Source organism: Streptomyces sp. NPDC085900, from assembly GCF_044540925.1.
Taxonomy (GTDB): domain Bacteria; phylum Actinomycetota; class Actinomycetes; order Streptomycetales; family Streptomycetaceae; genus Streptomyces; species Streptomyces gilvifuscus.
In genome coordinates this window covers 171,756-228,325 of sequence record NZ_JBITSP010000007.1, presented here as the reverse complement: position 1 = coordinate 228,325, position 56,570 = coordinate 171,756, and the positions used below count along the sequence as shown (strand labels likewise).

The 56,570-nt window shown below is 71.6% G+C and carries 50 protein-coding genes and 1 pseudogene (2 of these 51 cut by a window edge); 30 read left to right on the top strand and 21 right to left on the bottom strand.

The window, feature by feature from the left end; all coding sequences use genetic code 11:
• On the bottom strand, positions 1 to 695 hold the 5' end (the start) of the coding sequence (locus tag ACIGDI_RS25010) for a BTAD domain-containing putative transcriptional regulator (protein ID WP_399900517.1). 2,263 nt of this gene lie to the left of the window's left edge; only the first 695 of its 2,958 coding nucleotides appear in the window; its start codon is at positions 693 to 695; the stop codon falls past the left edge of the window.
• A gap of 210 nt (positions 696 to 905) precedes the next feature.
• Between ACIGDI_RS25010 and ACIGDI_RS25005 the strand changes: the two genes are divergently transcribed.
• From ACIGDI_RS25005 to ACIGDI_RS24980, 6 genes are all read left to right on the top strand, one after another.
• The gene (locus ACIGDI_RS25005) at positions 906 to 2,132 is read left to right on the top strand and encodes an amidohydrolase family protein (RefSeq protein ID WP_399900514.1); all 1,227 of its coding nucleotides are present in this window, start codon (positions 906 to 908) and stop codon (positions 2,130 to 2,132) included.
• A complete protein-coding gene (locus ACIGDI_RS25000; protein WP_399900512.1) occupies positions 2,129 to 3,052 on the top strand; it encodes a TIGR03619 family F420-dependent LLM class oxidoreductase in 924 nt (307 codons plus the stop codon). Before ACIGDI_RS25005 ends, ACIGDI_RS25000 begins: the two co-directional genes overlap by 4 nt.
• A gap of 11 nt (positions 3,053 to 3,063) precedes the next feature.
• Positions 3,064 to 3,834 (top strand): SDR family NAD(P)-dependent oxidoreductase, encoded by a 771-nt coding sequence (locus tag ACIGDI_RS24995; RefSeq protein WP_399900509.1) that lies wholly within the window; start codon positions 3,064 to 3,066, stop codon positions 3,832 to 3,834.
• A gap of 108 nt (positions 3,835 to 3,942) precedes the next feature.
• Complete coding sequence (locus ACIGDI_RS24990) at positions 3,943 to 5,061, top strand: LLM class flavin-dependent oxidoreductase (RefSeq protein ID WP_399900506.1); 1,119 nt, start codon at positions 3,943 to 3,945, stop codon at positions 5,059 to 5,061.
• Between the two features lie 93 nt (positions 5,062 to 5,154).
• A complete protein-coding gene (locus ACIGDI_RS24985; protein WP_399900503.1) occupies positions 5,155 to 6,885 on the top strand; it encodes an amidohydrolase family protein in 1,731 nt (576 codons plus the stop codon).
• Entirely contained in the window at positions 6,882 to 8,342 is a 1,461-nt protein-coding gene (locus ACIGDI_RS24980; protein WP_399900500.1) for an aldehyde dehydrogenase family protein, read from the top strand. The genes ACIGDI_RS24985 and ACIGDI_RS24980 overlap by 4 nt, the downstream gene beginning before the upstream one ends.
• 23 nt (positions 8,343 to 8,365) lie before the next feature.
• Here ACIGDI_RS24980 and ACIGDI_RS24975 read toward each other — a convergent pair whose 3' ends face one another.
• Positions 8,366 to 8,752 carry a nitroreductase/quinone reductase family protein gene (locus ACIGDI_RS24975; RefSeq protein WP_399900497.1) on the bottom strand — a complete coding sequence of 129 codons (387 nt, stop codon included), beginning with the start codon at positions 8,750 to 8,752 and terminating at the stop codon, positions 8,366 to 8,368.
• A 195-nt stretch (positions 8,753 to 8,947) separates the two neighbouring features.
• Here ACIGDI_RS24975 and ACIGDI_RS24970 point away from each other — a divergent pair, with 195 nt between their 5' ends.
• On the top strand, positions 8,948 to 9,499 hold the full coding sequence (locus tag ACIGDI_RS24970) for a DUF1062 domain-containing protein (RefSeq protein WP_399900494.1): 552 nt from the start codon (positions 8,948 to 8,950) through the stop codon (positions 9,497 to 9,499).
• A gap of 63 nt (positions 9,500 to 9,562) precedes the next feature.
• Here the strand turns inward: ACIGDI_RS24970 and ACIGDI_RS24965 are convergent, their stop codons facing one another.
• Entirely contained in the window at positions 9,563 to 11,017 is a 1,455-nt protein-coding gene (locus ACIGDI_RS24965) for a CehA/McbA family metallohydrolase (protein WP_399900491.1), read from the bottom strand.
• A 23-nt stretch (positions 11,018 to 11,040) separates the two neighbouring features.
• On the opposite strand from ACIGDI_RS24965, the gene ACIGDI_RS24960 reads away from it, so the two are divergent.
• The 3 genes from ACIGDI_RS24960 (at position 11,041) to ACIGDI_RS24950 (ending at position 15,240) form a co-directional block, all read left to right on the top strand.
• Entirely contained in the window at positions 11,041 to 11,886 is an 846-nt protein-coding gene (locus ACIGDI_RS24960) for an LLM class F420-dependent oxidoreductase (protein ID WP_399900488.1), read from the top strand.
• A gap of 135 nt (positions 11,887 to 12,021) precedes the next feature.
• Positions 12,022 to 14,604, top strand: coding sequence for a bifunctional FO biosynthesis protein CofGH (locus tag ACIGDI_RS24955; protein WP_399900485.1), 2,583 nt, complete (start codon positions 12,022 to 12,024; stop codon positions 14,602 to 14,604).
• Between the two features lie 81 nt (positions 14,605 to 14,685).
• Positions 14,686 to 15,240 (top strand): hypothetical protein, encoded by a 555-nt coding sequence (locus ACIGDI_RS24950; protein ID WP_399900482.1) that lies wholly within the window; start codon positions 14,686 to 14,688, stop codon positions 15,238 to 15,240.
• Here ACIGDI_RS24950 and ACIGDI_RS24945 read toward each other — a convergent pair.
• On the bottom strand, positions 15,233 to 15,772 hold the full coding sequence (locus ACIGDI_RS24945) for a DUF2165 domain-containing protein (RefSeq protein WP_399900479.1): 540 nt from the start codon (positions 15,770 to 15,772) through the stop codon (positions 15,233 to 15,235). The two genes, ACIGDI_RS24950 and ACIGDI_RS24945, sit on opposite strands and share 8 nt — an antisense overlap.
• A gap of 121 nt (positions 15,773 to 15,893) precedes the next feature.
• Here ACIGDI_RS24945 and ACIGDI_RS24940 point away from each other — a divergent pair, with 121 nt between their 5' ends.
• Entirely contained in the window at positions 15,894 to 17,009 is a 1,116-nt protein-coding gene (locus ACIGDI_RS24940) for an ADP-ribosylglycohydrolase family protein (protein ID WP_399900476.1), read from the top strand.
• 320 nt (positions 17,010 to 17,329) lie between these two features.
• Here the strand turns inward: ACIGDI_RS24940 and ACIGDI_RS24935 are convergent, their stop codons facing one another.
• From ACIGDI_RS24935 to ACIGDI_RS24925, 3 genes are all read right to left on the bottom strand, one after another.
• Positions 17,330 to 17,932 carry a DinB family protein gene (locus ACIGDI_RS24935; RefSeq protein WP_399900473.1) on the bottom strand — a complete coding sequence of 201 codons (603 nt, stop codon included), beginning with the start codon at positions 17,930 to 17,932 and terminating at the stop codon, positions 17,330 to 17,332.
• A gap of 68 nt (positions 17,933 to 18,000) precedes the next feature.
• Positions 18,001 to 19,575: a sodium:solute symporter family protein gene (locus tag ACIGDI_RS24930; RefSeq protein ID WP_399900471.1), complete on the bottom strand. Its 1,575-nt coding sequence runs from the start codon at positions 19,573 to 19,575 to the stop codon at positions 18,001 to 18,003.
• Between the two features lie 162 nt (positions 19,576 to 19,737).
• On the bottom strand, positions 19,738 to 20,523 hold the full coding sequence (locus tag ACIGDI_RS24925) for an SDR family oxidoreductase (protein ID WP_399900468.1): 786 nt from the start codon (positions 20,521 to 20,523) through the stop codon (positions 19,738 to 19,740).
• An 80-nt stretch (positions 20,524 to 20,603) separates the two neighbouring features.
• On the opposite strand from ACIGDI_RS24925, the gene ACIGDI_RS24920 reads away from it, so the two are divergent.
• Positions 20,604 to 21,443: a hypothetical protein gene (locus ACIGDI_RS24920; protein WP_399900465.1), complete on the top strand. Its 840-nt coding sequence runs from the start codon at positions 20,604 to 20,606 to the stop codon at positions 21,441 to 21,443.
• 131 nt (positions 21,444 to 21,574) lie between these two features.
• Here the strand turns inward: ACIGDI_RS24920 and ACIGDI_RS24915 are convergent, their stop codons facing one another.
• The 3 genes from ACIGDI_RS24915 to ACIGDI_RS24905 all read right to left on the bottom strand — a co-directional run bounded on the left by ACIGDI_RS24915 (position 21,575) and on the right by ACIGDI_RS24905 (position 24,006).
• The gene (locus tag ACIGDI_RS24915; protein ID WP_399900462.1) at positions 21,575 to 21,766 is read right to left on the bottom strand and encodes a DUF397 domain-containing protein; all 192 of its coding nucleotides are present in this window, start codon (positions 21,764 to 21,766) and stop codon (positions 21,575 to 21,577) included.
• Positions 21,767 to 21,980: 214 nt separating this feature from the next.
• Positions 21,981 to 22,838, bottom strand: a complete 858-nt coding sequence (locus tag ACIGDI_RS24910) for a helix-turn-helix transcriptional regulator (RefSeq protein WP_058924761.1) — start codon at positions 22,836 to 22,838, stop codon at positions 21,981 to 21,983.
• A 412-nt stretch (positions 22,839 to 23,250) separates the two neighbouring features.
• Complete coding sequence (locus tag ACIGDI_RS24905; protein ID WP_142152787.1) at positions 23,251 to 24,006, bottom strand: GPP34 family phosphoprotein; 756 nt, start codon at positions 24,004 to 24,006, stop codon at positions 23,251 to 23,253.
• 235 nt (positions 24,007 to 24,241) lie between these two features.
• Here ACIGDI_RS24905 and ACIGDI_RS24900 point away from each other — a divergent pair, with 235 nt between their 5' ends.
• Positions 24,242 to 26,809, top strand: a complete 2,568-nt coding sequence (locus ACIGDI_RS24900; RefSeq protein ID WP_399900459.1) for a D-alanyl-D-alanine carboxypeptidase — start codon at positions 24,242 to 24,244, stop codon at positions 26,807 to 26,809.
• Positions 26,810 to 27,059: 250 nt separating this feature from the next.
• Positions 27,060 to 28,934: an MFS transporter gene (locus ACIGDI_RS24895; RefSeq protein ID WP_399900456.1), complete on the top strand. Its 1,875-nt coding sequence runs from the start codon at positions 27,060 to 27,062 to the stop codon at positions 28,932 to 28,934.
• 13 nt (positions 28,935 to 28,947) lie between these two features.
• Here the strand turns inward: ACIGDI_RS24895 and ACIGDI_RS24890 are convergent, their stop codons facing one another.
• The 3 genes from ACIGDI_RS24890 to ACIGDI_RS24880 all read right to left on the bottom strand — a co-directional run bounded on the left by ACIGDI_RS24890 (position 28,948) and on the right by ACIGDI_RS24880 (position 31,396).
• The gene (locus ACIGDI_RS24890) at positions 28,948 to 29,814 is read right to left on the bottom strand and encodes a MerR family transcriptional regulator (RefSeq protein WP_272178126.1); all 867 of its coding nucleotides are present in this window, start codon (positions 29,812 to 29,814) and stop codon (positions 28,948 to 28,950) included.
• Positions 29,815 to 29,890: 76 nt separating this feature from the next.
• Positions 29,891 to 30,400: a glutathione peroxidase gene (locus tag ACIGDI_RS24885; RefSeq protein ID WP_399900453.1), complete on the bottom strand. Its 510-nt coding sequence runs from the start codon at positions 30,398 to 30,400 to the stop codon at positions 29,891 to 29,893.
• A gap of 9 nt (positions 30,401 to 30,409) precedes the next feature.
• Positions 30,410 to 31,396, bottom strand: a complete 987-nt coding sequence (locus ACIGDI_RS24880; protein WP_399900450.1) for an ArsR/SmtB family transcription factor — start codon at positions 31,394 to 31,396, stop codon at positions 30,410 to 30,412.
• A gap of 83 nt (positions 31,397 to 31,479) precedes the next feature.
• On the opposite strand from ACIGDI_RS24880, the gene ACIGDI_RS24875 reads away from it, so the two are divergent.
• On the top strand, positions 31,480 to 32,724 hold the full coding sequence (locus ACIGDI_RS24875) for an MFS transporter (protein ID WP_399900447.1): 1,245 nt from the start codon (positions 31,480 to 31,482) through the stop codon (positions 32,722 to 32,724).
• Here ACIGDI_RS24875 and ACIGDI_RS24870 read toward each other — a convergent pair.
• Positions 32,615 to 33,523 (bottom strand): slipin family protein, encoded by a 909-nt coding sequence (locus ACIGDI_RS24870; protein ID WP_399900443.1) that lies wholly within the window; start codon positions 33,521 to 33,523, stop codon positions 32,615 to 32,617. The two genes, ACIGDI_RS24875 and ACIGDI_RS24870, sit on opposite strands and share 110 nt — an antisense overlap.
• 145 nt (positions 33,524 to 33,668) lie before the next feature.
• Here ACIGDI_RS24870 and ACIGDI_RS24865 point away from each other — a divergent pair, with 145 nt between their 5' ends.
• Positions 33,669 to 35,105, top strand: coding sequence for a flavin-containing monooxygenase (locus tag ACIGDI_RS24865; RefSeq protein ID WP_399900440.1), 1,437 nt, complete (start codon positions 33,669 to 33,671; stop codon positions 35,103 to 35,105).
• A 30-nt stretch (positions 35,106 to 35,135) separates the two neighbouring features.
• Here ACIGDI_RS24865 and ACIGDI_RS24860 read toward each other — a convergent pair whose 3' ends face one another.
• The 4 genes from ACIGDI_RS24860 to ACIGDI_RS24845 all read right to left on the bottom strand — a co-directional run bounded on the left by ACIGDI_RS24860 (position 35,136) and on the right by ACIGDI_RS24845 (position 41,072).
• Complete coding sequence (locus ACIGDI_RS24860) at positions 35,136 to 36,161, bottom strand: aminoglycoside phosphotransferase family protein (protein ID WP_399900437.1); 1,026 nt, start codon at positions 36,159 to 36,161, stop codon at positions 35,136 to 35,138.
• A 42-nt stretch (positions 36,162 to 36,203) separates the two neighbouring features.
• Complete coding sequence (locus tag ACIGDI_RS24855) at positions 36,204 to 37,925, bottom strand: TROVE domain-containing protein (protein ID WP_399900434.1); 1,722 nt, start codon at positions 37,923 to 37,925, stop codon at positions 36,204 to 36,206.
• Positions 37,926 to 38,149: 224 nt separating this feature from the next.
• A complete protein-coding gene (locus ACIGDI_RS24850; protein WP_399900431.1) occupies positions 38,150 to 39,730 on the bottom strand; it encodes a hypothetical protein in 1,581 nt (526 codons plus the stop codon).
• Positions 39,731 to 39,782: 52 nt separating this feature from the next.
• Positions 39,783 to 41,072 carry an EsaB/YukD family protein gene (locus tag ACIGDI_RS24845; protein ID WP_399900429.1) on the bottom strand — a complete coding sequence of 430 codons (1,290 nt, stop codon included), beginning with the start codon at positions 41,070 to 41,072 and terminating at the stop codon, positions 39,783 to 39,785.
• Between the two features lie 378 nt (positions 41,073 to 41,450).
• On the opposite strand from ACIGDI_RS24845, the gene ACIGDI_RS24840 reads away from it, so the two are divergent.
• Positions 41,451 to 42,212 carry a hypothetical protein gene (locus tag ACIGDI_RS24840; RefSeq protein WP_399900426.1) on the top strand — a complete coding sequence of 254 codons (762 nt, stop codon included), beginning with the start codon at positions 41,451 to 41,453 and terminating at the stop codon, positions 42,210 to 42,212.
• Between the two features lie 15 nt (positions 42,213 to 42,227).
• Here ACIGDI_RS24840 and ACIGDI_RS24835 read toward each other — a convergent pair whose 3' ends face one another.
• Entirely contained in the window at positions 42,228 to 43,277 is a 1,050-nt protein-coding gene (locus tag ACIGDI_RS24835; protein ID WP_399900423.1) for a fatty acid desaturase family protein, read from the bottom strand.
• 208 nt (positions 43,278 to 43,485) lie between these two features.
• Positions 43,486 to 44,397 carry a hypothetical protein gene (locus ACIGDI_RS24830; protein ID WP_399900420.1) on the bottom strand — a complete coding sequence of 304 codons (912 nt, stop codon included), beginning with the start codon at positions 44,395 to 44,397 and terminating at the stop codon, positions 43,486 to 43,488.
• 200 nt (positions 44,398 to 44,597) lie between these two features.
• On the opposite strand from ACIGDI_RS24830, the gene ACIGDI_RS24825 reads away from it, so the two are divergent.
• The 10 genes from ACIGDI_RS24825 (at position 44,598) to ACIGDI_RS24780 (ending at position 52,038) form a co-directional block, all read left to right on the top strand.
• Positions 44,598 to 45,029, top strand: coding sequence for an Asp23/Gls24 family envelope stress response protein (locus tag ACIGDI_RS24825; protein WP_390629062.1), 432 nt, complete (start codon positions 44,598 to 44,600; stop codon positions 45,027 to 45,029).
• 36 nt (positions 45,030 to 45,065) lie between these two features.
• Entirely contained in the window at positions 45,066 to 45,296 is a 231-nt protein-coding gene (locus ACIGDI_RS24820; RefSeq protein ID WP_390629063.1) for a hypothetical protein, read from the top strand.
• Positions 45,293 to 45,742, top strand: coding sequence for an Asp23/Gls24 family envelope stress response protein (locus ACIGDI_RS24815; protein ID WP_399900417.1), 450 nt, complete (start codon positions 45,293 to 45,295; stop codon positions 45,740 to 45,742). Before ACIGDI_RS24820 ends, ACIGDI_RS24815 begins: the two co-directional genes overlap by 4 nt.
• Positions 45,739 to 46,425: a DUF6286 domain-containing protein gene (locus tag ACIGDI_RS24810; RefSeq protein WP_399900414.1), complete on the top strand. Its 687-nt coding sequence runs from the start codon at positions 45,739 to 45,741 to the stop codon at positions 46,423 to 46,425. The genes ACIGDI_RS24815 and ACIGDI_RS24810 overlap by 4 nt, the downstream gene beginning before the upstream one ends.
• Before the next feature lie 9 nt (positions 46,426 to 46,434).
• Positions 46,435 to 47,028 carry an alkaline shock response membrane anchor protein AmaP gene (gene amaP / locus ACIGDI_RS24805; RefSeq protein WP_399900411.1) on the top strand — a complete coding sequence of 198 codons (594 nt, stop codon included), beginning with the start codon at positions 46,435 to 46,437 and terminating at the stop codon, positions 47,026 to 47,028.
• A gap of 54 nt (positions 47,029 to 47,082) precedes the next feature.
• Positions 47,083 to 47,253 (top strand): hypothetical protein, encoded by a 171-nt coding sequence (locus tag ACIGDI_RS24800; protein ID WP_399900408.1) that lies wholly within the window; start codon positions 47,083 to 47,085, stop codon positions 47,251 to 47,253.
• A gap of 224 nt (positions 47,254 to 47,477) precedes the next feature.
• Positions 47,478 to 48,242: a serine hydrolase domain-containing protein gene (locus tag ACIGDI_RS24795; RefSeq protein ID WP_399900405.1), complete on the top strand. Its 765-nt coding sequence runs from the start codon at positions 47,478 to 47,480 to the stop codon at positions 48,240 to 48,242.
• A 192-nt stretch (positions 48,243 to 48,434) separates the two neighbouring features.
• Entirely contained in the window at positions 48,435 to 49,484 is a 1,050-nt protein-coding gene (locus ACIGDI_RS24790; RefSeq protein WP_399900402.1) for a hypothetical protein, read from the top strand.
• Positions 49,485 to 50,594: 1,110 nt separating this feature from the next.
• Positions 50,595 to 51,461 carry an amidase domain-containing protein gene (locus ACIGDI_RS24785; protein ID WP_399900399.1) on the top strand — a complete coding sequence of 289 codons (867 nt, stop codon included), beginning with the start codon at positions 50,595 to 50,597 and terminating at the stop codon, positions 51,459 to 51,461.
• A gap of 16 nt (positions 51,462 to 51,477) precedes the next feature.
• Positions 51,478 to 52,038 carry a hypothetical protein gene (locus tag ACIGDI_RS24780; RefSeq protein ID WP_399900396.1) on the top strand — a complete coding sequence of 187 codons (561 nt, stop codon included), beginning with the start codon at positions 51,478 to 51,480 and terminating at the stop codon, positions 52,036 to 52,038.
• Between the two features lie 180 nt (positions 52,039 to 52,218).
• Here the strand turns inward: ACIGDI_RS24780 and ACIGDI_RS24775 are convergent.
• A pseudogene (locus ACIGDI_RS24775) lies at positions 52,219 to 52,335 on the bottom strand (ATP-binding protein); the annotation flags it as partial.
• Between the two features lie 971 nt (positions 52,336 to 53,306).
• Between ACIGDI_RS24775 and ACIGDI_RS24770 the strand changes: the two are divergent.
• The 3 genes in view from ACIGDI_RS24770 to ACIGDI_RS24760 are tightly spaced (each overlapping or abutting the next) and all read left to right on the top strand, a layout consistent with a single transcriptional unit that may run on beyond the window.
• Positions 53,307 to 53,951, top strand: a complete 645-nt coding sequence (locus ACIGDI_RS24770; protein WP_399900393.1) for an RNA polymerase sigma factor — start codon at positions 53,307 to 53,309, stop codon at positions 53,949 to 53,951.
• Positions 53,948 to 55,033, top strand: coding sequence for a CU044_5270 family protein (locus ACIGDI_RS24765; RefSeq protein ID WP_399900390.1), 1,086 nt, complete (start codon positions 53,948 to 53,950; stop codon positions 55,031 to 55,033). Before ACIGDI_RS24770 ends, ACIGDI_RS24765 begins: the two co-directional genes overlap by 4 nt.
• Positions 55,034 to 56,570, top strand: partial view of a S8 family peptidase gene (locus tag ACIGDI_RS24760; RefSeq protein ID WP_399900387.1) — the 5' end (the start) only. It continues 1,808 nt past the right edge of the window; only the first 1,537 of its 3,345 coding nucleotides appear in the window; it begins with the start codon at positions 55,034 to 55,036; its stop codon lies beyond the right edge, outside the window.

Genomic DNA, 56,570 nt, shown 5'->3' with positions numbered 1-56,570 from the left:
GCGAGGGCCTCCGCCTGCCGGCCGCTGCGGTACAGCGCCAGCATCAGCAGCTCGCGCAGGCGTTCGCGCAGCGGGTGGGCCGCGGTGAGGGCGGTGAGCTCGGAGACGGCCTCCGCGTGGCAGCCCTGCTCCAGGTCCATGTCCAGGCGGGACTCCAGGAGTTGCAGGCGCCATTCCTCCAGGCGGACCCTCTGGGCCTCCGCGTACGGGCCCGGCACGCCCGCCAGCGTCTCCCCGTCCCACAGGGCCAGCGCGCGGTCCAGTACCCGGCGGGCCTGGCACAGATCTCCGGCGCTCTTCGCCTTCTCCGCCTCCGTCGCCAGGTCCTGCGCCACCGTCAGGTCGAAGGCGTCCTCGGCCAGGCCGCGGATCGCGTAGCCGCCCGACTCGCTCACCAGCACCCCGGCGTCCAGCACCTTACGCAGCCGGGACGCGTACGTCCGTACCGCGGCCAGCGCCTGCGAGGGCGGCTCCTCGCCCCACAGGGCGTCGATCAGCTCGGCCGCGGTCGCCGTACGGCCCTCGCGCAGCAGGAGGGCGGCCAGCAGGGCGCGTTGCTGGGGGGAGCCGGTGTTCAACGACTCGTCCCCGCGCCGGGCGCGCACGGGTCCGAGCACGCCGAAGCGCAGGGCCGCGGGCTCCGCAGAGGGGCTCGAACGCCTCTGCTCGGGCACCCGCGGTACACGGTCGACCATCGCCGTCCCCCTAGACACAGTGAGCAACCCCGTCAGTCTGCCTTGTCCAGGGCGGATGCGTCAGCTGTGGAGGGGGCGGTCACGGCCAGACGCGCGGTATGTCACAAGGCCCTCACGTGGCCTTCGCACACTTCCGCACAGACCCGGACGGGAAAACAGCCCGCCGACCGACAGCTGACGGTTCGTCAGATCGGCGCTACCGTGAGCGCCATGGACACCGACCTGACGTTCCCTCAGATCATCTCCGTCGACGACCACACCGTGGAGCCCGCGGACGTCTGGCAGAGCCGTCTGCCGAAGAAGTACCTGGACGTCGGCCCCCGCATAGTCCGGGCCCCGCTGAAGGAGATCTCCTTCCTCGGCGGCCGCTTCCGCCCCGTGATGGGCGCCCCCGGTGACGACGGCCCGCTGGGCGACTGGTGGCTCTACGAGGAGCTCCAGCGTCCTCTGACCCGCCTCGACACGGCCGTGGGCTACTCCCGGGACGAGATAAAACTCGAGGTCATCACCTACGAGCAGATGCGGCCGGGGTCCTACGACGTCCCGCAGCGGCTGGCCGACATGGACGTCAACCACGTCCAGTCCGCTGTCTGCTTCCCGACCTTCCCGCGTTTCTGCGGCCAGACCTTCACCGAGGCCAAGGACCACGAGCTGGGCCTGCTGTGCGTACAGGCCTACAACGACTGGATGGTGGAGGAGTGGTGCGGCCCGCAGGCACGGGGCCGGCTCATCCCCCTCACCCTCATCCCGCTCTGGGACGCCGAGCTCGCCGCCGCCGAGGTCCGCCGCAACGCCGCCCGCGGGGTACGCGCGGTCGCCTTCTCCGAGATCCCCCCGCACCTGGGCCTGCCCTCCGTCCACTCCGACGACTGGGACCCCTTCCTCGCCGCCTGCGACGAGACCGGCACGGTCATCGCCATGCACATCGGCTCCAGCAGCAGGATGCCGTCCACCTCCAAGGACGCCCCGCCCGCGGTCGGTTCGACGATCACCTTCGCCAACTGCTGCTTCTCGATGGTCGACTGGCTGATGAGCGGCAAGTTCGAACGTTTCCCGAACCTGAGGGTGATGTACGCCGAGGGCCAGATCGGCTGGATCCCGTACATCCTGGAGCGCGCGGACGTCGTCTGGGAGGAGAACCGGGGCTGGGGCGGGGTCGCCGACAAGGTGCACCGGCCGCCGTCCGAGCTGTTCGCCGAGCACGTCTACGGCTGCTTCTTCGACGACGCCTTCGGACTGCGCAACCTGGACGCCATCGGCCTGGACAACGTCCTGTACGAGACCGACTACCCGCACTCCGACTCCACCTGGCCCAAGTCCCGCGAGGTCGGCGAGGCGCAGATGGGCCACCTGGACCCGGCGGCCGTGGAGCGGATCGTCCGCGGCAACGCCATCGACCTGCTGGGACTGACCCCCGAGGGGCTCTGGCGACCGTGACCGCCCTGTCGTACGGCATCCAGCTGCCCGTTCAGTCCCAGAGCACCATGTACGCCGAGCCCTGGGAGGCCGCGGCCGGCCCCGAGGACCTGCTCGCCGTCGCCCGGACCGCGGAACGCGCGGGCTTCGACTACATCGCCTCCTGCGACCACGTGGCCATCCCGCGCCGGCTCGCCCCCGCGATGAGCACGGTCTGGTACGACCCCGTCGCCACCCTCGCCTTCCTGGCCGCGGCCACCGAGCGCGTCCGGCTGCTGAGCCACGTGGCCGTCGTGGGACTGCGGCACCCCCTGCTCACCGCCAAGCAGTACGCCACCCTCGACCATCTCAGCGCGGGGCGCCTGATCCTCGGGGTCGGGGCCGGTCATGTGCGGGAGGAGTTCGAGGTGCTGGGGGTGGACTTCGAACGGCGCGGAGCGGTCCTGGACGAGACGGTCGACGCCCTGCGCGCGGCCCTCGGCGCCGAGGAGTTCCCCGAACACCACGGCAAGCGCTACGACTTCGAGGGCCTGGGCCAGCGGCCCCGCCCCGCCCAGGACCGCGTCCCCCTCTGGGTCGGCGGCTCGTCCCCCGCCGCCGTCCGCAGGGCCGCGCTCAGGGGAGACGGCTGGCTGCCGCAGGGCGACCCGCGCGACCGCCTGCCCGGCCAGATCGCCCGGCTCGGGCGGCTGCGCGCCGAGGCCGGCATCGAGGACCCGCTGACCGTCGGCGCGATCACCGAGCCCCTGTACGTCGGCACGCCCTCCTGGGACGTCGGCCGCCGCACCCTGACCGGCCCACCGGACCGGCTCGCCGAGTCCCTGCGCGCCTACGGCGCGATGGGCGTGCACCAGATCCAGGTGCGGTTCCGCTGCCGCAGTCGCGGCGAACTCACCGACCAGATGGCGGCCTTCGGCGCCGAAGTCGCGCCCGATCTCTGAGGAGTTGTGGCATGGGCAAGCTGGACGGACGCGTCGTGCTCGTCACCGGGGCGGCGCGCGGACAGGGCGAGCAGGAGGTCCGCCTGTTCAGAGCGGAGGGCGCCGAGGTCGTCGTCGCCGACGTCCTCGACGACCAGGGAGAGGCGCTCGCGCGGGAGATCGGCGGCCTCTACGTCCACCTCGACGTGGGCGAGGAGGAACAGTGGCGTGCGGCCGTCAGCACGGTCAAGGACGCCCACGGCCGGATCGACGGCCTCGTCAACAACGCCGGCATTCTGCGCTTCAACTCCCTGGTCGACACACCCCTCGACGAGTTCATGCAGGTCGTGCGGGTCAACCAGGTCGGCTGCTTCCTCGGCATCAGGACGGTGGCGCCGGTGATGGAGGACGGCGGCACGATCGTCAACACCGCCTCCTACACGGCCGTCACGGGCATGGCGGCCGTCGGCACCTACGCCGCCACCAAGCACGCCATCCTCGGCCTCACCCGCGTCGCGGCACTGGAACTCGCCCACCGCGGCATCCGCGTCAACGCCATGTGCCCCGGCGCCATCGACACCGCGATGTCCAACCCGGCCCAGCTGGACCCGACGGCCGACGCGGAGGAGACCGGCCGGGCGCTGGACGAGCTGTACCGCAAGCTCGTGCCGCTCGGGCGGATCGGCAGGCCCGCGGAGGTGGCGCGGCTGGCGCTGTTCCTGACGTGCGAGGACTCGTCGTACATCACCGGGCAGCCCTTCGTGATCGACGGCGGGTGGCTGGCGGGCGTCAGCATCATCTGAGCACATCTGACGGGTCATCAGCTATTGACCCTCCCTGCCGGTAGTGCAACAGTCGACCAAAACTGACGGAGCGTCAGAAAAATCTGGGACCGGGGACGGTGAACCTCCGTGGAATTCGGGCTCTTTGTACAGGGGTATGTGGGCAAGCGCGCCGAGACCGATCCGCTCGCGGAACACAAGGCGCTGATGGAGGAGACCGAGTACGTCATCCAGGCGGACAGGTCGGGCTTCAAGTACGCGTGGGCGTCCGAGCACCACTTCCTGGAGGAGTACTCCCACCTCTCCGCCAACGACGTGTTCCTCGGCTACCTGGCGCACGCGACGGAACGCATCCACCTCGGATCGGGCATCTTCAACCCGCTGGCGCAGGTGAACCACCCGGTGAAGGTCGCCGAGAAGGTCGCGATGCTCGACCACCTCACCGGCAACCGCTTCGAGTTCGGCAGCGGGCGCGGCGCCGGGTCGCACGAGATCCTCGGGTTCATACCGGGCGTTACCGACATGAACTACACCAAGGAGATCTGGGAAGAGACCATCGCCGAGTTCCCCAAGATGTGGCTGCAGGACGAGTACGTCGGCTTCCAGGGCAAGTTCTGGCAGCTGCCGCCGCGCAAGGTCCTGCCCAAGCCGTACGGCAAGTCGCACCCGGCGATGTGGTACGCGGCCGGATCGCCGCCGTCGTACGCCATGGCCGCGAAGAAGGGGCTCGGCGTGCTGGGCTTCAGCATCCAGAAGGTCTCCGACATGGAGTGGGTGCTGGAGCAGTACAAGACGGCCATCGTGAACGCCGAACCGGTGGGCGACTTCGTCAACGACAACGTGATGGTGACGACGACGGCCATCTGCGCGCCGACGCACGCGGAGGCGATCGACATCGCCGTGCACGGGGGACTGCACTACCTGCCCTCGCTGGTCTTCCGGTACCACGACACGTTCCCCCGTCCCGAGGGCTTCCCCGAATGGCCGGAGACGCTGCCGGAGTACACGCCGGAGTTCGTGGAGCTGCTGATCGAGGAGGAGTTGCTGATCTGCGGGGACCCGGACGAGGTGCTCACCCAGTGCAAGCGGTGGGAGCAGGCGGGGGCGGACCAGCTGAGCTTCGGGCTGCCGGTGGGGGTGCCGAAGGAGGAGACGCTCCAGACGATCCGGCTGATCGGGGAGCACGTGATTCCGAAGATCGACACGGATCCGGTGCATCGGACGACGCGGTTCCGGGGGGCTGTCTGAGGTCGTACGGCGGCTGCGGGTGTGTGGGGGCTGGTCGCGCAGTTCCCCGCGCCCCTGAGTAGGTCATCGCCACCCAGCTGGAGGAGGCACCCGATGCTCGATCACCTCATCACGGCCGCGACCGTTGTCGATGGGACCGGCGCTCCCGCCCGTATCGCCGACGTGGGTATCCGAGACGGGCGTATCGCCGTCATCGGCCGAGTCGACGAGGAATCGCATACCCGTGAGGACGCCACCGGCCTCGTCCTCGCGCCCGGGTTCGTCGATCCGCACACGCACTACGACGCCCAGCTGTTCTGGGACCCCTACGCGACGCCGTCCCTGAACCACGGGGTGACGACCGTCGCGGCCGGGAACTGCGGGTTCACCCTCGCCCCGCTCAACCCCGCCCGCCCCGAGGACGCCGACTACACGCGCCGGATGATGTCCAAGGTCGAGGGCATGTCGCTGACCGCGCTGGAGGAGGGGGCGCCCTGGAGCTGGAGCTCGTTCGGGGAGTACCTGGACGCGCTCGAAGGGCGGATCGCCGTCAACGCCGGATTCATGGTGGGGCACTGCGCGCTGCGCCGGTACGTCATGGGGCCGGACGCCATCGGCGGACAGCCCGACGAGGAGCAACTGAACCGGATCGTGGGGCTGTTGCACGAGGCCATGGACGCCGGCGCCTGGGGCTTCTCCACCACCCAGTCCCGTACGCACTCCGACGGCGACGGACAGCCCGTCGCCTCCCGGCACGCGCTGCCCGCCGAACTGCTGGCCCTGTCCAGGGCCGTCGGCGAGCACGAGGGCACCCAGATCGAGGCGATCGTCGCGGGCTGCCTCGACCAGTTCAGCGACGCCGAGATCGAGCTGTTCGCGGAGATGAGCGCGGCGGCCGGACGGCCCCTGAACTGGAACGTGCTGACCATCGACGCGGCCGTGCCCGAGCGGGTGCCACGCCAGCTGCAGGCCAGCGAGCAGGCACGCAAGGCGGGCGGCCGGGTCGTCGCCCTCACCATGCCGATCCTGACCCCGATGAACATGTCCCTGGGCACCTTCTGCGCCCTCAACCTCATCCCCGGCTGGGGCCCCGTCCTCGGCCTGCCCGTCCCCGAGCGCATCGCCCGGCTGCGGGACCCGGAGGTACGGGCCGAGATGCTCCGGGGCGCCGCCTCCAAGGAGGCCGGCGTCCTGCGGCGGCTGACGAACTTCGGCCGGTACGTCATCGGCGACACCTACAGCGAGGCGAACCGCGGACTGAGCGGGCGGGTGGTCGGCGACATCGCCCGGGAGCGGGGCCAGGACCCCTTCCACTGCATGGTGGAGATCTGCGCGGCCGACGAGCTGCGGACGGTCCTGTGGCCCATGCCCACCGACAACGACCCCGCCTCCTGGGCCCTGCGCGCCGAGACCTGGCAGCACGAGGACGTGCTGCTGGGCGGGTCCGACGCGGGCGCGCATCTGGACCGCATGTGCGGGGCGCCGTACACCACCCGCTTCCTCGGCGACTGCCTGCGCCGACGGAAGCTGGTCGGCCTGGAGCAGGCGGTGAAGATGCTGACCGACGACCCGGCGCAGCTGTTCGGCCTGCGCGAGCGGGGCCGCATCCAGGAGGGTTTCCATGCCGACCTGGTGCTCTTCGACCCGGAGCGGATCGACGCGGGCCAGGCCACCCTGGTGCACGACCTGCCGGGTGACAGCCCGCGGCTGGACGCCAAGGCGATCGGCGTGCGGGCCGTCTGGGTCAACGGGGTCGAGGTGATCCGGGACGACGCGGTCAGCGGCGCCGTACCGGGCAGGGTCCTGCGCTCCGGGCGGGACACGAGGACGGTGAGCACCAGGTGAGGGAGGCGGCCGACGGGCAGCGGCTGTTCGTCGGGGGCGAGTGGACCGAGCCGGACGGCGGACACTACGCCGTCGTCGACCCGGCGACCGAGGAGACCGTCGGGTGGGCCCCGGAGGCCTCGCGGGATCAGGTGCGCGCGGCCTGCGCCGCGGCCCGCGAGGCCTTCGGGCCGTGGTCGAGGACGGCGCCGGAGGAGCGGGCGGCGGTGCTGGGACGGGCGGCCGGCGTCATCGCGGCCCACTTCGCGCCGTACGCCGAACTGGCCCAGGCCGAGACGGGGGCGACCACGGGGACCGCCCGGGCGATGCAGGTCGGGGTGGGCATGGCCCGCTTCCGGCGGTACGCGCGCGTGGAGCCCGCCGAGTGGGCGATCCCGCCGCAGATCAACGAGGCCGGCCCGATGGGGAGAGCCGGGGTGATGGGCGCGCTCGCGGTGCGGCAGCCGGTGGGTGTCGTGGCGTGCATCACCTCGTACAACAACCCGTGGGCGAACCCGGCGGGCAAGATCGCCCCCGCGCTCGCCATGGGCAACACCGTGGTCGTGAAGCCCGCCCCGCAGGACCCGCTGTCGGTCTACCGGATGGCGGAGGCGCTGGAGGCGGCCGGAGTCCCGCGCGGGGTCGTGAACGTGGTCTCCGGCCGGTCGGTGGAGGTCGGCGAGGCGGTGGTGGAGTCGGCCGACGTCGACATGGTCAGCTTCACCGGGTCGACGGCGGTGGGACGGCGGATCGGCGAGGTGTGCGGCCGCTCCATGAAACGGCAGCTCATGGAGCTGGGCGGAAAGGGCGCGGCGCTCGTCTTCGACGACGCGGACCTGGGCTCGGCGGTGGCCGGGATCGGCACCACCTTCTCCTTCTACAGCGGACAGATCTGCACGGCGCCGACGCGGGTGCTGGCGCAGAGGGGGGTGTACGACCGTCTCGTGGAGCAACTGGCGGCCTATGCGAGCCGGTTGAAGGTGGGCGATCCGAGGGAGCCGGACACGGTGGTCGGGCCGGTGATCTCCGCCGCCCACCGGGACCGGGTGGAGTCGTACGTCGAACTGGGCCGCAAGGAGGGCGCGGTGGTCGTCGCGGGCGGCGAACGGCCGCCGTACGAACGCGGTTTCCATGTCGCGCCCACGCTCCTCGCCGACTGCACCAACGACATGCGCGTGGCCCGGGAGGAGATCTTCGGGCCGGTGGTCGTGGTGATCCCGTTCGACGACGAGGACGAGGGCGTCGCCCTCGCCGACGACAGCGACTACGGGCTCATCGACTACGTGTGGTCGGGCGACGTCGCCCGCGCCTTCCGGGTGGCCCGGCGGCTGCGGGCCGGCGGGGTCGGCGTCAACACCGTCGGCCGCAACATGGAGGCGCCCTTCGGCGGCTTCAAGGACAGCGGGGTCGGCCGCGACTGCGGGTCGTACGCGCTGCACGCCTACGGCGAGGTGCAGTCGATCGTCTGGCCCGGCTGATATCAAGACCCTCCCGGGGGGACCTAGTCGTCCAGATCCACCCGCACCGTCAGCAGCCCGGCGCCGACCGTCCGCACCGCGGCACTGTTCATCCGGGGCAGGCCGCGCAGCCGGGCCACGGGGTCGTCGTCGCGCAGGAGATGGGCCGTGCCGGTGTGCCAGCGGCCGCGCAACCGGACCCGGACCCGGGGATCGGCCTTGATGTTGCGCACGTACTGCGAACGCTCCCCGAACTCCGACACCAGCCAGAAGGAGCCCCCCGTCCTCCGCCCGCCGACCGGCGTACGGCGGGGGAGGCCGGAGGTGCGGCCGGTGGTCTCCAGGAGGGTGTGGGTGGGCAGACGGCGCGTCACGCGGTTCAGGACCCGCTGGAAGGCCGTGACGACGCGGTACTTGGTCTCACTGTCCATGCGTCGACTTCACCACGAAAACCGATGGAACGCCGCCGTGGTGCGCCGCTACCTTGCTGCCGGACCGAGTCGTCTGGTGAAGGGCGTGCCGTTGTACACCGTGTGAGACCTCCCGAGCGCTGATTCGTCGCGCGTCGCGCCTGCGCGCCGCGCCCCTTTCTGCTGCGGATTTCTCACTGAAACCGGTGTACTTCTGTGCTCAACAACTGGGTGGTCGTTCCCACCTGCCTGCCACTTGTCCTGCGCCGTTGCCACACGTGCGCGTCCGGGACGTTCCGGCCGAACGGCAAGTTCCGTGTCAACGCCAACCACAAACTCATCGACGCCTGGCTCCTCGCGCTCTGCACCTCCTGCGGGGACACCGCGAAGTTCACGGTCCTGGAGCGGGCGAACGTGCGCTCCGTACGGCCCGAGCTGCTGGACCGCATGCACGACAACGACTCCGGTCTGGCGGCCGAGTTGCTCCGGGACCCGCTCGTGCGGCGCCGCAACCGCATCGCGCTCGACTGGGCCGGTGCCTGGCGTCTCGACACGGGCGGCCCGGATCACCACCCGGACGGTGAGGTGATCGACGTCTCGGTCCGCTTCGCGGCGCCGATCCCGGTCCGGCCGGTGCGGCTGATCGCCGAAGGCCTCGGTCTGTCACGGGCCGAGGTCGAGCGGCTGATCGCCGCGGGGAAGGTCGTCTCGGCGGTCCGCCTGGGCGGCAGACTCTCCGGCGACTTCACGTTCATGCTCAAGCGCTGAGTCCCGCCGCGCGGCCGGGGGCCCGTCCGGCGAGATCCGCCGGGCAGGCCCTCCGGCCGCGCGTCAACGGCCCAGGAACACCGGGTTGGTGAAGGCGGCCATCGCCCCCGGCAGCGGCCCCACCGCCGTCTCGTGGCGCAGTTCCGCACGGACGTACGCCGCGTGCGCCGCGGTCGTCCGCCATTCCGCGACGCCGGAGCCCGTCACCGGCAGGGGATCACCGGTGAGGACCAGGCCCTCGTCGGTGACCAGGCGGACCGCGCAGCGCGGGGCGCCCCCGGCCTCGACGCGGACCGTGACCGGGGTGTCCGCGCCGACCGCCAACCGCCCTCCGATTCCCACGTGTTCACCGCCCGCGGCCGTCGCCGTCAGGGAGAGGGACACGCTCTTCGACTCCGCCACGTACGAACGCCCCGCCCGGATCCCCTCCAGAATCGCCGCCCGCGTCAGCGCCTCGGCCAGCACGACCGTCTGCGGCAGCCCCACCGCATCCGGATCCCGGTGCGCGTCGCTGCCGCCCATCGCCGGGAGCCAACCGCGCCCCTGCCGTGCCGACGCCACCAGCCCCGCGTCCCACTCCGCCAGCGTCACCTCGTCGTCCGGCGTCCACGGGCCGTTCCACACCTCCACCGCGTCCGCCTCCGCGTACCCGAACTTCCAGGCGCACCCGACGCAGGGGGCGTGCGGATGGGCCGGCACGACCAGGCCGCCGGCCCGCCGGACCAGGCCGGCGACGTGCTCGAACCGGCCGTCCCGGGCCCGGAGACGCCAGTCCACGAAGGTCCCCGGATCGGTGCCGAGCGCCACCACGTGACCGTTCCTCGTCGTCACTTCCTCGCCGAGCAGGATCAGCAGGTCCTCGCCCGCCTCCGCGGCCCAATGGGCGTGTGCGGCATGGGTGTTGTGGTCGGAGGAGTTGATGAAGTCCAGGCCCGCCGCCCGCGCGAGCGCCGCGATCTCCGCCGGGGTGCGGCGGCCGTCGGAGTGCCGGGAGTGCAGGTGGCAGTCGCCGCGGTACCAGGCCCGCCCGCGGCCCGCGGCCCGCTCCGGCGGGTACACCGGCCGGGCGGCGGGGCCGGCGGCGCCGTACTCGAACGCCACCGTGATCTCGTACGACAGCCCCTGCGGCGCCACCGTGTAGGGGCCGAGCGCCACATGCCAGGTGCCCTCTCGCACCGGTCCCGGCACATACCCCGGTGTCGCGTCGTCCGCGCGGACGAAGAACTCCGTACGGGCCCCGCCCGACCAGCCCCGGAAGCCCTCCCCGCCCGGTCGCGTGCCGCGCTCGTCGAAGAGGCCGATGTCGAGGGCGTTGCCGGGGGGTACGGCGGGTCTGTCGTAGGTGTAGGAGACCCTCAGCTCGCGGACACCGGGCGGGACGACGAAGGGCACGTACACGTAGTCCGGTGCGCCCGGGGCCAGGGTGCCGCGCAACGTCGTCACACCGTCAACGTAGACCGGCCCCGCGACCTGTGGAACCCGGCGCCGAATCCCGACTGGTCGGTGTGTACATCGCATGCCGTACCCGGTATGGATGACCCATGCGCATCGCCGTCACGATCTTCCTCACCGACGAGACCATCACTCCCGTCCGGCTCGCGCGTGAGCTGGAGCGGCGCGGGTTCGCGGGCCTGTACCTGCCCGAGCACACCCACATCCCGGTCGAGCGGACGACCCCGTACCCGGCGGGCGGCGACCTGCCCCCCGAGTACGGCCGCACCCTCGACCCCTTCGTCGCCCTCGGCCAGGCCGCCGCCGTGACCGAGCGGCTCGGCCTCGGCACCGGCATCACCCTGGTCGCCCAGCACGATCCGATCGCCCTCGCCAAGCAGATCGCCACCCTCGACCACCTCTCCGGCGGCCGGTTCACCCTCGGCCTGGGTTTCGGCTGGAACGTCGAGGAGGCCGCCGACCACGGCGTGGAGTGGCGCACCCGGCGGGAGCTGGTGCGGGACCGGATGGCGCTGATGCGGGCGCTGTGGGCGGAGGAACCGACCGCCTACGAGGGGGAGTCCGGGAGCGTACGGGCCTCCTCCGCGTATCCCAAGCCGGTCCGGAAGCCGCGCGGACCGGTCGTCGGCCCGCGCACCCTCGTCGGCGGCGCCGCGGGCCCCAAGCTCTTCTCCCACATCTGCGAGTACGCCGACGGCTGGATGCCGATCGGCGGGCGCGGCCTGACCGAGTCGCTGCCGGTGCTGCGCGCCGCCTGGGCCGACGCGGGCCGCGACCCGGCCGCCCTCCGGATCGTCCCGTACGCCGTCTTCCCCAGCCCCGGCAAGCTCGCGCACTACGCCGACCTGGGCATCGAGGAGGTCGTGGTGCAACTGCCGCCGGCGGGGGAGGCGGAGGTGCTGCGTGCCCTGGACGAGTACGCCGAGTACGTGTGAACAGGGCCGGCGCAGCCGACCCCCAGGCGGGCGGGGAACTGCGCGACCAGCCCCGACGGACTCGCACCCGGCCCTGCACGGCATCCCTCCCGGGCGGCTTCCGTGCCTGATCAAACCCGAACGTATGCTCAAAGAATGACGACTTCCGCGACCGGAACCGGCCCCACCGAGAACTCCATGCGTCGCGCCCTCAAACGCGCCCGGGACGGCGTGGCCCTCGACGTCACCGAGGCGGCCGTCCTGCTCCAGGCCCGCGGCGAGGCCCTCACCGACCTCGCCGCGTCCGCCGCGCGGGTCCGGGACGCGGGCCTGGAACAGGCCGGGCGCCCCGGCGTCATCACGTACTCCAAGAGCGTCTTCGTCCCCCTGACCCGGCTGTGCCGGGACAAGTGCCACTACTGCACCTTCGTCACCGTCCCCGGCAAGCTCCGCCGCGCCGGGCACGGGATGTTCATGTCGCCGGACGAGGTCCTGGACGTCGCCCGCAAGGGCGCCGCCCTCGGCTGCAAGGAAGCCCTCATCACCCTCGGCGACAAGCCCGAGGAGCGCTGGCCGGAGGCCCGGGAGTGGCTGGACGCGCACGGCTACGACGACACCATCGCCTACGTCCGCGCCATCTCCGTCCGCATCCTGGAGGAGACCGGGCTGCTGCCCCACCTCAACCCCGGCGTCATGTCCTGGACCGACTTCCAGCGGCTCAAGCCCGTCGCCCCGTCCATGGGGATGATGCTGGAGACCACCGCCACCCGCCTGTGGTCCGAACCCGGCGGGCCGCACCACGGCTCCCCGGACAAGGAACCCGCCGTACGCCTGCGCGTCCTGGAGGACGCCGGGCGGTCCTCCGTCCCCTTCACCTCCGGGCTGCTGATCGGCATCGGCGAGACGTACGAGGAGCGGGCCGAGTCCCTGTTCGCGCTCCGCAAGGTCTCCCGCGCCTACCACGGCATCCAGGAACTGATCATCCAGAACTTCCGCGCCAAGCCGGACACCGCGATGCGCGGCATGCCCGACGCCGAGCTGGACGAACTGGTCGCGACGGTCGCCGTCGCCCGGCACATCATGGGCCCGAGCGCCTGTCTGCAGGCCCCGCCCAACCTCGTCGAGGGCGAGTACGAGCGGCTGATCGGGGCGGGCATCGACGACTGGGGCGGGGTCTCCCCGCTGACCATCGACCACGTCAACCCCGAGCGGCCCTGGCCGCAGATCGAGGAACTCACCGAGCGCTCCCGCGCCGCCGGCTTCGAGCTGCGCGAACGGCTCTGCGTGTACCCGGAGTTCGTCACCCGCGGCGAGCCCTGGCTGGACCCGCGGCTGCGCCCGCACGTGCGCGCCCTGGCCGACCCGGAGACCGGGCTGGCCCTCCCCGACGCGGTGGTCGAGGGTCGCCCCTGGCAGGAGCCCGAGGAGGCCTTCACCGCCTCCGGCCGCACCGACCTGCACACCTCCATCGACACCGAGGGCCGTACCGCCGACCGGCGCGAGGACTTCGACGAGGTCTACGGCGACTGGGCGGAGCTGCGCGAGGCGGCCGCGCCCGGCATGGCGCCCGAGCGCATCGACACCGACGTGCGCTCCGCGCTGGCGACCGCCGCCGACGACCCGACGAAACTCACCGACGACGAGGCGCTGGCGCTGCTGCACGCGGACGGCCCCGCGCTGGACGCCCTGACCCGGATCGCCGACGACGTGCGCAGGTCGGCGGTCGGCGACGAGGTGACGTACATCGTCACCCGCAACATCAACTTCACCAACGTCTGCTACACGGGCTGCCGGTTCTGCGCGTTCGCGCAGCGCAGGACGGACGCCGACGCCTACACCCTCTCCCTGGAGCAGGTGGCCGACCGCGCCCAGCAGGCGTGGGACGTGGGCGCGGTCGAGGTGTGCATGCAGGGCGGGATCCACCCGGACCTGCCGGGGACGGCGTACTTCGACATCGCGCGCGCGGTGAAGGAGCGGGTGCAGGGCATGCACGTGCACGCCTTCTCCCCCATGGAGGTCGTCAACGGCGCCACCCGCACCGGCATGTCGATACGGGAGTGGCTGACCGCGGCGAAGGAGGCCGGCCTGGACACCATCCCCGGCACGGCCGCCGAGATCCTCGACGACGAGGTCCGCTGGATCCTCACCAAGGGCAAGCTGCCCACCGCCACCTGGATCGAGGTGATCGAGACCGCCCACGAACTCGGCATCCGGTCGTCGTCGACCATGATGTACGGCCACGTCGACCAGCCCCGCCACTGGCTCGGCCACCTGCGCACGCTGGCCGGCATCCAGCAGCGCACCGGCGGCTTCACGGAGTTCGTGACGCTCCCCTTCATCCACACCAACGCCCCGGTGTACCTGGCGGGGATCGCCCGGCCCGGCCCGTCGGTCCGCGACAACCGGGCGGTGACCGCCATGGCCCGGCTGCTGCTGCACCCGTACATCCCGAACATCCAGACCAGCTGGGTCAAGCTGGGCACGGAGGGCGCGGCGGAGATGCTGCGCTCGGGCGCCAACGACCTGGGCGGCACGCTGATGGAGGAGACGATCTCCCGGATGGCCGGGTCCTCCTACGGCTCGTACAAGTCGGTCAAGGACCTGATCGCGGTGGCGGAGGCGGCCGGGCGGCCGGCGAAGCCGCGGACGACGCTGTACGGCGAGGTGCCGCAGGAGCGGCAGCGGGCGGCGGCGGTGTCGGACGGGCACCTTCCGGAGCTGCTGCCGGTGCTGGACTGACCCGGGGGAGCACCACAGTACGATGATCGGACCCCTGTTCCGACGGGTGTCAGGGGTCCTGTAACCGAGGAGTTGCGTGCCGTGCCAGCCCCCAAGGTCTGGGTGACCGGTCTGACGGTAGGAGCCATAGCCGCCGTCGCCGTCCTGGCCGTGCAGGCCGACAAGGGACCGAAGCCCGATGCGGTCGCCTCCAAGCCGAGCGCCTCGGCGTCGGCGGGCGCGCACCCCCACGCCACGAGGACGAAGTCGCCGGCCGCGGTGCCGGGCGGCTCCGGCACCGGCCGCCGGATCGTCTACTCGGTCGGCCGCAAGACGGTGTGGCTGGTCGACGCGAGCGACGCGGCCCGCCGCACCTTCGCCGTGTGGCCGGGGACGGTCGCGCCCGCCCCCGGCGCCTACACGGTCGGCACGCGCACCGAGGGCCCGATCACCGGCTCGGACGGTGTGAAGATCGAGCACATCGTGTACTTCTCCGTCAGCTCCGGAGTCAACATCGCCTTCTCCAACGCGGTCGACGGGACGTCCCCGCCGCCCGCGTCCGGCACCCGCACCGGCGGTATCCGGATGAGGGCGGCGGACGGGGCGGCGCTGTGGACCTTCGCGACGGCCGGTACGAAGGTCACGGTCGTCAAGTAGTCGCGTCCGTACGCCGGTTGTCGCTGAACAGCACGACGAGCAGCGTGATCCCGGCGAAGACGAACACCCGCAGCGCGGCGTCCAGGCCGTTCCAGGTCTTCGACTGCCACATGGAGAACCACTCCCCGCCGATGGCGATGAAACCGGCGCCGAACAGCAGGAGCAGCATCAGCAGCCCGTAGGTGGAGACGCTGCGGGCGCGCACGTGGTCCCGGCGGGCCCACAGCCAGGTCCCGTAGATCAGGACGACCGCGGCGAGCGTCTCCCAGACGATGATCGCGACGTAGGCGGCGTTCTGCAGGCCCTTGCTGGTGACGGCCCGCCACATCAGGTCGTCGTCCTTGAACGTGGTGTCCATGGCCAGGACGTGCTGCACGAACGCCTGGTTGGTCCCGAAGTCGGTGATGTTGCCGAAGGCGACGAGCGCGATGTAGAGGGCGACGCTCGCCGTGAGGAGCGCGGCCGTGAGGGTGAGGGCGCGGGTGTGGGGGGTGGTGACCGTGGTCGGGCCGGTCGTTGTGTTGGTGGACATGACAGCCATCTTTCCCCGGCGTGATCGGTCCGCGCACCGGATTGCCCCCTGAACCGACCGTCCCCGTTCGATTACAGTGCTGAACTGTCGTATGTCGGGCGGGGCCCTCGGGGAGGTCTTGGTGGGTGGGACAGCCGGGGCCGTCTGGGGCCGTGCGGAACAGCAGGACTTCCGCAGCCGGGTGCGGGGCACACTGCTCGGATCCGCCGTCGGGGACGCGCTGGGAGCGCCGGTCGACGGGCTGGATCTGGACGGGATCCGGGAGGGCTACGGCGCCGAGGGGCTCGGCGATCTCGGCGTCGCGTACGGCAGACGCGGAGCCGTCACCCACCTCACCCAGCTCACCCTGTTCAGCGTGGACGGGCTGATACGCGCCCAGGTCCGGCGGGACACCGGCGCCTGGCATCCGCCGACCGACCTGCACCGCGCCTATCTGCGGTGGGCGGCCACCCAGCGCGACTGGGGACCGGACGAGCGGCGCAAGGACGACGGCTGGCTGGCCCGCGAGGAGTGGCTGTACGCCCGGCGGGACCCGGCCCGCTCGCTGCTGATCGGCTTCGGCGACGAGAACATGGGCACCCTGGACGCGCCCAAGAACCCCGGCGAGGTCGGACCGGAGGCGGTGGCCCGCTCCGCGCCCTTCGGGCTCCTGGTCGGCTGGGAGCCGCAGCTCGTCGCGCAGCTCGCGGTGGAGTGCGCGGCGCAGACCCACGGGCATCCGATGGCCTACCTGTCGGCGGGGGCGTACGCCGTCGTCGTGCACGGGCTGGCCCGCGGCGAGACCCTCGACGCGGCCGTCCAGCAGGCGCTCGCCCTGCTCGCCGCCCGGCCCGGCCACGAGTCGGTGTCCGGCGCGCTGCAGCACGCCCTGGGAGCGGTACGGCAGGGCATGCCGACGCCCGCCCGGGTCGCCGAGCTCGCCGGGGACCGTACGGCGGAGGGGACGCTGGCCGCGGCCGTGTACTGCGCCCTGGTCGGCGAGGACGTCCGGCACGGCCTGTGTCTGGCCGTGAACCAGGACGGCCCGTCGGGCGCGACGGCCTCGCTGACCGGCGGCCTGCTGGGCGCCCTGCACGGCGAAACGGCCCTGCCGCCCGCCTGGCTGGCCGAGCTGGAGGGCCGGCCCACCATTCTGGAACTGGCCGACGACTTCGCCATGGAGATGACCCAGGGCCCCGCCCTGCACGGCCCGGCGGGCGCCTCCCCGGGCTGGCTGGCGCGGTATCCGCGGGCCTGAGGCTGGGGGCCGCCGGCCGGTCGGGCACGCCTGTTGTGGCGAGCGCCGGGCGTGGGTGCTCGTCGGGCCGGCCGGCTCGGTGTCCGGGGTGCTGTGCCTGGAGGCCGCCGGTGGGTTGGTCTCCCTGTCGTGGCGAGCGCCGGGCGTGGTGCTCGTCGGGCCGGCCGGCCGGCCCGGTGTCGGGGGACCTGAGCCTGGAGGCCGTCGGCGGGTTGGTCGCGCCAGTCCGGCGAGCGCCCCGCCGCCGCTTTCGCCTTGGGCGCCTTCAGCGCTCCCGTGGCATCGCGGGCCCACCCAGCAGCGCGGCGCGGTCGGCCGCGCTAGGCCTTCTCGGACGCCTCTCGGGCCGTGCGCTCCAGGCGGTTCCGGTACTCCTGCCACCAGGCCGGGTCGTTCGACGGCAGGTTGGTGCTGTCCTGGAGCCAGCCCGCGGAGCCGTCCAGCTGTTCGCGGAGGATGTCGGCCTGACCCGCGTGCCGCTGGGTGTCGGCGAGGACCCGGACCAGGGCGTGGTGCAGGGTGATCTCGTCCTTGCCGTCCGCCCACCACGGCACCCTGCCGACCGTGTCCGGGGGCAGTGCCGCGACGGTGGCGTCGGCGTGCGGCCACGCCTGCCGGTAGCGGTCGACGATGTCCGCCCGGGACTCCTCGGCGGTCGCCCACATGTCGCCGTTGTCGTCGCCGACGGGCCCGTACCAGGGGCGGCCCGGGGCGGCGGGCCGCCCGAACGTGTCGCCCAGGTAGCCGAGTTCGACGTACGTCACGTGCTTGACCAGGCCCAGCAGATTGGTGCCGGTCGGGGTCAGGGGGCGCCGGACGTCGTACTCGGACAGGCCCTCCAGCTTCCACAGCAGGGCGTCCCGGGCGTCCTGGAGGTAGCGGAGGAGGTCGGCCCGCGGGCCCGGGGGGAGTGTGGTGGTCATGCCGGTCAGTCTGCCGAGCGTGCGGTCCGCCGGCACCGGCTTTTCACCCTCCCCCCGGGCCCGGGGTGTCAGTCCTTCACGGGGGTGCGGCCCAGCGCGTCCTCCACGCCGTCCGCCGGAGCCGGTACGGCCACCGCCGTGCTGTCGTCGTCCGTGTTGATCCGCTCGATGACCGCCAGCCGCTCCGGGGTGTCCTCCGGCTTCAGGTAGCCGATGAGGATGTAGAGGACCAGGGAGACGGCCAGCGGGATGGAGACCTGGTACTGGAGCGGGACGCCGCCCTCGACGTTCCAGTTGATGGGGTAGTTGACCAGCCAGAAGGCCAGCAGCCCCAGCCCCCAGCTGGTCAGCGCCGCCGTCGGGCCGGAGCGGCGGAACGGGCGCAGCAGGCCCAGCATCATCGGGATGGCGATCGGACCCATCAGACCGGCGACCCACTTGATGACGACCGTGATGATGTCCTTGAAGGTGGGCGAGTTGACCTGGGTCGCCACCGCCATCGACAGGGCGAGGAAGACCACGGTGGTCACCCGGGCCGCGATCAGCCCGGACCGCTGGCCCCACTCACGGGCCCGCCGGGACAGCACGGGCGCCGCGTCCCGGGTGAAGACGGCCGCGATCGCGTTGGCGTCGGAGGAGCACATGGCCATCGTGTGGGAGAAGAACCCGACGATCACCAGGCCCAACAGGCCGTGCGGGAGCAGTTGTTCGGTCATCAGGCCGTAGGAGTCGGAGCCGTCCGGCTTCTGGGCGTGCACCAGCAGCGGGGACATCCACATGGGGAAGAACAGCACGACCGGCCAGACCAGCCACAGCGCGGCGGACAGCCGGGCCGAGCGCGTGGCCTCGCGCGGGCTGCTCGTCGCCATGTAGCGCTGGGCCTGGTTGAGCATGCCGCCGTTGTACTCGAAGAGCTTGATGAAGAGGAAGGCCAGGAGGAAGACGGTGCCGTAGGGGCCGATGAGGGGCTTGCCGTGGCCGTGCAGGGCCGGCTGGTCCCAGGCCTCGAAGAAGCCGATGCCCTTGTCGTTCAGCTTCAGTACGACCGCCACGAACATCGAGACGCCGGCCAGCAACTGGATGACGAACTGGCCCAGTTCGGTCAGCGCGTCCGCCCACAGGCCGCCGATCGTGCAGTAGACCGCGGTGATCGCGCCGGTGATGAGGATGCCCTGGTTCAGGGTGATGCCGGTGAAGACGGACAGCAGGGTGGCGATCGCCGCCCACTTCGCGCCCACGTCGACGATCTTCAGCAGCATGCCCGACCATGCGAGCGCCTGCTGGGTCTTGAGGTCGTAGCGGTTCTTCAGGTACTCCAGCGGGGAGGCCACCTGGAGCCGGGAGCGCAGGCGGTTGATCCGTGGCGCGAACAGCTTCGAGCCGATGGCGATGCCCAGCGCGATCGGGAAGGACCAGGTCACGAAGGACGTCACGCCGTAGGTGTAGGCGATGCCCGCGTACCCCGTGAACAGGACCGCGCTGTAGCCGGACATGTGGTGCGAGATGCCGGACAGCCACCAGGGCATCTTGCCGCCGGCGGTGAAGAAGTCGCTGACGTTGCCCACTTGCTTGTGCGACCAGACGCCGATCGCCACCATCACGCCGAAGTAGCCGATGAGCACGGCCCAGTCGAGACTGTTCATGAGCCCCCTTCCAGGGTCCGCTGCCGGGGACGGGCATGACGAACTCTGAGTGGGGTGGCATGATCACAGCAAGCAAGCGTCGGTTCAAGAGCGGGTAAAATTGTTCCGCTTGATGGTCGCTGTTTATGTACGTGAACAACCGGGGTGGCTGGATTTCGACCGTCAGCGCATCAGTTCCCCCGCGTTGACCAGCAGCGACTGCCCGGTGATGGCCCGCGCCCGGTCCGAGGCGAGGAACACCGCCGCGTCGGCGACGTCCGCGTCCGTGGCGAGGTCGGGAAGCGCCATCCGGTCGGTCAGCCGCTTCAGCACCTCCGCCTCCGGCACCCGCTCCGTCTGCGCCGTGAACTGCACGTACGCCTGCACCGGCGGCCCCCACATCCAGCCGGGCAACACGGTGTTGACCCGGACGCGGTGCGGCCCCAGCTCGCGCGCCAGCGAGTACATCGCGCTCGTCAGCGCCCCCTTCGAGGCCGCGTACGCCGCCTGCCGGACCTGCGTGGGGGCGGCGACGGAGGACTGCGTACCGATGAAGACCACCGAACCGCCCACCGCTTTCAGGCCCGGCAGACACGCCCGTGTCATCCGCAGCGAGCCCAGCAGGTTCACGTCGATCACCGACTGCCAGGTCGCGAAGTCCGCGTCCTCCAGGCCGCCGAAGTAGCCGTCCCACGCGGCCACATGGACGACCGCGTCGATCCGTCCGAAGCGCTCGTGCGCGAGGGCGGCCAGCGCCTCGCACTGTGTCTCGTCGGTGATGTCGGTCGGCCGGTACGCGGTGTGCGCCCCGTCCGGATCGATCTCGGCCGCGCTCTTGGCGAGGTTCGCCTCCGTGCGCGCCCCGAGCACCGCGTTGCCGCCGTCGCGCACGACCGCCGCCGCGACCTGGTGACCGAGCCCGACGCCGACTCCCGAGACGACGACGGTCTTGCCCGTGAGCAGTGACATCCGAGCCTCCGGGGGTATGGCCAATTATCTGACGGGGCGTCAGAGTATGGGCGACCGGCGGAGGACGGAAGGGGAGCGACGTGAGTGAGGAAACCCGGAGCGACGTGTACGCCGAACTGGCCGCCGTGGGACCCTACGGAGTCCGTCCCGGCCACGCCCTCATCACCATGGTGGAGCCGCACCCCGGCCACGAGTACGCGTACAACCGCTGGTACGAGGACGACCACTACTACGCCGGCGCTATGGCCATGCCCTGGATGTTCGCCGGGCGCCGCTGGGTGGCCACCCGCGATCTCCAACTGCTGCGCTACCCCGAGAAGTCGGCGGTCGCCCAGCCGGTCACCGCCGGCTGCTACATCTCGACGTACTGGGTCACCGACGGCCGCTACGACGACCACATGAGGTGGACCGTGGCGATCAACAAACGGCTGAACCGGGACGCCCGCGTGTACCAGGACCGCACCCACGTCTTCACGGCGTTCCAGGACCACGAGGTGACGGTCTACCGGGACGGCGCCGCCGGACCCCGCGACTTCCACGCCCTCGACCACCCGTACGCGGGGCTGGTGGTGGAGGTGATCGACGCCGAATCGGCCGGGCAGCGGGCCGAGTTGCTCGAATGGCTGCGGACGCGGCACCTGCCCAAGCGGCTGGCGGGGTCGCCGGCGGCCATGGTGACCGTGTTCCGGCCGACCCCGCTGCCGGGCGACCGTATGACGTACGTGAAGCAGGTGGAGGGCGTGGACACCCGGCTGACGCTGCTGTGGTTCCTGGAGGCCGATCCGCGGGAGTGCTGGGAGGCGTACTTCACGGGGCTGGACGGGCCGGTGGGCGAGACGGGGCTGGGGAGGGTGGAGCTGGTGGCGCCGTTCGTCCCGACGATTCCGGGGACGGACAAGTACGTCGACAAACTGCGCTAGAGCCAGGGGCCCCAGACACAGGCCGAGCCCCCTCGGCAAGGACGGCGAAGCTGGTCGAGAGGGCTCTTGCTGTGCTGCTTGTGAAGTTGTGCTCGAGGGAAGGACGGTCCGAAGATCGTGAGTCCCTTCCGCTACGCCTTGATCGACGCGACGAACGTGTTCCACGCCTTGGCCGGGAAGGCCAGTACCGGGCCCTCGGTGACCTTGGAGTCCCGGACGGCCATTGCCGCGAAAACCGGTGACTTGATCTCGACGCACGCGCCGTTGCCCGTGGAGTACGAGGACTTGGTCCACGTGTCCGTGGCGCCCTGACGAATTGCCATTTTTGCTCCGGAATGCCAGTCGTTGAGTTGCTGTCACCGCACGACGAGTCCGACTCCGAACCCACAGCGCGGTTTGCGCCAACCTGTGGTGTGTGGTGGCGTGATCGACGCTACTCGCCCACCTCGGTGTACGAAGCGACTATTCACTCGACTGGATGGCATATTCCAGGTGGGTCTTCCACTGGAGACCCATGAAGGTGTACGGTACGGCGCTTCAGCGGGCGTACTCCTTCGCGATGTCCGCGATGAACTGCCGTGACTGGTCCGGGTTGAGGGCCTGCGCCCGCAGGTGCTCGTACATCACGCTGTACTTCTGCACGTCGTTCGCCTTCTCCAGGTACAGGTCGCTGGTGACGCCCTCGATGTAGACCACGCTGGAGTCGGCCGCGTCCGGGAACTCGAGGATCGCGTACTGGCCGTTGAGGCCGGGATGCGCCCCCATGTCGAAGGGGATCACCTGCACGGTGACGTGCGGCAGCTGGGACTGCTCGACGAGGTGCTCCAACTGGTCCCGCATCAGCGAGCGGTTGCCCACCACCCGGCGCAGGGCCGCCTCGTCCATCACCGTCCACAGCCGCAGCGGGTTCTCCGGGGCGGTGATTCGTTCCTGCCGGCGCAGCCGCACCTGCACGCGCTTGTCGATGTCGGCGGCCGCGGTCTCGGGCAGGGCGCCCGCGATCAGCGTCTCGGCGTACTGCCGCGTCTGCAGCAGGCCCGGCACGACCTGCGGATCGTAGACGCGCAGGCTCGCCGCGTCCGTCTCCAGCCCGATGTACACGCTGTAGGGGATGTCGCCGAAGGAGTGCCACCACCCCTGCTGGCGGCTGTCCTTGGCCATCTGCATCAGCGAGTCGACGATCCGGTGGTCCTCGACCTCGTACACCCCGCACAGGTCGCGGACGTCGCGCTGGCTGATGCTGCGCCGTCCGTTCTCCAGCCGGCTGATCTTCGACTGCGACACCAGCAGCCGCTCCGCCACTTCCTCGGCCGTCATGCCCTTGAGCTCACGGAGCCGGCGCAGCTCCTGGCCCAGCCGGCGTCGCCTGACGGTGGGATTGACACTTGACGCCACGGGACGTGCACCTCCGGCTGCGGACCTCTGTTTGCCACTTTGCGTATCTGCTGTTGAGCAGATTGCCACCAAGGTGCTTTCTACCGCTGGGAAACGGCGGATATGCGCTGGATACACGCCAGTTCGCGGCACCCGCGCGCGTGGCGGCGCGACACGGCACGGAACCGGGCCGACGCGGGCCCGGGGTCGCCGCCCGGGCGGGCCGCCGGACATGAAGCGGCCGCGCGGGACGGCGGAACCGTTACGCCATCCGTATCCGAGGACACGGACGACGTACGGTCCCACCGCCCCGCGCGGACCAGCGGCTCCCGAACCGGGTCTGGGGACTCAGGTGCGGCGTGCGGTGCTCGTGCGGTGCTCAGCGGTGCGGTGCTTCGCGGTGCGGTGCCGGTGTGTGTCGTGGGACCGCGGCTCAGTGGGCCACGACACGCGCCATGGGTCCGCGGCGCGGCTGCATCGGAACGCCACGAGCGGGTTCCGGTGCGGGCCCGACGGGTCCGGCGGCCTGACGGCCGGCCGGGGCCGGGCTGCGGCGGGGCTGGGCGCCCACGCCGTTCTGGACGTCCATCACGGCGTGCGCGACGAGACCGCCCATGGGGTCGTGCCTGATCAGGTCCCGCAGCCGGGAGCGGGACGAGCGTCCCTCGTTCCCCGGATACAGGTGCTTGCCGAGGCCGACCGCGTGCGCCAGTGCGGCGAGCGCCGCGGTCCGTGGGTCCGGCGGTACGCCGGTACGGATCGCGGAATCCAGCCGGGCCCTGATCTCCCGGCTGATGGCGTTGTCCGTCGCCTGGTAGCGAGTCGTCGGCAGCACTCCGCACATCTGGCCCGCCACGGCATGCACCATGCCGCACCGCTCCAGATGCGAGAGGTAGGTCTGGCGCAGCCCAAGGCGCGGCCCGCCGATCCAGTTCACTGCCCGCACGGGAGCGCCACGCCTTCGCAGCAACTCCAACGCGCAGTCCAACGTTGGATCTCCAGTCGGCCGTGGTACTACCACGGCGATACGATCCCCGTCTGGGGCTATCCGTCCGGCCAGCGCCAGCTCCACTAGCTGTGCTCCGGCCAGACCGAGGTCGAGCGACTGCGGCTGCGCAGTGGTACCCGTGGCCGGGTCCAATGCCAGCAGCAGAAGCTCCTCCGGAAGTGTTCTGCGGCTCCTGCCCATCCATGCCTCCCCGCGTGGATGAATGACAGGGTGACCCCTCTCACATTGGTCTGTCGAGGGTGCGTGACCTCTTTGTGAGGGAACCGGTAGGTATGTCGTTCTCGTCTACCGCAGGGGTTAAGCCCGCACACAGGACACTGGTACATGGTTCGGACAGCGCGATTGCGGTGTCCCGGGCGGCGATTCACGGTTCGGTTGACGGTTCGGCAGCCGCGTGCGGGGCATGCGGCGGCACATGGAGGAGGCATCGGTGGCGGGCGAGTCCCCCGACAGGTCGAAGCAGCGCGAGTCGTCGGCAGAACCGACGTCGGGGAGCGCGGGTCCGGTTCCCGAGGCCAGGACGGCCGCCGATGAGGAACCGGGAACGCGCGGAGGCGTGGACACGGCCACGCGAGTGCTTTCGGTACGTGATCTCCTGACCGAAGCCGAGAAGACGGCGGAGACGGCGGACGAGGAGGCCGAGGCCGCCGATGCGGCCAGGCAGGCGCCCGGGGCCGGGGACTCGGGGGCCGAGGACGCGGAGGCCGGGGACTCCAAGGCTTCCGGGGCCGAGGGCTCCGGCGCTGATGCCGCCGAGACCGCCGAGGAAGCCGCTGAGGGCCTCAGCGGGGACGGAACCGGTACGGAGCCTTCCGGCACCGCCGAGACCGCCGAGAAGGCCCCCGAGGGCGCCGAGAGCGGCGACGAGAGCGCCCCTGGGGACGCCGACGCGGATTCCGACGCGGAGGCCGCCTCGGGGCGCCAGGGAGGCGAGGAAGGCGCGGAAGGCGCGGAGGCCGAGACGGACGCGGGTTCCGAGGACGCTGAGGGCGCCGAGGAGAGCGGCGCCGACGCCGACGGCGGTAAGGGCGCTGCCGTCGGCGATGAGCGGCTGCGCGCCGCCGTGGCCGCCTGGGTCCGGTCCGGCGACTCCGAGGGCGACGGGCAGGCCAAGGGTTCCGCGGAGGAGCCGACGGACGCCGAGCCGGAGGACGCGGTGGCCGACGCCGACACCGAGGCGGCCGACGCGGATGCCGAGCCCGAGGACGCGGTGACCGACGCCGAGCCCGAGGATGCGGTCGCCGACGCCGAGCCGGAAGACGCCGTCGCCGTCGCCAAGCCCGATGCCAAGCCGGACTCCGCCAAGCCCGAGCCGGACAAGGGCGACGACTCCAAGGCCGATGCCAAGCCTGACGCCAAGGTCGACGGCAAGCCCGACACCAAGGTCGACGCCAAGCCCGACACCAAGCCCGACACCAAGGCCGACGCCAAGCCCGACGCCAAGGCCCCCGAGGATGCCGCAGCAGCCTCCGGCCCCGTCGATCAGCCCACCGCCATCTTCAAGCGGCCCACTCCCCGGGTGGACCAGCCGACGACCATGCTCAAGCTCACCGACCCCAAGTCGGACCCCGAGCGGACCAGCAAGTTCGTGGCTCTCAAGCCCCTGGACGACCCGGCGGCGAAGAAGCCGCAGCCCGCGCCCGCGGAGGCCACGGCGTCCGTCGCGCAGGTCGGCCCCGAGCGCACCACCCAGCAGCCGCTCCCGCCCAAGCCCCCGCTGGACCTGCTGGCGGAGCTGACCAACACCCCGCCGCCGCCGGAGACCCCGGTCCGCACGATCGTCCGCCGGGTCAAGATCTGGACGCCGCTGGTCCTGCTGCTGGCCGTCGTCTTCGCGATCGTGCAGGCGGTCCGCCCGCTCCCGGCCCCCACCCTCGACCTCACCGCCGACGAGAGCTACACCTTCGACGGCGGCAAGGCCGACATCCCGTGGCCGGCGTCCGGCGAAGGCGCCCTGGACGTCCAGGGCATCGGTTCCTTCGGCTCCTCCGGCGCGCAGAAGCCCGTACCGATCGCCAGTGTCGCCAAGGTCATGACCACGTACCTGATCCTGCGCGACCACCCCCTCAAGGGCGACGGCGAGAAGATCAAGGTCGACCAGACGGCGCAGGACCAGGCGACCGCGGACGGCGAGTCGACGGTTCAGGTGAAGGCCGGTGACACGATCACCCAGAAGGAGGCCCTGGAGGGCGTCCTGATCGCGTCCGCGAACAACGTGGCCCGTCTCCTGGCCCGCTGGGACGCCGGTTCCGAGAAGGCGTTCGTGAGCAAGATGAACGCCGCCGCCCAGGACCTCGGGATGAAGAACACGACGTACACCGACCCCTCGGGCCTGAAGAAGACCACCGTCTCCACGGCCGCGGACCAGGTGAGGCTCGCGAAGGCCGCGATGAAGAACCCCAGCTTCCGGGAGATCGCCCGGATGATGGAGTACACCGACTACAAGGGCAGCAAGCACAGCAACTGGAACCGCCTGGTCGGCTACAACGGCGTCATCGGCATCAAGACCGGCACGACCACGGCGGCCGGCGGCAACCTCGTCTTCGCGGCCGTCAAGCAGGTCGGCGGGGAGACCCGGACGATCGTGGGCGCCGTCCTCGGCCAGGGCCCCGGCGGCAGCGACAACACCATCCTCGCCGGCGCGCTCGACGCCGGCGACAAGCTGATCCGGGCCGCGCAGGGCGCTCTGAGGTCGGCGACGATCCTGAAGAAGGGCGACGTCGTCGGATACGTCGACGACGGCCTCGGCGGCCGTACCCCCGTCGTGATCACCAAGGACGTCTCGGCCGTCGGCTGGGCCGGGCTGAAGGTGAAGCTGTCCTTCGTCACGGGCGAGCTGCCGCACACGGCGAAGGCCGGCACCAAGGTCGGCACCCTCACCGTCGGCGACGGCGGCACGAGCGGTGCGGTGCAGGTCCCGGTGCAGTTGCAGAAGGACCTGGCCGAGCCCGGCTTCACCGACAAGCTGACCCGCCTCGGCTGACCGGCCGGGCAGGCCGCGGCGCACCGGCCGCCGTCCCCGCGGGGACGGCGGCCGGTGTTTCCTCCGGGGCAGGCCGCGGGGTGGCGGTGTCGGCGCTGCGTGCTAGCGTCACGAAACGGGGCAGGCCGTCGCGCAGGGGACGCGATCGGGAAAGCCCCGGGGACGTGGCCGCGAACCCGCGGGCAACGGGACGCGTCCTGTTGACAGAGGACCAGAACAGAAGACGGGACACCACGGGGAGTGCCTTCAGGTGGCCACTGCGGAGCCGACACGCGCCGACGACGCCGATCCGGGACGGGGAACCGGCCCGCGAATACGCGTGCCCGTACCGCGCGTCGACGCCCCTGACGACGACGACCGGGTGCGGGACGACCGTACGCCGGACGCCCCGTCCCGTGCGTCGACCCTCCTGCTCGCCCTGCGCGAGCGGCTGCTGCGGCACCCGGTGCTCTCGATCACCGCGCTCGCCGGCGCCCTCCACATCGCCTGGTTCTTCACGTTCGCGAACAGTGGCGGCGACCTCGCGGCGCAGGACGCGTGGGCCGAGTTCGTCGGCCGGCACCCGGACTCGGCGTACAACCTCGCCTGGTACGGCGGCATGCACCCGGTGTCGTACTCCGTGGTGTCGCCGTATCTGATGTCCGTGCTCGGCGTGCGGACGACGATGATGATCGCGGGGACCGTCTCGGCCGGTCTACTCACCATGATCCTCATCCGCAGCCGGTCGGTGAAGAACCCCCTGTGGGCCTCGCTGGCGGGCGTCTTCGCGTTCCTGTGCAACGCGGCCTCGGGGCGGGTGACCTTCGGCCTGGGCACCGTGTTCGCGCTGGGCGCGGTCGCCGTCGTGTTCTGCTGGCCGCACAAGTGGCGCTACCGCAGAGGCGCGAAGGCCGCCTGCGCGGCGCCGCTGGCCGCGCTCGCCACGCTGGCCTCACCGGTGGCCGGGCTGTTCGTGGGGCTGGTGGCCGTGGCCCTGTTCCTGCAGAAGCGCCGGCCAGGCGCCTGGGCGCTGGGTCTCGCGCCGGCCGCCGTGGTGGCCCTGTCGGCCTGGCTGTTCCCCTTCTCCGGCACCCAGCCGATGACGATCGGCTCCGCCAGCCTGCCGTTCATCTACGCGGTCCTGGTCTTCGCGCTCGTCCCCAGGAAGTGGACGACGGTCCGGCTCACCTCCGCGGTGTACGGCCTGTCCGTCCTCGGCGTGTGGATCGTCAGCTCCCAGATCGGCTCCAACATCACCCGGCTGGCGATGCTGTTCGCCGGCGTCACGCTGGTCGCCGTACTGCCGTTCAAGACCCGGCGCACCCGCGAGTGGTACCTGACGGTGCTGGCCATCGCCGGCTTCACCTTCTGGATCGGGTTCAAGGCGGTCGACGACGTCGTGCGCACCACCCCGACCGCCTCCTGGGCCCGCGAGCTGGCCCCGCTCGTCAACGAGCTCCAGGGGGTCGGCGCCGAGAAGGGCCGCGTCGAGGTGGTTCCCGCCCGCTCCCACCGCGAGGCCTCCGCCCTCGCCCCGTACGTCAATCTGGCCCGCGGCTGGAACCGCCAGGCCGACATGGAGCGCAACCCCCTCTTCTACGACGACACCCTCAACTCGGCGAACTACCACGAATGGCTGCGCCGCTGGGCCGTGCACTTCGTCGTGCTGCCCAAGGGCGAGCCGGACGGCGACGGCGGTGAGCGCGAGCGGGAGCTCGTCCAGCGGGGCATGCCGTATCTGCGGCAGATCTGGGGCGACGCCAACTGGCAGCTGTTCCGGGTCACCGACCCGACCCCGCTCGCCGACCCGCCCGCCATCGTCGACCGCGCCGACCAGGGCGAGCTGACCATCGAGGTGAAGAAGCCCGGCCGGGTGCTGATCCGGGTCCCCTACTCCCCGTGGCTCGGCCTGGTCGACGCCAAGGGCAAGGGCGTGAAGCCCCCGCAGGAGACGGACGCCTCCAAGCATCGCGCCGACGGCCTGCCGAAGTCGTACGACAACGTCAACGGCTGTCTGATGCAGACGGAGGAGGACGCCAAGGGCGACAAGTGGACGATCCTGCTGGCGCCCAAGGCGGGGACGTACCGGCTGGGGGCGCCGTATCAGCTGCCGCGCGGGACTCCGTGTCCCGACGAGCTGAAGTAGCGCCCCCGGGGCGTCACTTCACCGGGAACGCCACGTCGCACACCTCGTCCTCGGGCCCCGCCGCGTCCCAGTCCGCGAAGTAGACCTCCCGGCAGGGCCCCGCCTGCCGGAGCCCCTGCGCGGCGATCCACTGCTCCACCGCCTCGAAGGCCGCCATGATCTGCGGGTGGGCCACCTGGGCCTTGGTGATCCGGGTGTACGCCAGCCGCTGGGCCGGTTCCACCCGCACCCCGGTCTCCCAGGTCCGGCCGTGCTCCTGCGCCCAGGCCCGCGCCGCCGTCTCGTCGGCGACCGGCACGCACGACTCCGCCGGACCGTCGCTCTCCATCGACACCTCGGCGTGGTAGACGACGTACGGCGCCGCCGTCACGCCACCGCACTCCCGGGCCGCCGCCTCCAGCCGGCCCAGCGACGCGCCGATCCACGCCGGCAGCTCGTCCGCCAGCGTGTGCCGTGACTGGGTGATCACCACCCGCGCCGGTACGTCCACCGTCTCGACCACGAACTTCCCGTACATCTCGGAGCTCCTCCCCGACAGTCGTCCACGGAGGTACTCGGCGAGCGTCCGCTGCCCGGCCAGCCGGGTCTCCACGTCCGCCCAGTACGCGGCGAGCAGGCCGGCGCCCTCGGCGCCGTCCGCCTCGACCACCTCGGCGATCCGGGCCAGCGGCATGTCGAGCTGCCGCAGCAGCGCCACCAGCCGGGCCCGCTCCACCTGGCCCGCCCGGTAGTAGCGGTAGCCGCTGAGCTCGTCCACGTGGGCCGGGGCCAGCAGCCCGAGCCGGTCGTAGAGCCGCAGTGCCTTGGCCGAGAGCCGCGCCCGGGCCGCGAACGCGCCGATGGTGAGCAGTTCGTCGTCCACCCGAGCATCCTCCGTCATCGCGCGGAACCGTTCCGCCCGACGACGAGGGATGCTCGTCCTTGCCCCAGGGACAAGGTCAACGGCGACCTTCGTCCTAGGCGAGGGCGCTCTCGATCGCCGTCACGACCTCCGCCGCCTCCGGCTCGGTCCGCGGGGAGAAGCGGGCGACGACCTTGCCGTCCCGGCCGATCAGGAACTTCTCGAAGTTCCAGCGGATGTCGCCGTCGTGGCCCTCGGCGTCGGCGAAGGAGACGAGGCGGTCGTAGAGGGGGTGCCGCCCGTCTCCGTTGACCTCGATCTTCTCCGTCATCGGGAAGGTCACGCCGTACGTCGCCGAGCAGAACTCGGCGATCTCCCCGGCGCTGCCCGGCTCCTGGCCCAGGAACTGGTTGCAGGGCACGCCGAGGACGGTGAAGCCCTGGTCGGAGAAGCGCTCCTGGAGCCGCTCCAGACCGGCGTACTGCGGGGTCAGCCCGCACTTGGATGCCACGTTCACGATGAGTACGGCCCGCCCCGCGTACTGGGAGAGGCCGGCCGATCCACCCTGGAGGGCGCCGATCTCCACGTCGAGGGGTCCGGCGCCGTTGCTGTCTGCGGTCGTCATGAGCGGATGCTAACTCCGCCGCGCGCCGGACCGGTCCTGGGCCTCCACCAGGACGTCACCGGCCGGCGTGCGGGAGTACAGCACCGAACGGCCCGCCCGGCGCCGCTCCACCAGGCCCGCGTCCAGCAGCACCTTCAGATGCCGGCCGACCGAGCCCAGCCCCTGGCCGGTCACGGCGGTCAGCTGGCTGGTGCTCATGGGGGAGCCGAGCAGCACCAGGGCCGCGGCCCGGGCGGGACCGAGGAGGGCGGCCAGGCTCGCGGGCGCGGGCCGCCCGGTGGGGTCGGCGAGGGCTCCCGCGCAGGTGTAGACGAGGGCGTACCGCTCGGGCTCCTCCCAGGACACCCAGCCCGCCTTGGGCGTGACCGGCACGAAGATCAGCTCGGCGCCGGAGATGTCGCGCGGCGGATACTCGTGCAGGTTGACCTGGAGCCGGTTCTCGCCGAGCCACCGGCTGCGCCCCGGCCGCAGCGAGTCGAGGACGCTCGCCCAGCCGCCCTGACTGACCTGCGCGGTGCGGGCGACCACATCGGCCCCCAGGATGTGCCGGCGGCGGTTCCAGTACGGCCGTACGGCCTCCGTCCACAAGTGGGCGAGGAGGCCGGCCGCGCGCTCCGGGAGGTCGTCGCGGTGGAGCGCGGCGGGGAGCGGTGCCCCCTGGAGGGCGACGACGACGTCGGCGCGGGCCCGCGCGGGGTCGGTCGCCCGGATCCGGGCCAGGCCCTCCTCGATGGACTCGCCGTCCCTGGGGGTGGGCGCGAGGAAGTCGGCGATCCAGCCCCGGCCGAGTCCGGCCCGCACCAGCCGCGCGGTCACGGGGTCGGCCGCCAGCAGTGCCCGGTAGGCCGGGAGGTGGGCGCGCAGCCAGGCCTGTTCACCCGGGTGCGCGGGGCCGCCGAAGTGCATCAGCTGCAGACAGGCGAAGGTCTCGGCGAGCGGGGAGAGCACGAACCGGCTGCGGGCCAGGGTGTCGGCGTCGATCTGCCACCAGCCCATGCCCGCCCGCCCTCCGGCCCATGACGTTTCGCGTCCACGCGAAACAATAACCACCGCTCGACGGCTCTTCGCAGACTCCGGGCATGCGCAGCTACCGAGACCTCTTCCGCACCCCGGAGTTCACCCCGTTCTTCCTCTCCTCGGCGGGCCTCACCGTGGCCCAGACGATCGGCGGTCTGGCGCTCGGCACGCTGGTCTACCGGGCCACCGACTCGCCGCTGCTGTCGGCGGTGAGCATGTTCGGGCCGCAACTGGCGCAGGTACTGGGCGCGACCTTCCTGCTGTCCGGCGCCGACCGGCTGCCGCCGAGGTCGACGCTGACCGGCATCGGCCTGTCCTTCGCGGCCGGTTCGGCGCTGCTGGCGCTGCCCGGGCTGCCGGTGTGGGGCGTCTTCGCCGTCGTCCTGCTGCAGGGGCTCGTCGCCTCGCTCGGCGGGGGAGTCCGCTGGGGGCTGCTGAACGAGATCCTCTCCAAGGACGGCTATCTGCTGGGGCGTTCGGTGTTCAACATGCTCTCCGGGCTCATGCAGATCACCGGATACGCGACCGGCGGCGCCCTGCTGGCGGTCCTGTCCCCACGCGCGTGCCTGCTGCTGTCGGCGGCGCTCTACGCCGGCTCCGCCCTCGCCGTCCGCCTGGGCCTGACCGCCCGGCCGCCGCGCGCCTCGGGCCGCCCGTCCGTGGCGGCGACCTGGCGCACGAACCGCCTGCTGTGGTCGTCCCCGCCCCGCCGCCTCACCTACCTGGGCCTGTGGCTCCCCAACGGCCTGGTCGTCGGCTGCGAATCCCTCTACGTCTCCTACGATCCCCGGGCCGCCGGCGCCCTGTTCGCGGCCGCGGCACTGGGCATGTTCGCCGGCGACGTGACCGTCGGCCGTCTCGTCCCGGCCGCCCTGCGCGCCCGCCTGGCCACCCCGCTGCTCCTGCTGCTGGCCGCGCCCTACCTGCTGTTCGCGCTGCACCCCGCCCTGCCGTGGTCGGCCCTCCTCGCCGCCCTCGCCTCCGTCGGCTTCGGCGCGAGCCTCGTCCAGCAGGAGCGGCTGATGTCCCTCACCCCGGACGAACTCTCCGGCCACGCACTCGGGTTGCACTCCTCGGGCATGCTGACCATGCAGGGCGTCGCCGCCGCGCTGGCGGGCTCGGTGGCCCAACTCACCTCGCCCGCCGTGGCGATGACGGTCATGGCGGCCGCCTCGGCCGCCGTGACGCTGGTGCTGGCTACTGCCCGGGGGTCGCGGTCCGCGGGTCGGGCAGCGGAGCCGGCGCCTGTGCCGCAGCCGGCGCCGGAGTCGGTTCCGGTGAGGCGGTCGGAACCGGAGCCGTCGTAGGCACCGGAGTCGCGGGAGCCGGCGCCTGCTCGCCCGTCATCTTCTGCGCCGCCCTGTCGAAGTAGCGCAGCAGCTCCACGGGGAACGGCATCACGAGCGTCGAGTTCTTCTCGGCCGCCACCTCCACGACCGTCTGCAGCAGACGCAGCTGCATGGCCTCCGGGGTGTCGGACATGATGCGGGAGGCGTTGGCGAGCTGCTGGGCTGCCTGGAACTCGCCGTCCGCGGTGATGACCCGGGCCCGGCGCTCCCGTTCGGCCTCCGCCTGACGGGACATGGAGCGCTTGAGGGACTCCGGGAGCTGGACGTCCTTGATCTCGACGCGGTCGATGTGGACGCCCCACTCGGCGGCCGGGCTGTCGATCATCAGGGCCAGGCCCTCGTGCAGCCGCTCCCGGTCGGTGAGCAGGTCGTCGAGGTCGCTCTTGCCGATGATGGAACGCAGCGAGGACTGGGCGACCTGGCCGACGGCGAAGACGTAGTCCTGGACCTCGATGGCGGCCCGCACGGGGTCGGTGACGCGGAAGTAGACGACGGCGTCCACCTTGACCGAGACGTTGTCCTTGGTGATGCCCTCCTGCGTGGGCACCGGCATGGTGACCACCTGGACGTTCACCTTGCGCATGCGGTCGGCGAAGGGGATCAGGAAGGTGATGCCGGGCTGCCGGTACGACGGCAGCGCCTTGCCCCAGCGGAACACCACGCCGCGCTCGACCTGGTTGACCACCCGCATACCGCTGCGCAGCACGAGCAGAGCCGCCAGGGCCACCAGTCCGACCACGACCACAGTGCCTTCCATGGCACTCCATTCCTCGAAAGGATTGCGACAAAGGGTTGAGACAGAGGTGAAGACACCGGACGGAGTCGGCTGGATGCGCTCGCACGCGTCAGGAGAACGTCAAGAAAACCGACCGGAACAGGGCCGACCGCCGAGGGTCGTCGTCGTGGGCGCCGGCTTCGGCGGCATCGCCGTCGCCGCCGAACTCCTGCGGCACGGACTGGACGACGTGACCCTGCTGGAGGCGGCGGCGGAACCGGGCGGCACCTGGTTCCACAACCGCTATCCGGGCGCCGCCTGCGACGTGCCGAGCCACCTGTACTCGTACTCCTTCGCCCAACGTGCCTCCTGGACACACCTGTTCTCCCGCCGGGACGAGATCCTGCGGTACCTGCGGGAGACCGCGGACGCCCTCGGAATCACCCCGCGGATCGTCACCGGCACGACAGTGACCTCGTGCGCCTGGGACGAAGGGACCCGGACGTGGACGGTGCGCGCGGGCGAGGGGCGGGAGTGGGTCGCGGACGCCGTCGTGATGGCCACCGGGCAGCTCGACAAACCGGCCTACCCGGCGGTGGAGGGACTGTCCGAATTCGCGGGCCGCAGCTTCCACTCCGCCCGCTGGGACGAGGACTACGACCTGCGGGGCAAACGGGTGGCGGTCATCGGCACGGGGGCGAGCGCGGTCCAGCTCGTGCCGCGGATAGCGCCGCTCACCGCGCACCTGACGGTGTTCCAGCGCACCGGGAACTGGTTCCTGCCGGGCACGAGCCGGCCGATGCCGACCGCCCTGAACCGGCTGCTGCGAGCACCCTGGGCCCGCCGGCTGTGGCGCCGGCTCCTCTTCCACGGCATCGAGCTGCTCACCCTCTGCATACGCCACCCCCGCACCGTCGGCCGCGTCGGCGCCCTGCTCTCCGCCGCGCACATGCGCCGCCAACTCCCCGACCCCCGACTGCGCCGCAAGGTCTGGCCGGACTACGCCTTCGGCTGCAAACGGGTCCTGCTCAGCTCGGACTTCCTGCCGGCCCTCGGCCGCCCCGACGTGGAGCTGGTGACGGACCGGATCGTCCGGATGACCCCCGAGGGGCCGCTCACCGAGGACGGACGGCTGCACGAGGTCGACTGCGTGATCCACGCGACCGGCTTCCGCACCAACACCTTCATGCTGCCCATGACGGTTCAGGGCACGAACGGCCGTACCATCGCGCAGAGTTGGGCCCGCGGGGCCCGCGCCCACCTCGGGATCATGGTGCCCGGCTTCCCCTCCCTGTTCCTCATGTACGGCCCCAACACCAACACCTCCGGCGGGTCCATCCTGTTCTTCCTGGAAGCGCAGGCCGCCTTCGTGCGCCGCGCCCTGCAACTGGCCCGCCGCAACGGAGCCGTGGCCCTGGACGTGCGGCCCGAGGCGGAGGAGGCGGGGCTCGCCGCCCTGCGGGCGCGGTTCGAGGGCACGGCATGGCAGTCGTGCTCCTCCTGGTACCGCACCCCCGACGGCCGCAACGTCGCCAACTGGCCCGGATACATGCGGGAGTACGCCGACCGCACCCGCCGGCCGGCCCCCGCCGACTTCCGGTTCGTCGTACCGCCGGACCGGTGACCGCGTCGGGCGCCCGTTCGGACCCGCCCGCTACAACGGTGGCTCGTCGCCCAGCCGCAGCAGCCACTGGGCCGCCGCGCCGCCGCCAGCCAGGTCCGTGCCGTCCGCCGCGCCCGGAAAGAGCCGCCCCCAGGAGCAGGCCCGCCCGATCGCACCCAGCCTCCAGGCCGGGCCGAGGGCGCGGCGCAGCTCCGCCGCGCTGTGACCGTCGGCCGTCCAGGGTTCGAGATAGGCGTCCCGGAGACGGGGCAGTACGCCGGGGCCGTGGCGGTCCACGGCGCAGCGGGCGGGGACCAGGAAACTGCAGAAGGGGTGCGTCACCAGGCCGTCGCCCCAGTCGAAGAAGGTGAAACGGCCCCGCTCCGGCGCGTGGAAGACCTGCCCCTCGTGCAGGTCCGAGTGATCCAGACAGTCCCCGACACCGGCCTCCGCCAGCTCGGCGCACCACCGCTGCACGCGCGGCCGCAGCCCGTCCAGCACCACCCGTTCCTCCCCGGTCAGCGCCCCGTTCGCCTCGACGAGCCGGTCGAACAGCCCGGTCAGCTCGGCGGTACGGGCCCGGGGCACGCCGAGCGCCTCGATCGCCCCGGCGTGCGGTACGAGAGCGCGCTGCATCTCGGCGTACTGGCCCAGCATCTCCTCCCACGCCCGCGGGCCGGCGTCCCCGGCGTCGAGGGTGTCGGCGAACCGCCGCCCTCCGTCGGGCAGCAGCGACCAGCCGCGCTCCGCGTCCACCGCGATCGGCGTCAGCACCCGCTGCGGCACCCACCCCGCCAGAGCCTCTCCCAGCGCCGCCTCGAAGCGGCTGCCGGGCGGATTGGCCTTGAACCACACGGCCCCGCCGGCCCCGTCGACGGCCAGCCGCACCAGCACCGACCAGGGCCGGACCCGCACCTGCCGGGCCCCGGTCTCCCGCAGCCCGCGCGCGCCGAGCACCTCGCTCACCCAGCCCAGGGCGGCGCCCCGCCACGCCTCGTCGTCCCAGGGCGTCACCGCCGTCGGAAACCGCCCCCGGTCCACGCTCGGCGAGCCGTCCACCGTCACGTCGTCGCTCATCGCGCCATCCCACCACCACCGGGGTGGGCGCATCACCTGGATTTACGGCGTCGCGGTGCCCGAGACCGGGCCGCTCCGGGCGGCCTCCGCAAGCCACGGCCAGTCGGCCTCGCGGCCCGCCTCGACGAGCGGGATCAGCCGGAACGCGGCATCACTCAGACCGCCGAAGGTGTGCCGGTGCGGGCCCGACGCGGCGTGGCCCATCGAATAGCCCGCCAGGTTCCACGTGTAGACGGGAACACGCACCGGGACCGCGCGCAACGGGTCGGCCCAGGGCGTCAGTTCGGTCTGCTCGTCGGTCACCACGACCACCCGGTCGTGCCGGTCGTAGTGCCGGGTGACGGCCGCCGCCGTATTGGTGCCGCCGAGATCGTGGAAGCGGTCCAGCACACGCAGCACCTTCTCGCCCGGCTCGACCTCGACAGGGCGGCTGTCGCTGCCGAACTCGACCAGGTCGGCCCGCTCCGCCCGCATCGCCAGCGCCGTACCGAAGACGGCCGCCGAGTCGGCACGGTTGAGCTGGGTCCGCTCGCTGGGCCGGTCGAACATCGAGCCAGAACGGTCCACCAGCACCAGCGTGCGGCCCGGCAGCTCGGGAACGTCGGCGAGGGAGTGCCCGAGGGCCGTCTCCAGCGCGTCCTCCCAGCGCCGCGAGGGCGCGTTGCGGTGGGCGGCCAGGTAGCGGAAGGGGAACTGGCGGGAGCGCCGCACCTCGGCCGGGTCGGCGATCCGCCGGGCCACCTCGGCGGCCACCCGGTCGCTCACCCCCGCGAGGTCGAAGTTGCGCAGGTTGCGGACGAGGGCCATCGGCCCCATCGAGGGGATCACCGCCTCCCACACCGCCGCGTCCAACGGCCCCTGCAGCCAGCCCGCCACCGACTCCCAGGTCATCCCGGCCGCCGCCAGCCGCGCGGCCCCGCCCTCCCCGGTGACCAGCGCGTACCGCTCCTCGACCGGTGCGGCCAGCAGTGCCCGGTGCGCGGCGAGCAGCTCCTCGCCGGCCGGCGGCACGGCACGTTCGCCGCGGTGCCGCCGGTCGATGGCGTACCGGAACAGCCCGCCCTGCCAGGGGCGTTCGGGATGCGGCGAGGGATGGGTCAGCTCGATGACGTCACCGAACCGGTAACCCCGCGACCCGGTGTCGTACTTGAGCAGCGCCCGTCCGGTGTAGAGGCGCCGCACGGCGTCGGCGACTCCCCGCTTCACGGGCTGCGGCAGCGCCCGCCCGTACCGGCCGGTCCAGTAGGCGAGCAACTCGCCCGGCTCGTCGGCTCGTTGCAGTACGGCGTCCACGGCCTGCCGGGAGAAGCCGGTCAGCCCCGCCTCCTGCCTGGCCCGCACGAACTCGGCCGCGCCCACCAGGGACGCGGTCCGCATGTGCGCCTCGGTGCGCAGCCAGCGCAGCAGGCCGAGCGTCCACTCGGGGTCGCTGACGGCGAGCGTGCGCACCAGCCGCTCGTAGCGCTCGTCACGGGCGGCGGCGTTCTCGTAGAAGCTGTGATGGCCCACCATGTTGGCGACGGCCAGCAGGAAGAGCTCGGCCTTGGGCGTACGCGCGTATCCCGCGCCGCCCTGGTGGGTGCGGCCGTGCGCCGGAAAGATCGCCCTGGGGCGCGCGGCCCCCGACGGACCGGACGCCGGCAGCAGCCACCGTCCGTGGGTGGAGAGCGACGACGTCGCTCCGCCCGCGGTCAAGCCCGGTATCTCCGCCTGGATCTCGCTCCTGGCCTCGGACTTGGCGCGCTGACGGTTGAAATGGGTCATGCAGAAGGTCCCCCTGGAAGCACCTCGGAAAAAGGTGGCGCCTTCCGAGATCGAAATGGGCACCGGTGTGGTCTCTGACAGGAAGTAACCGGGGCACAGCGCATCGGAAGGCGTCGGAACCGGACGCTACCGGGCCCGGTGCGGGAACGCATTCGAATTATTCGGCGGGCGGCGACTGCCACGAGGAACCGCTCACCCTCGGCTGACGCCGCCTCCGGTGCGCGTCAACGTGCCCGCACGGCCCGCTGCAGCGCCTCCGCCGCGAGCCGAGTGGCCGCACGGCGCGTCGCCGAGCCGAGCAGCTCCGTACGGATGGGGCCGCCGGCCGCGAGATGCCGGTCGTAGGGCAGGTGCACCACGCTGACGCCCGTCTCCCGCAGATGCGCCGTCGCCGTCTTCAGATCGAGGTTCGGGTCGGGCGTGGCCGAGATGAGCGCGACGACCGTGGACGCCAGGGCGGAGTGCGGCAGCCGTGCCAGCCAGTCCAGTACGACCCGGGTGCCGCCGACGCCCTCGGCGGTCAGCGGCGCGACCACCACCCGGGCGTGCGCGGTGTCCATGGCCGTACGGGCCACCTCGCCCGGCAGCGTCTCGCAGTCCACGACCGTCACGCCGAAGTACCGGCGCAGCGCGAGCGTCGCCTTGCGGTACGTCCGGATGTCCAGCGGCGCACCGACCCGCCCCTGACTCGCCGGCAGCAGCCAGCCGCCGCCGGAGACCGGCACCAAGTAGCCGATCACGTCGGTGAGTTGCATGGACGGCTTGAGGATCTGGGCCAGGTCCCCGACGGACCAGCGCACCGACTCCGCCCCCAGCCGCACGGGAAGCGTCCCCAGCGCGGCGTCCGCCTCCAGCGCGAGCACCGGATCGTGCCGGTAGTGGTTGAAGGCCCGGGCGAGCAGTGCGGCGGTCGTCGTCTTGCCCACGCCACCCCGGATGGACGTCACGGCGATGACCCGCCCGCTGGTGACCGGCTGCTGCAACTCCCGCCCCACCCGCGTCTCTTCGGCCACGTCCTGCGCGGCGGAGGACGTCAGCCGACGAATCGACTGCGCGGTACGCCGGCTCACGGAATCCCCGTGCGCGGGCTTCCCGAGAGCAAGCGCGAGCCGGGGGTCGAGCGTGGGGACGGACTCGGGGGTGGGGTGGACGAGCGCCGGGGTGGAGGCGCGGGGGCGATGGGCGGGGGCCGGGGGAGCCGGAGTACTCGGGGGAGCCGGGGGCACGGGGGGCGGCGCCGGCTGGGCGGCGGGGGCGGGAACGGGCACAGGCACCGGGGCGTGCTGGGGTACGGGCTCGGGCTCGGGGTGCGGGATCGGCTGCGGCTGGGCTGCCGGGACCGCGGGCGGGGCGGGCTCCGGGTGGGCTGCCGGGATGGACTGCTGGGCAGGCTCCGGTTCAGCGGCGGGGACGGGCTGCGGGGCCGGCTCCGGCTGAGCCGCCGGGACGGGCTGCGGGTCGAAGTCGGTCAGAGGCTGCGAGACGACCACCTTCTCCAACTGCCCTTCCTCCTCAGCGAGTTCCTGCCCCCCGGACCGCTGTTGCGGCCGCTCCGCGGGTACGTCGTCGGAGGCGGCCGCGGCGGCGATGCGCGCGGAGAGGGACCACCCCGGGTTGGGACGCTGCTCGTCGGGGTGACGTACCGGAAGGGGAGCCCGGTCTCCCGGGGCGTCGTCGTCCGAGGCCGGGCGGGTCTCGGCCGCGGTCTCCTGAACGGCGGCCGGCGCCACCGTGTCACCGCCGCCCTGCATCTCCCGCAGCACCTCGTCCCGCCGACCGTCACCGCTGTCCTGAGCCCGGTTCATCGCCGCCGCCCCATGCTTTCGCCCACGTTCACGTTCATGTCCACGCTCACGCTCACGCGAAGGTTCCGAGCAGCCGCCCGTACACCCCGAAGACGCCGATCACGAGGGGGAACAGCGCGATCACCCCGACCGACTCGAGCACATCGCCGAACCGCCGCACCGGTACCCGTACCCGCTCGGACGGCCGGACCACGAGCACGCCCAGCGTGACGAGGGCCGCCACGACGAGCGCGGCGACCGCCCCGCCGGCTCCGCCCGTACCGCCACGCTCCGCCCACACCCAGGTGAGCCGAACGGCCACCACGGCACCGGCCAGGAACAACGCCACGACCTCGGGCACCAGGGGGTAGGCCCGGGCGCGCAGCGCGAGCACCAGGGCGACGGCCAGGGCGAGCGTCACCGTCCACACGTTCACCGGACGCAGCGCGAGCATCCCGCCCACGGCGGCGGACCCGGCGGTCACGAGAGTGGCGAGGGCGAGTTCGCGGTGTGTGGCGGCGAGCGCGGTGGAGACCTGATACCGGCTCACGGAAGAGTCGCCGGACCGTCGGTCGTCGAGTCCGGACAGCCCGGAAGCCGTCAGGGCGGACCGCGGCAGCAGGCCGAGAGCGACGACGGACACCACTCCGAGCAGAGCGCCGGCCCGTCCCACGGTGGTCACCGCGACGGCGGTCTCCCAGCACACCGCGCTTCCCACGACGGCGACGGCTCCGAAGTACCCGGCACGTCCCAGCGGGGAACGCCACCCGAGGAGCGACAGGGCGACGGCCACGACCGCCGCGACCCCCGCGAGCCGCACAGCACCGGACCACTCCTGGCCGTCGGCGAAGCTCCACATTCCTACGACACCGACGGCACCGCCCACGGCGACGAGGACCCCGCCCACTCCGCGCCCTTCACGGACCCGCGCGAACAGGACCCCGGCAAGAGCGGCGAGCGCGGCGACGGCGAGGAGCACCCCACCCACGCTCTCCGCGTCGAACTCCCGGCGGGCCAGCAAGGAGGCGGTCAGCGCCCACCCCACCACCGCGCAACCGGCGACGCCGCGCACCGCCGGCATCCCCCAGCGCCAGGCCCGTACGTCCAGATCCGCGGCGGCCTCGTCGGACACGCCACGCACGAGCCGCAGCACGGTCCCCTCGACCACCCCGGCCGACTCCAAGGTGGCTTCGGGATCGAGCACACTGCCGTCGGCGGCCACCAGATGCCGTGTTTGCGGTCGCGTACCCACGCGGTCGTCGAGCAGCCGCAGCACCTCGGGAAGCAACCGTCCGACCGGCTCCTGCGAAGGCAGCACAAGTTCGACGCGCCGCCGTTCACCCACCAGGGTGACCCGGCTCAACGCGAGCCCCGTACGGCTCGAAGCCCCCGTAGATATCACGCGCTCGAACTTATCACCGGCGGGAAGAGGGCCCGCCGCTCGTCACACGGCCCATGACGACCACCCCACACACCCCACCCACAACCCGGCAACGACCCCCACACCCGCAAACACGCCCGATCCGCCCCCGCGTTGCTCTCCTGCCGTCAGGCAGCGCGCGCGGCGGGAGACCTTCCTGTACCCCTCCCGCAGCCGAGGGCGCACGAGCCCCGGCCGCCTCCCGCGCACTCCCACCGCGGCTGACCTGCGCGGGTGACATATCCTCGCCCCACTTGCCATGCCTGCGGCCGGGGGGATTCACGGCCGGGGCGGGCCCGAACCAATGGGGGATTCATGCGCATGAAATCCATAGGTGCCGTCCTCGCGGGCGCCCTGGTGCTTTCCGCCTCCGCCGCCGTCGCCCCGGCCGCCTACGCGACGGAGACCGGCGTGGTGATCCAGAAGCTGTCGGTGAACGGCGGCAAGCCGATCGTCCTCGGCACTTCGCAGAGCGAGTCGTTCACGATCTCGGTGACCGCCTCGGACGACTCGGGGATCAGCAAAGACCTGGCGTTCCTCCAGATCGACCGGGAGGTCGGCGACGACTACTGGTCGTACCACGGCACCCCGACGTGCACCGCGGTCAACGCCACCACCTCCACCTGCAAGCTCGCCTTCAAGCTCGACTCGGGCTGGGGCGTGCCCCGCAACGCCCTCGCGGGTAAGTGGGACGTGACCGTCCAACTCCAGTCGAAGGACGGCGACTTCTACAACAACGGCGGCGCCGCCAAGCACCCGGTCCTGCGGCGGGGCACGCTCAGCGTCAACGCCGGCCCCGAGCCGGTCGCCAAGGGCAAGCCGATCACGGTCACCGGCAAGCTGGCCCGTGCCAACTGGGACAGGCGCGTCTACGCCGGCTACACCAACCAGCCGGTGAAGCTGCAGTTCCGCAAGGCGGGCACCAGTACCTACACGACCCTCAAGACGGTCTACAGCAATTCGACGGGCAACCTCTCGACGACGGTCACGGCAGCCGCGGACGGCTACTGGCGCTGGTCGTTCGCGGGCACGTCCACCACGTCGGCGGTCAACGCCACGGGCGACTACGTCGACGTGCGCTGACAACCACAACCCGCCTCAGGAGTTTTCCCTGGCCGGGGCGCGCCTGAGCGGTGCTCCGGCCTGGTGGAGACTGGCGAGGGCCAGCCGGTAGGAGGTGATCAGCCCGGTCTCCGTGTAGTCCAGGCCCAGGTCCTCGCAGTAACGCCGGACGATGGTCCGGGCCTTGCGCAGGTTGGGGCTGGGCATGCTGGGGAACAGGTGGTGCTCGATCTGGTGGTTGAGCCCGCCCAGCGCGATGTCCGTGAACCAGCCGCCGCGCACGTTGCGTGAGGTGAGCACCTGGCGGCGGAGGAAGTCCGGGCGGTCCTCGCCGGTCAGGATCGGCATGCCCTTGTGGTTGGGCGCGAAGAGGGAGCCCAGGTAGACGCCGAACAGGCCCTGGTTGACGGCGAGGAAGGCGATAGCCATGCCGGGCGGCAACAGCCAGAACAGGACGGCCAGGTAGAGCGCGAAGTGCGCGAACAGCAGGACGCCGTCGAGCCTTCGGTGCTTGAGCGAGCGGTTGGCCAGCGCCTTCACGCTCGACACGTGCAGGTTGAAGCCCTCCAGCGTGAGGAGCGGGAAGAACAGGAACGCCTGCCAGCGGCCGATCACGCGGGCGACACCCTTGGCGGCCCGGGCCTGGTCCTGGGACCAGACCAGCAGGTCCGGGTTGAGGTCGGGGTCGAGTTCCTCGTGGTTGGGGTTGGCGTGATGGCGGGTGTGCTTGTCCTGCCACCACCCGTAGCTCATCCCGACGCCGGCGCCGGCGATCCGGCCGGATGCTTCGCTGCCCCGGCGTCGGCGGAACACCTGGCGGTGGGCCGCGTCATGGGCGAGCAGGGCGACCTGGCCGAAGACGAAGGCCAGGAAGCCGGCGACGGCCAGTGTCCACCAACTGTCGCCGATGAGCGCGACGGCGGCCCACCCACCGACGTAGAGCGCGGCCACCACTGTGAGCCGCACCGTGTAATAGCCCGGACGGCGCCTCAGCAGACCGGCATCGGTGATCCTTCGCGACAGTCGGGCGAAGTCACTGCCCGACGCCTCCGAAGGCGGGGGCCGTACCGCGGTGTCTGTGGTCATGTCGCTGCAACCCTCTCCGAAGGAGGCGATGGTCAGGCGCTGCCTCGGAGTTGCTGAGACCGGGCCACAGGCGGGGATGCGCTTTCGCCGCTGCGGATACACATCGCGCGAGGAGCAGGGACGACGTCCCTGTCCTAATGCGGGTTCCCTGCCAGGCGGGTCTCACACCGTGGCAGGACAGGGCCGGCGGAGCGGCGGCCGCGCGATTTCAGGGAGCGCTCATCACGGTGACCGGCGGGGTCACTCGCCAGGCCGCGGTTTCCGTGATGAGGACGGCGACGGTGACCGGGGCCGGGGTGTCGGTGGTGGCTGCCCCGGCCACCGCCTCCCGGACGGCACGGGCGACGCTCAGTGGATGGTGTCCGGGGCCGACCGCGAGGTGAACCTCGATGTGTCGGCCAGGTGGATCGACATGGTCCTCCACCCTGACCGGGCGACTGCCCAGCACGGCGGTGAGGCGGGCGACGCCCGGCACACCCGCCGCGACGGCCGCCAGTTCCCCGGCTAGCCCCCGCATGGACTCGGTTCCGGTCACCGGGGGCGAGTTCCGCGTGGCCACGGCTTCCGGCGTGGGTCTCACGGCCGTCGCCGCGGTCGTCCCGGACAGCACGCCCGCCTCCGGGACCGGCACGCCCGCCTCCGGGACCGGCACGCCCGCCTCCGTGACAGGCACGCCCGTCTCTGGGACCGGCACGCCCGTCTCTGGGACCGGCACGCCCGTCTCCGTGACCTCACGGAGATCCGTTACGCGCATGTCAGCCGACACCGTGGCCAGCCCGAGCCGTTCGGTGGCCGCGCCCAGCAGCGCGCTCCGCAACGCGTCGGCGGTCTCCGGCAGCGGCCGTACGAGGGATGCGGTGAAGGCGGCCTCGATGATGAGCGGGCCGGGCGGTAGCGCGCTGGCCGGCGGACGGACGGCCGGCTGGGACACGGGTTGGAGCGGCGCCGACCCGATGCGCAGGGACTCCAGCCGGACGCCGGGGACCTCGGCGGCAGTGGACCGGAGTGCCTGGACGGCCGCTTGCTCGGTGATCCACGTCCCGTCGAGGGGCCCGCCGAGCGGGAGCAGTCGGCCCACGTCGAGCTGGCTTCGTACTGCCTGCGTCCACACCTCGGTCACCGGCCCGCACCCTTCTTCTCGACGGCCGCGGTTCTCTTCCCGCGGCGCTCTGCCCGCAGTGTCCGCGAGAGCTCGGAGGAGGGGCCTCAGGCCACTCGTCGAACCACCCGTCTGACCCTGTTTGTACAGGCAAAAGCTACTAAAAAGACTATAATCTTAGTAATGCGTGCTCTGTGGCCTCGCGAGGGAGGAATATCCCGATGACTGAGAACACCGGCGTCAGGCTCGGCGCAGCGCCCGGTACTCGCGGCCGGACGACCATCGCCGATGTGGTGGTGGAGAAGATCGCCGGAATGGCGGCACGGGACGTACCCGGCGTACACGCCCTGGGCAGCGGTTTCGCACGCTCGATGGGATCCATGCGGGAGCGGATGCCCGGCGCCGGCAGCGGCAAGTCCGCCACGCGCGGGGTCAGTGTCGAGGTCGGAGAACTGCAGGCGGCCATCGATCTGGAACTCGTCGTCGACTACGGCGTCTCGATCACGGACGTGGCCGCCGCCGTGCGGGAAGACGTGATCTCCGCGGTGGAGCGGATGGCGGGTCGCGAAGTCGTGGAAGTCAACATCACGGTCAGCGACGTGAAACTGCCCGACGAGGAGGACGAAGGGGAGGAACGGCAGCGGATCCAGTAGCCGGGGCGGCAGCCCGCGTGAGTGAAGGAGCGCGAAATGAGCAGCAGGGCCGTGGTGGGCTTGATGGCCGGAATGGCGCTGGGTTTCGCCGCGTATTTCGGTAGCTTCTGGGCTTTCCTGCTGGTGCTGGTCCTGGGCCTCGTCGGTCTCGTCGTCGGGCGGTTCACCGAGGGCGATCTCGAACCGGGCGACTTCGTCCGCCGCCGGGACCGGCAGGAGCGGTTCGGCGACGACAGGCGACAGGCCCGGGGAGACTGGCGGCGGTGAGCGGGGAAGCCGGCGAGCGTCCGGGCGTCGTCCCCCGCGGGGAGCGCGGGGCGACCGCCGTCACCGACCGGGTCGTCGCGAAGATCGCGGCCCGGGTGGCGCGCGAGGCGCTGAGCCGTTTCACCGAGTCGGCCGGCCGCGTACCACCGGGCCGTCGGACGCCACACGTGAGCACATCCGTACGGCGGGCACCGGAACGAACCGGTGCGGGACGGGACGCCGAGTCCGCCGCCGGACGGCAGGCGGTGCTCGGCGAGGCACGGATGCACATCAGCGTCGAGCTCGGCTATCCGTCCGACATCGGGGCGCAGTGCGCCGCGGTACGCCGGGAGGTCACCGAGCGGATCAGGGCATGGGCCGGCATGGAGGTGCCCGACCTCGCGGTATCGGTCGAGCGACTGCACTCGGCGCATACGCGGCACACGGACCGGGAGCGGGTGAGATGAGCGCGAACACCTCGCGGCAGCCGACCGGTGAGACCTACCTCTCCTCCGGTCCGGAACAGCCCCCGTCCGCCGACGGCACCCCGGGCGCGGCCGAGGGCGCCACGAAGGTGACCGACGGCTCAGGCCGGCCGGTGCACCGCTTCTGGTCGTCGCGGCGCGTTCCCGCGGCCTTGGCAGCCCTGCTGTCCGCCGTGGCCGTCGGCTTTCTGCTGTACGACGTCATCGCGGTGCGGGCGGGCCGGGATGCGATGCGTTGGCGGCGGCGGCTCGCCGAGGAACTGGCCACACGGCCCCTGGACGACGTCTGGATGATCGTCGGGGCCTCGGTGGCGATGGCTCTCGGCCTGTGGCTCTTCCTGCTGGCGGTGACGCCGGGACTGCGCAGGCTGCTGCCCATGCGGCGGCCCACCGGTATCCCCCGGACGGAGGACGTCCGAGCCGGGCTCGACCGCCGCGCGGCCGCCCTGGTGCTGCGCGACCGGGCCATGCAGGTGCCCGGTGTCCAGTCGGCACGGATCGATGTCAGCCGCCGGAAGGTGAAGGCCCGGGCACAGGCACACTTCCGCGATCTCGAGGAGGTCCGCTCGGACCTGGACACCGAGCTGGGCGAAGCCGTGACGTCCCTGGGACTGGCCCGGCAACCCGCACTGGCCGTGCGCGTCCGGCGCCCGAAGAAGGGCTGAGGTGATCCGATGCTCAAGACGGTGAACCGGGTGCTGCTCGCACTGCTCGGCCTCGCACTGTTCGCCCTGGGCGGCGGCGTACTGCTGGGCGCCCTGGACCTGCAGCGCCACTGGGACTTCGGCATGCCGGGCTGGTGGCCCTTCCGCGGGCCGGACGACGTGGTACTGGGCGCCTGGGGACGCACCCGGTGGCGGGACGAAGGCTGGTGGTGGCCGACCGTGATCGCGGCGCTCGCCGTGCTGCTGGCCCTGCTGCTGTGGTGGCTCCTCGCGCAACGCCGACACCGCCTGGACAATGTCCTCATCGACAGCGAAGACGGCGTGGCGACCCGGCTCAACGGCCGCACGCTGGAGAAGGTCATCGAGGGAGAGGCAGAAGCCCTGGACGGGGTCTCACGGGCTCACGTCCGGCTGACGGGCCGACGCACGGCCCCGGCAGCACGCGTACGACTGCTCCTGGAGCCCCACGCCGATCCGACGGGAACCCTGGGGCGCCTCAGCCGCGAAACACTCGCACACGCACGGGACTCGGCCGGCCTGGACCGCCTCCCCGCCAAGGTCCGGCTCCGGGAAGCCCGCCACCGTGCCGCCCGCACTGCCTGAGAGCCCCGGAGAACACGCAGATTCCGCCGGCTCCTTCCCGGGAGGCAGCCCGCCATGACCCTCTTCCTGATCCTCCTCGTCGCCGGAATCGCCCTGATCGCCATCGGCGCGGCCGTCGACGGCATGCTCTACCTGATGTCGACGGGCGTACTGCTGCTGATCGTCGATCTGCTCTACCTGGCGACCCGCTCCATCTGGCGCGCCACCCGACGCCCGGCCCGCTGAGGGGCCGCCTGTTTTCGGCCGATCCCTCGGGCCGGGCAACGGAGGGGCATCCGCTTCCTATCGTGCTGAGTCCGTATAAGGGAGCGCGTACAACTCCGTACAACAGAGGGGTGCGCGCTGCCCCGGACGCACGACTGAAGGACGACATGATTCGAGTTCCCACCTGCATACTGAGCAGCTTCGAGGCGCCACAGTTACACAACGGCCACCGCTTGGACCTGTTCGTGCAGATCGGGTCCCTGACCAAGACGCTCACCGCAACCGTCCTGACCGCCTTGGCCGGCCACGGTGTTCTGGGCCTCGACGACCCGTTGGAGTCGTTCCTGCCCGCGCCCGGGGGCACCGGTATCACCCTGCGCCACCTCGCCGAGCACACCTCGGGTCTGCCGCGGCTGCCCCCTGGAATCGGCGGTGGCGACCCCTACGCGGCCTTCGACACCCAGGCCCTGGACGCGGTCGTACGGCAGCTGGACACCCTGGTCACGGCTCCCGCCGGCTCCACCGAGGAGTACTCCAACTTCGGATACGCCCTGCTGGGCGCCGCCCTGGTCGCGGCCACCCGCACCCCGTACGAAGAACTCCTGCACCGGCATGTCCTGGACCCCCTGGGCGTCACGGACGTCGCCGCCTCCCCGCCGCCCGGCAGACGGCTGTGCCGCCGGGGGCTCTTCGGACGACCGGAGCGGCCCTGGACCATGACCGGCGCGATCCTGCCCGCCGGCGGCCTGTGGGCCACACCCGAAGCCACCGCCCGCCTCGTCACCGGCCTGCTGGTCGACCGCAGGCTCGGCGAGCCCGCACCGGCCTGGCAGAAAGCGGGACGCCTGCTGTGGCACAACGGCGCAACAGGTGACGCCTCGGTCTTCGCGGGCGCCGCACCGCAGGGCTGGGTCCTCGTCCATCGCCTGTCCGGCCGGAGCGCCGCGACGGACCGGCTGGCCCTGGAGACCTTCAGACGCTTCGTCGACGTCCCCGCCCAACAGACGTGAGCCATGCCTGCGGGTCCAGTCCTTCAACCCATCTGACCTGCACGTCTGCGCAGCGCTGCTGACTCCGAGGAACCCGTCCAAGCACGCCTGACGGTCATCGCCCCCGCTTGGGCGGACAGCATCTACCGCGCATAAATAACCACAATGAATGAAAATGGGCGAAACGGACGCCAAGACCACGGAGGCGTGGCGATGCGCGGCAACGCCGAGGACGACGAGGGCTCCGTCGTCGAGGACTACGACGACGAACACGGTGACGAACTCGAGGCCGAGGAGAGTGCCGAGTACGCCGATCCCGAGGCCTACGACGAGGAGGACGCAGCCGGTGCGAGCCCTGACGTCTTCCTCGACGTTCCGATCCTGAAGGTCGACGAGATCGACCTGGACGTCGAGGATCTGCGGGCGCATGTCTCGCTGCAGGCCGAGGTGCTGGATCTGCTCAAACTGAATGTGGGCGCCGACGTCTCGCTCGGCCGGGTGCACCTGGGCATCTCGGGCGTCGAGGCACAGGCCCAGCTCAAGGTGCGTCTCCACCACGTCGCACAGATCATCGACCGAGTGCTCACCACGCTCGACCGCAACCCGGAGATCCTGCACGAGCTGGCGCGTGGAGTCGGGTCCGCCGTGCAGGATGTCGGCAGCGGCGCCCGTCAGGCCGTCGGGGAGCTGGGTACGGGTGCCGGAGCCGCCGTACAGGAGGTCGGCCGGGGCGCCGGAACCGCTGTACAGGATGTCGGTCAGGGAGCCGGGAGGGCCGTTCAGGACGTGGGGCAGGGCGCCAGGGCTGCTGTTCAGGACGTGGGCCGGGGCGTCGGCTCCGTGGCGGAGGATGTCGGTCAGGGAGCCGGGAGGGCCGTTCAGGACGTGGGCGGTGGTGCCGGGCGCGCGGTGGAGGATGTCGGCCATGAGGCGAGCCGGACCGTCGGAAGCGCCGGTGAGGCGGTGGGCAGCGCCGCCGGGAGCGCGGCCCGACAGGCCGCGGGTGTGACGGAAGCGGCAGGCGAGACGGTACGGGGCGGCGGCGACGCCGTCGCGGACGCTGCCGAGACGGCGAACCCCACAGCTGAACAGACCGAGCGCGCTGGGCCGCGTGCGGCGCGCAAGGGCGTGGAGGGAGAGCGGGGCCGGGCCGGCCGGAGTCAAGGCGGCACCCGCACGCGCCGGGTGCGCGGCGAGGACGGCAAGCTGCCGCCGAGGTCCAGTCGCCCACGTACCGCCAGGGAGCCGGAGGAGCCTCCCTGAACGCGAGGGGCGGGAGCCGGGAGCCCGGCGGGGGACATCCTTTTCCGGTCGACGGTCCACGCCGAACGGCTCCGCTTCAGGCAGGAACCCCAGACAGACGTCCGCTTCCCCGGCACCGGAAAGCGGGAGTCGACGAGCCACAGCGACCGCACCCACCTGCCGGACCCGGTCATCCCCGGTCAGGAATACCGGGACGTCACCGTCGCCTACTACCTTGCGACCCGGCTCACCGGGGAACCGGAGGCCGAGCGGAGCGGTGACGACAGAGCACGACGTTCGGGGCCATGATCTTCGTGGCTGGCGCCAAATTGGCTGGCAAAAGTCGTGGAGCCGACAGCCCCAGCCCCAGCCACAGCCACAGCGGGGTTCTCCCCTTCGCATGGCCGCGCTCGCCGTCTGGTTGGTGGCCTGGTGGGGGATCAGCGGGCCGCATGAACGTCCGCGCATCTGGCAGCGTTGGCCACCTGCCACCGCAACCACGATCCGGCCTCTTTCGGTGACACAAAGCGTCTTTGGCCTGCACCGTTGGGGATCACCGTTCGTTCCCGTGCCCGTGTTGGAAGGTGGCGGCGACCCGGGCGGCGCCGCCGAGTTGGTGCGGCCCTCGGTTGATCCGACCTACTGGTGTAGGCAACCGGGTGGCAAGGGGGCGGCGTGGCCCCGGAAGCGGGGCGTTGAGGTCCGCCAGCAGTTGCGTCTTTCCCCTCCTGAGGCCGGATGGTGGTGGCGGTGGCATGTGCGCCGAAAGCGGCCATTGATGCGCTGGACGGAGTCGCATGCCGAGCAGGCCGCGGCATCGCTGTCCTCTTCCGCTTCTACGCGAAGGCGATTCACCGCAGCCGGCAGCGCGCGAACGATGCAGATCCAGCGTGTCCTTGAAGGTGCTGAGGAGTAGCAAGCCCACCTGCGGCCACGGGGCGTCACCCCACCTGCTGAGGAGAGGTGACGCCTCCGCCTTCACCCAAGTGCTCCGGCTCGGCCGTCGCTCGAAACCGGCCAACCGGGAACCTGCGCATCCGTCTCTCCATCCTCATAGTCGCTGTGTCCCGAAAGCCGCACCGACCGACCAACGGGCGGCGGGACCCATCACAGGGGGAAGGAACCCGACTCTTGCGCAACAAGCTCGGCCGTACGATCACCGGCGCAGCAGTGCTCGCCCTCACCGCCGCCGGCGCCGTCACAGGAACAGCGCACGCCTCTGCAGACGTTCCCGACGCCACCGAGGCCATTACAGAAACAGCGAACGCCTCCATAAGCGCTGCCGACGACTCCTCCACAGACGTTGGCGACAACACCTCCGCGGCGGTCGCCGACTCCGTGTGGACCTCAAGAGGGTGGCCCGCCCCTTCAGCCGATCCACACCTTCCCGACGCGAATGGCGACATCCCCGCCGACCAGGAGGAGGAGCCGCAGCCGCTCATCGATGAAGGCATCTATCGCCCTGACGCCGACCCGGCCTCCGCGTCGCCAGATTCGGCAGATTCGGCAGCCGCAGCCGCAGCAATCAGCGGCGACGGAACGGCCAACTGGGCGTACAACAACCTGGACACTAGGTGGGAGTACAGGACGGACTGCGCGAACTTCGTCTCGAAGGCTCTGTACCACGGGGGCGGGATGAAGATGCGCCCCGGCGGCCGCAAGGCAGATAACGCTTGGTGGCAGGGTAGGTACGGGTTTGGCAAGAGCTGGAGTTGGACGAGCGCGGACTACCTCCGGCGGCACGTGACCAAGTGGCGGAACGGCGCGATCCAACCGCACGAGTACAACGCCAAGGTGGGGGATCTCGTCTTCTTCAAGTGGAAGAGGGAGAGGGTTTATAACCACGTGGCGATCGTCTACTCCATGGTGCAGGGGCACGCGGGGATCGTGCAGCATGGCCTGAAGAATCAGACCACTCTCAGCGAAGTGATCAATCGGTACAGTCACACCTCGAACCCGATCGAGAAGGTCACGATCGTCAGGCCCAAGACCCGCTAGTAGCAAGGAACATGAGATGCGCAGGTTGAAGCAGAGCCCTGCAGCGGCCGGATGGATGGCAGCAGCAGTGTTGCTGACGTCTGGATGTGCTGTTCTCGACAGCAGCTCTGCTGATGCCAGAGGGCCGGGCGCGTCCTACGAGCAGGCGTACGCCGACCACGAGCCGTTGCACGTGGTCGGCTACCCCTCCACCGGCTCGTTGCTGGTGATGCAAGAGCTCGTGTGGGACATCGCCGACGGCAAGACGGCTGAGCTCCGCAAGCTGGCGACCAGTGACAGCAGCGATGCGGTAGCCCAAAAGACCGCCGAGAACTGGATCAAGGGCTTCGGAGCCGGCGCCCGCGGCAAAGTGACAGGCGATTTCTATGACGACGGTTCAGAACGCCAAGTCGTGGTCCTGTACTTCCATGGCACCCACCAGGTCAAAGACTTCACCGTTCGACTCGACGGCGATACGGGCAAGGAGGACTGGCGGCTTCTGATGAAGTCAACCGATTTCAAGGACGCCACCCAAGCTCCCAGCTGGGCGCCGAAGAAGCCGGGAGGAACCGGCTCCACCATGAAGAACAACAACTGATCGCATGGGCACCCGAGGCCCCCGCCCTCCGGAACGAGCCGGAGGGCGGGGGCTTTCCCCTTCCCATTTCATCTCCTACGTCATGCCCGCGCCGTGCGCGGGCCCGCAGTTCCAACCCGCTGTCGACGATGAGGTCTTCGGTCCAGCACTCGCACCAGTAGCCCCGGCGGGCTTCGTTCTTCAGCACAGGTGGTCTCCCCGTCGGGTGCCGGTGAACAGTTCCGCGGTGACTGTGTAGCCGCCCTCGCTGCCGTGGACGATGACTCGGTGGGCGAGTGTGGTGACCATGCCCAGGCCCTCGATCACGCCGTCGTCCACCATGGATACACCAGCTACATGCGCGACTACGAGGTCATCGTCCACGTGACGGCGGATCCCCACGCCGACGTCGAGCCGGCGTATCTGCGGTATCTCTTCCGGTACTGCGTTGAGGCCCGGTGCGAATCGTCCGTGCTGCCGGAGACGTGGCGTGTCTCTTTGGACGACCGCCTCCAGGTGCGAAGGTCCTCCCGCAGTCGGAAGCGACCCGTCGTTGGGCGCAAGCCGTGGGGATCGACTTCCATGAGGTTCGCATCGAGACGAACGCGGACCACCTCACCCTGCTCTTTTCGGACCTGCAGGTCAGCGAGGTGCCGGACGGATACGTGCCCTTTCCGACGGAGTAGCGGGTATCCCTTCCGCCCGACGAGCTGCCGAGTGGAGGTAGTGGCACGCGTGTGGCACGGCCCCGAACACGACGAAGGGCCAGCCTGGGAGGAAACCCTCCTGAGCTGGCCCTTTTCCTGCGCCCCCGGCAGGATCCGAACCTGCGACACCCGCTTTAGGAGTTCGATCAACGCCCGCCCCTTGGGCCGTCGTCGGTAGGTCCGACGGTCGTCCGAAGATGTTGCTGTATGCCGCCGTCCGGCCCTGTTGATGTCGGAGTTGGATGTCAGCGAAACAGCTGGTTTGCGTACGACGACAACGGCGCCGTTCACCGTCGGTGAGACCGGTGCCCGCCCGTGCCGATGGGTGTTGCCGGATCAGCCTGTTCCGCGCCCGCGTTCGGCCTCGACACCTCCAACAGCTTCTCGACGAGCCTGCGCGCCCCCGGACCGGGTCCCGCATCAGATCGGGCGCCTTGCTTTCGGGCCTCGCAGCCTGAGCGGTGCGCGGGTGAGCGGCTGCCATGTCCACCGAGTCCTCGTGCGGTCACCGCCCCGGTGACCTGTACGACGGCTGTGACGTGTCTCACCGGAACTCGCCCGCGCCGTACGTCAGTTCAAGACGTGACCACAGATATGCGAACCCGGGTGCGAAACGGAGATCCGGACGCCTTCGCGGAGCTCTTCGACGCGTGCGCCCGCGCGGTGTACAACCACGCCTTCCGGCTGACCGCCGACTGGTCGCTGGCCGAGGACGTGCTGTCTACGACCTTCATGGAGGCGTGGCGGCGCCGGGACTCGGTCGAGGCCGAAGGTGGCTCGCTGCGGCCGTGGCTGCTGGGCATCGCCACCAACGTCGCCCGCTCCCACCACCGCAGCAACCGCCGCTACCGCAACGCGGCGAGCGCCGCGGCCGCCGCGCACGCCGCCGAGGAACGGGTCGAGGACCATGCCGAGGAGACCGCCGGACGCCTGGACGACCGGCGCCGTATCAACGCCACACTCGCCGCCCTCAGCCTGCTCAAGCGCCCCGAGCGCGAGGTGCTGACGCTGTGCCTGTGGGAGGGGATGGAGTACGCCGAGGCGGCCCGCGCCCTGGGTATCCCGGTCGGCACCGTCCGCTCCCGCCTCTCCCGCGCCCGCTCCAAGCTGCGCAAGCTCGCCGATGCGCAACTGCTCGGAGAAAAACGGGAACCCACCCGCACGAACCGGCAGACAACAGGTGATCGCGGATACGCGGTCCGGTCCGCACAGGAAGGAAACCGATGAACGCCAGCCCCTCCCACCGGCCCCACCCGGCTGAGTGGACGGAGACGCAGAGTCTGCTGCCCTCCGCCGAGCGGGATCTGCCGGCGGGCCGCCACCAGTTCCACAAGGAGCAGATGATGGCCCGGATCCACGAAGACCTCCGCACCTCCTCTCGTACGTCCGCCACCTCTCCGGTCGCGCCCGTGAAGCGCTCGAACCCGTTCCTGCGCCGTACGATCCTCCTGCCCGCCGCGGCCTTCGCCCTGGCCGGCGCGGTCGCGGGCGGCCTCGCCCTCACCGGCGGCGGAACCGACGGCGGCAGGACCGCCCTGGCCACCGGCCCCGCACTGACCACCAGGATCGGCGTCGCCGACCCCAAGGGCGCCCCACAGCTCCTCGAACGCATCTCCCTGGCCGCCGCCGACACCTCCGCGCCCACCCCGCGCAAGGGCCAGTACATCTACGTCGCTTCGAAGGTGGCCGACAGCTACATCAAGACCGACGGCGACAAGCGCGAGGCGGTCAGCAACGAACTGCACTCCCGCCAGGTCTGGAACTCCCTCGACGGCAGGGACGGCTGGCTGATCGAGGCCGGCGAGACCAGCGACAAGGGCATCACCCTGAAGAGCGACACCCCGTTCAGCGGCGCCTACGACGCCCTGGCCGCGCTGCCGACAGACCCCGACGCGCTGCTGCAGCGGATCTACCGTGCGTCGGACGCCAACCGGGACCCCGAAGTCCCGCGCGACCAGGCCGCCTTCGTCGCGATCGGCGATCTGCTGACCGAGAGCTATCCGCCTGCCGAGGTCGGCGCCGCCCTCTACAAGGCCGCGGCCAAGATCCCCGGAGTCGTCTCGGTGGATGACGCGGTCGACGCCACGGGCCGGCACGGGGTCGCGATCGCGCGGCAGAACGACACCGACGGCGAGCGCACCGAGTGGATCTTCGACAAGAAGACGCTGCGGTTCCTCGGCGAGCGCATCGTGGTGGTCAAGGCCACGGCGGGCAATCCCCTCAAGGTCGGTACCGTCACGCACACCAGCGCGATCACCGAGCGCGCGGTCGTCGACGCCGCCAAGCAGGTCCCCGGGCAGGTGAGCTGAATGCGCGACAGAACCGCAAGCGCCTCGCTGGCCGCCCTGCTGGTGGCGGGGCTGATGACGGGCGTCTCGGTGGCGGCCACGGGCTCCGGCCTCGGCTTACGGACGCAGGACACCGCCACCGTCGCGGCGCCCGCCGGCTCCGCCTCCGCGGCCGGCCGGTACGTCACCCTCCTCACCGGCGACCGGGTCCGGTTGGACGCCCGGGGCCGGGTTACGGGCGTACGGCGGGCACCGGGCCGTGAGCACGTCCCGGTGTCCGTGCGCGGCGTCGGGGGCGATCAGTACGTCGTTCCCGCCGACGCCGCCGGGCTGATCGGCCAAGGCGTCCTGGACATGCGGCTGTTCGATGTCAGCGGCCTGATACGCGCCGGCTACGACGACACCCGGCGCGGCACGCTCCCGCTGATCGTGTCGTACGAGGGCAAGTCCGCCCAGCGCAGGAGCACCCAGAAGTCACTGGTCGCGGACGCGGACGCCACCGTGAGCCGGGAGCTGCCCAGCGTGGCGGGCGCCGCGATCACCGTGCCCAAGGCCGGGGCCGACGACATGTGGCAGGCCCTCACCGAGGAGCAGGGAGTCGCGCGGGTCTGGTTGGACGGCCGGTTCAAGGCGCCGGCGGACGAAGACGGCGCAAAGGCCGGGGAGGCGGGCGGCGTCGCGCAGATCGGCGCCCCGGCTGCCTGGGCGGCCGGATACGACGGCAAGGGAGTCAAGGTCGCCGTCGTGGATACCGGCGTCGACACCACACACCCGGACCTCGCCTCGGCGGTGAAGGCCTCGAAGGACTTCACCGGCACCGGCAGCACCGACGACATGGCCGGCCACGGCACCCATGTGGCCGCGACGCTGGCGGGCTCGGGCGCACGGTCCGGCGGCCGGTACAAGGGCGTCGCGCCCGGTGCCGAGATCCTCAACGCCAAGGTGCTGGACGACAGCGGCGAGGGCAGTGACTCCAGCGTCATCGCCGGCCTGGAGTGGGCCGCCGGGCAGGGCGCCAAGGTGGCCAACCTCAGCCTGGGCCAGGAGGACACCCCGGGGGAGGACCCGGTCGAGGCGGCGGTGAACGCCCTCTCGAAGAGCACCGGCATGCTCACCGTCGCCGCGGCCGGCAACGAGGGCCCGGACGTGGGAACCATCGACTCGCCGGGGGCCGCGGAGTCGGCGCTCACCGTGGGCGCCGTCGACGGCGAGGACCGGCTCGCCGACTTCTCCAGCACCGGCCCGACCGCCGACAGCGCGCTGAAACCGGACCTCACGGCGCCGGGCGTGGACATCGTCTCGGCGAGGGCGGCGCACGGCCACATGGGCGACCCTGCCGCCGACGGCTACGTCTCCATGTCCGGTACGTCGACGGCGACGCCGCATGCCGCGGGGGCGGCCGCGATCCTCGCCCAGCGGCACCCCGACTGGACCGGCGCACGGATCAAGCAGGCGCTCACCGCGTTCACCACCCCGACCACCGGCGCGACCGGCTACCAGCAGGGGACGGGCCGGGTCGACGTGTCCCGGGCACTGGAGGGGGCGGTGGCGAGCGAAC

Excerpts from the sequence above, each read along its gene's own strand:
- ACIGDI_RS24765 (WP_399900390.1), top strand. The coding sequence starts at position 53,948 with ATGAACGCCAGCCCCTCCCACCGGCCCCACCCGGCTGAGTGGACGGAG.
- ACIGDI_RS24925 (WP_399900468.1), bottom strand. The coding sequence starts at position 20,523 with ATGTCACTGCTCACGGGCAAGACCGTCGTCGTCTCGGGAGTCGGCGTC.
- ACIGDI_RS24810 (WP_399900414.1), top strand. The coding sequence starts at position 45,739 with ATGAGCGCGAACACCTCGCGGCAGCCGACCGGTGAGACCTACCTCTCC.
- ACIGDI_RS24985 (WP_399900503.1), top strand. The coding sequence starts at position 5,155 with ATGCTCGATCACCTCATCACGGCCGCGACCGTTGTCGATGGGACCGGC.
- ACIGDI_RS24915 (WP_399900462.1), bottom strand. The coding sequence starts at position 21,766 with ATGGCAATTCGTCAGGGCGCCACGGACACGTGGACCAAGTCCTCGTAC.
- ACIGDI_RS24800 (WP_399900408.1), top strand. The coding sequence starts at position 47,083 with ATGACCCTCTTCCTGATCCTCCTCGTCGCCGGAATCGCCCTGATCGCC.
- ACIGDI_RS24885 (WP_399900453.1), bottom strand. The coding sequence starts at position 30,400 with ATGACGACCGCAGACAGCAACGGCGCCGGACCCCTCGACGTGGAGATC.
- ACIGDI_RS24820 (WP_390629063.1), top strand. The coding sequence starts at position 45,066 with ATGAGCAGCAGGGCCGTGGTGGGCTTGATGGCCGGAATGGCGCTGGGT.
- ACIGDI_RS24995 (WP_399900509.1), top strand. The coding sequence starts at position 3,064 with ATGGGCAAGCTGGACGGACGCGTCGTGCTCGTCACCGGGGCGGCGCGC.
- ACIGDI_RS25005 (WP_399900514.1), top strand. The coding sequence starts at position 906 with ATGGACACCGACCTGACGTTCCCTCAGATCATCTCCGTCGACGACCAC.
- ACIGDI_RS24840 (WP_399900426.1), top strand. The coding sequence starts at position 41,451 with ATGAAATCCATAGGTGCCGTCCTCGCGGGCGCCCTGGTGCTTTCCGCC.
- ACIGDI_RS24870 (WP_399900443.1), bottom strand. The coding sequence starts at position 33,523 with ATGGAAGGCACTGTGGTCGTGGTCGGACTGGTGGCCCTGGCGGCTCTG.
- ACIGDI_RS24880 (WP_399900450.1), bottom strand. The coding sequence starts at position 31,396 with ATGGGCTGGTGGCAGATCGACGCCGACACCCTGGCCCGCAGCCGGTTC.
- ACIGDI_RS24900 (WP_399900459.1), top strand. The coding sequence starts at position 24,242 with ATGGAGGAGGCATCGGTGGCGGGCGAGTCCCCCGACAGGTCGAAGCAG.
- ACIGDI_RS24825 (WP_390629062.1), top strand. The coding sequence starts at position 44,598 with ATGACTGAGAACACCGGCGTCAGGCTCGGCGCAGCGCCCGGTACTCGC.
- ACIGDI_RS24935 (WP_399900473.1), bottom strand. The coding sequence starts at position 17,932 with ATGACCACCACACTCCCCCCGGGCCCGCGGGCCGACCTCCTCCGCTAC.
- ACIGDI_RS24890 (WP_272178126.1), bottom strand. The coding sequence starts at position 29,814 with ATGACGGAGGATGCTCGGGTGGACGACGAACTGCTCACCATCGGCGCG.
- ACIGDI_RS24945 (WP_399900479.1), bottom strand. The coding sequence starts at position 15,772 with ATGTCCACCAACACAACGACCGGCCCGACCACGGTCACCACCCCCCAC.
- ACIGDI_RS24965 (WP_399900491.1), bottom strand. The coding sequence starts at position 11,017 with ATGCGATGTACACACCGACCAGTCGGGATTCGGCGCCGGGTTCCACAG.
- ACIGDI_RS24860 (WP_399900437.1), bottom strand. The coding sequence starts at position 36,161 with ATGAGCGACGACGTGACGGTGGACGGCTCGCCGAGCGTGGACCGGGGG.
- ACIGDI_RS24875 (WP_399900447.1), top strand. The coding sequence starts at position 31,480 with ATGCGCAGCTACCGAGACCTCTTCCGCACCCCGGAGTTCACCCCGTTC.
- ACIGDI_RS24835 (WP_399900423.1), bottom strand. The coding sequence starts at position 43,277 with ATGACCACAGACACCGCGGTACGGCCCCCGCCTTCGGAGGCGTCGGGC.
- ACIGDI_RS24790 (WP_399900402.1), top strand. The coding sequence starts at position 48,435 with ATGCGCGGCAACGCCGAGGACGACGAGGGCTCCGTCGTCGAGGACTAC.
- ACIGDI_RS24960 (WP_399900488.1), top strand. The coding sequence starts at position 11,041 with ATGCGCATCGCCGTCACGATCTTCCTCACCGACGAGACCATCACTCCC.
- ACIGDI_RS24975 (WP_399900497.1), bottom strand. The coding sequence starts at position 8,752 with ATGGACAGTGAGACCAAGTACCGCGTCGTCACGGCCTTCCAGCGGGTC.
- amaP (WP_399900411.1), top strand. The coding sequence starts at position 46,435 with ATGCTCAAGACGGTGAACCGGGTGCTGCTCGCACTGCTCGGCCTCGCA.
- ACIGDI_RS24955 (WP_399900485.1), top strand. The coding sequence starts at position 12,022 with ATGACGACTTCCGCGACCGGAACCGGCCCCACCGAGAACTCCATGCGT.
- ACIGDI_RS24850 (WP_399900431.1), bottom strand. The coding sequence starts at position 39,730 with ATGAACCGGGCTCAGGACAGCGGTGACGGTCGGCGGGACGAGGTGCTG.
- ACIGDI_RS24780 (WP_399900396.1), top strand. The coding sequence starts at position 51,478 with ATGCGCAGGTTGAAGCAGAGCCCTGCAGCGGCCGGATGGATGGCAGCA.
- ACIGDI_RS24905 (WP_142152787.1), bottom strand. The coding sequence starts at position 24,006 with ATGGGCAGGAGCCGCAGAACACTTCCGGAGGAGCTTCTGCTGCTGGCA.
- ACIGDI_RS24855 (WP_399900434.1), bottom strand. The coding sequence starts at position 37,925 with ATGACCCATTTCAACCGTCAGCGCGCCAAGTCCGAGGCCAGGAGCGAG.
- ACIGDI_RS24930 (WP_399900471.1), bottom strand. The coding sequence starts at position 19,575 with ATGAACAGTCTCGACTGGGCCGTGCTCATCGGCTACTTCGGCGTGATG.